Source organism: Rhizobium sp. MHM7A, from assembly GCF_005862215.1.
GTDB lineage: Bacteria > Pseudomonadota > Alphaproteobacteria > Rhizobiales > Rhizobiaceae > Rhizobium > Rhizobium bangladeshense.
Genome location: NZ_VCHT01000010.1, coordinates 1 through 57,117, shown reverse-complemented (window position 1 = coordinate 57,117; position 57,117 = coordinate 1). Strand labels below are relative to the sequence as shown.

General features: G+C 62.3%; 50 protein-coding genes and 1 tRNA gene. 27 read left to right on the top strand and 24 right to left on the bottom strand.

Annotated features, from left to right (window positions below):
* Positions 1–272: 272 nt before the first annotated feature.
* The 4 genes from FFR93_RS27005 to FFR93_RS26990 all read left to right on the top strand — a co-directional run bounded on the left by FFR93_RS27005 (position 273) and on the right by FFR93_RS26990 (position 3,152).
* On the top strand, positions 273–1,232 hold the full coding sequence (locus FFR93_RS27005; RefSeq protein WP_064709740.1) for a nitronate monooxygenase family protein: 960 nt from the start codon (positions 273–275) through the stop codon (positions 1,230–1,232).
* Between the two features lie 118 nt (positions 1,233–1,350).
* Positions 1,351–1,426: transfer RNA gene (locus tag FFR93_RS27000), tRNA-Thr, on the top strand.
* 429 nt (positions 1,427–1,855) lie between these two features.
* Positions 1,856–2,338, top strand: coding sequence for an HNH endonuclease (locus FFR93_RS26995; protein ID WP_138395417.1), 483 nt, complete (start codon positions 1,856–1,858; stop codon positions 2,336–2,338).
* 619 nt (positions 2,339–2,957) lie between these two features.
* Complete coding sequence (locus tag FFR93_RS26990) at positions 2,958–3,152, top strand: hypothetical protein (RefSeq protein WP_138395416.1); 195 nt, start codon at positions 2,958–2,960, stop codon at positions 3,150–3,152.
* Between the two features lie 109 nt (positions 3,153–3,261).
* Here the strand turns inward: FFR93_RS26990 and FFR93_RS26985 are convergent, their stop codons facing one another.
* Positions 3,262–4,398: an acyltransferase gene (locus FFR93_RS26985; protein ID WP_138395415.1), complete on the bottom strand. Its 1,137-nt coding sequence runs from the start codon at positions 4,396–4,398 to the stop codon at positions 3,262–3,264.
* 216 nt (positions 4,399–4,614) lie between these two features.
* On the opposite strand from FFR93_RS26985, the gene FFR93_RS26980 reads away from it, so the two are divergent.
* Together FFR93_RS26980 and FFR93_RS26975 are read left to right on the top strand one after the other, a co-directional pair.
* Positions 4,615–4,983: a hypothetical protein gene (locus tag FFR93_RS26980; protein ID WP_171049274.1), complete on the top strand. Its 369-nt coding sequence runs from the start codon at positions 4,615–4,617 to the stop codon at positions 4,981–4,983.
* Positions 4,984–5,222: 239 nt separating this feature from the next.
* A complete protein-coding gene (locus tag FFR93_RS26975) occupies positions 5,223–6,713 on the top strand; it encodes an MDR family MFS transporter (RefSeq protein WP_138395413.1) in 1,491 nt (496 codons plus the stop codon).
* Positions 6,714–6,749: 36 nt separating this feature from the next.
* Here FFR93_RS26975 and FFR93_RS26970 read toward each other — a convergent pair whose 3' ends face one another.
* Positions 6,750–8,699, bottom strand: coding sequence for an ABC transporter ATP-binding protein/permease (locus FFR93_RS26970; protein ID WP_138395562.1), 1,950 nt, complete (start codon positions 8,697–8,699; stop codon positions 6,750–6,752).
* Positions 8,700–8,878: 179 nt separating this feature from the next.
* Positions 8,879–9,775: a GntR family transcriptional regulator gene (locus FFR93_RS26965; RefSeq protein WP_064707853.1), complete on the bottom strand. Its 897-nt coding sequence runs from the start codon at positions 9,773–9,775 to the stop codon at positions 8,879–8,881.
* Positions 9,776–10,013: 238 nt separating this feature from the next.
* Here FFR93_RS26965 and FFR93_RS26960 point away from each other — a divergent pair, with 238 nt between their 5' ends.
* From FFR93_RS26960 to FFR93_RS26930, 7 genes are all read left to right on the top strand, one after another.
* Positions 10,014–11,516, top strand: a complete 1,503-nt coding sequence (locus FFR93_RS26960) for an altronate dehydratase family protein (protein ID WP_138395412.1) — start codon at positions 10,014–10,016, stop codon at positions 11,514–11,516.
* A 49-nt stretch (positions 11,517–11,565) separates the two neighbouring features.
* Positions 11,566–12,585, top strand: a complete 1,020-nt coding sequence (locus FFR93_RS26955; RefSeq protein WP_064707851.1) for an aldo/keto reductase — start codon at positions 11,566–11,568, stop codon at positions 12,583–12,585.
* Positions 12,586–12,594: 9 nt separating this feature from the next.
* Entirely contained in the window at positions 12,595–13,044 is a 450-nt protein-coding gene (locus FFR93_RS26950; protein ID WP_138395411.1) for an RbsD/FucU domain-containing protein, read from the top strand.
* 206 nt (positions 13,045–13,250) lie between these two features.
* Entirely contained in the window at positions 13,251–14,240 is a 990-nt protein-coding gene (locus FFR93_RS26945; protein WP_064711730.1) for an ABC transporter substrate-binding protein, read from the top strand.
* 103 nt (positions 14,241–14,343) lie between these two features.
* Complete coding sequence (locus FFR93_RS26940) at positions 14,344–15,897, top strand: sugar ABC transporter ATP-binding protein (RefSeq protein WP_138395410.1); 1,554 nt, start codon at positions 14,344–14,346, stop codon at positions 15,895–15,897.
* A 27-nt stretch (positions 15,898–15,924) separates the two neighbouring features.
* Entirely contained in the window at positions 15,925–16,899 is a 975-nt protein-coding gene (locus FFR93_RS26935) for an ABC transporter permease (protein WP_138395409.1), read from the top strand.
* 67 nt (positions 16,900–16,966) lie between these two features.
* On the top strand, positions 16,967–17,986 hold the full coding sequence (locus FFR93_RS26930; RefSeq protein ID WP_138395408.1) for a zinc-binding alcohol dehydrogenase family protein: 1,020 nt from the start codon (positions 16,967–16,969) through the stop codon (positions 17,984–17,986).
* Positions 17,987–18,281: 295 nt separating this feature from the next.
* On the opposite strand, the gene FFR93_RS26925 is transcribed toward FFR93_RS26930, so the two are convergent.
* Together FFR93_RS26925 and FFR93_RS26920 are read right to left on the bottom strand one after the other, a co-directional pair.
* Positions 18,282–19,007, bottom strand: coding sequence for a copper homeostasis protein CutC (locus tag FFR93_RS26925; RefSeq protein WP_138395407.1), 726 nt, complete (start codon positions 19,005–19,007; stop codon positions 18,282–18,284).
* On the bottom strand, positions 19,004–20,251 hold the full coding sequence (locus FFR93_RS26920; RefSeq protein WP_138395406.1) for a LysR family transcriptional regulator: 1,248 nt from the start codon (positions 20,249–20,251) through the stop codon (positions 19,004–19,006). Before FFR93_RS26920 ends, FFR93_RS26925 begins: the two co-directional genes overlap by 4 nt.
* A 413-nt stretch (positions 20,252–20,664) precedes the next feature.
* Here FFR93_RS26920 and FFR93_RS26910 point away from each other — a divergent pair, with 413 nt between their 5' ends.
* From FFR93_RS26910 to FFR93_RS26885, 6 genes are all read left to right on the top strand, one after another.
* Positions 20,665–21,573, top strand: coding sequence for an ABC transporter substrate-binding protein (locus FFR93_RS26910; protein ID WP_064707843.1), 909 nt, complete (start codon positions 20,665–20,667; stop codon positions 21,571–21,573).
* Positions 21,574–21,643: 70 nt separating this feature from the next.
* A complete protein-coding gene (locus FFR93_RS26905; protein ID WP_138395404.1) occupies positions 21,644–22,810 on the top strand; it encodes an ABC transporter permease in 1,167 nt (388 codons plus the stop codon).
* Positions 22,807–23,751 (top strand): ABC transporter ATP-binding protein, encoded by a 945-nt coding sequence (locus FFR93_RS26900; RefSeq protein WP_138395403.1) that lies wholly within the window; start codon positions 22,807–22,809, stop codon positions 23,749–23,751. Before FFR93_RS26905 ends, FFR93_RS26900 begins: the two co-directional genes overlap by 4 nt.
* Positions 23,748–24,497 carry an ABC transporter permease gene (locus tag FFR93_RS26895; RefSeq protein ID WP_064707840.1) on the top strand — a complete coding sequence of 250 codons (750 nt, stop codon included), beginning with the start codon at positions 23,748–23,750 and terminating at the stop codon, positions 24,495–24,497. The genes FFR93_RS26900 and FFR93_RS26895 overlap by 4 nt, the downstream gene beginning before the upstream one ends.
* Before the next feature lie 47 nt (positions 24,498–24,544).
* On the top strand, positions 24,545–24,940 hold the full coding sequence (locus tag FFR93_RS26890) for a VOC family protein (protein ID WP_064707839.1): 396 nt from the start codon (positions 24,545–24,547) through the stop codon (positions 24,938–24,940).
* 9 nt (positions 24,941–24,949) lie between these two features.
* Entirely contained in the window at positions 24,950–27,403 is a 2,454-nt protein-coding gene (locus tag FFR93_RS26885) for a glycoside hydrolase family 2 protein (protein ID WP_138395402.1), read from the top strand.
* A 186-nt stretch (positions 27,404–27,589) separates the two neighbouring features.
* Here FFR93_RS26885 and FFR93_RS26880 read toward each other — a convergent pair whose 3' ends face one another.
* Entirely contained in the window at positions 27,590–27,982 is a 393-nt protein-coding gene (locus FFR93_RS26880) for a PRC-barrel domain-containing protein (RefSeq protein ID WP_064693645.1), read from the bottom strand.
* Between the two features lie 260 nt (positions 27,983–28,242).
* Between FFR93_RS26880 and FFR93_RS26875 the strand changes: the two genes are divergently transcribed.
* From FFR93_RS26875 to otsA, 3 genes are all read left to right on the top strand, one after another.
* The gene (locus tag FFR93_RS26875; RefSeq protein WP_064707837.1) at positions 28,243–29,943 is read left to right on the top strand and encodes a long-chain fatty acid--CoA ligase; all 1,701 of its coding nucleotides are present in this window, start codon (positions 28,243–28,245) and stop codon (positions 29,941–29,943) included.
* Between the two features lie 139 nt (positions 29,944–30,082).
* Positions 30,083–31,708 carry a glucose-6-phosphate isomerase gene (gene pgi, locus FFR93_RS26870; RefSeq protein ID WP_138395401.1) on the top strand — a complete coding sequence of 542 codons (1,626 nt, stop codon included), beginning with the start codon at positions 30,083–30,085 and terminating at the stop codon, positions 31,706–31,708.
* A 615-nt stretch (positions 31,709–32,323) separates the two neighbouring features.
* The gene (otsA, locus tag FFR93_RS26865; RefSeq protein ID WP_138395400.1) at positions 32,324–33,724 is read left to right on the top strand and encodes an alpha,alpha-trehalose-phosphate synthase (UDP-forming); all 1,401 of its coding nucleotides are present in this window, start codon (positions 32,324–32,326) and stop codon (positions 33,722–33,724) included.
* 34 nt (positions 33,725–33,758) lie between these two features.
* On the opposite strand, the gene FFR93_RS26860 is transcribed toward otsA, so the two are convergent.
* The 3 genes from FFR93_RS26860 to FFR93_RS26850 form a co-directional block, all read right to left on the bottom strand.
* Positions 33,759–34,691, bottom strand: a complete 933-nt coding sequence (locus FFR93_RS26860; protein WP_138395399.1) for a carbohydrate kinase — start codon at positions 34,689–34,691, stop codon at positions 33,759–33,761.
* 62 nt (positions 34,692–34,753) lie between these two features.
* Entirely contained in the window at positions 34,754–35,443 is a 690-nt protein-coding gene (locus tag FFR93_RS26855; protein ID WP_064707833.1) for an orotate phosphoribosyltransferase, read from the bottom strand.
* Between the two features lie 76 nt (positions 35,444–35,519).
* Complete coding sequence (locus FFR93_RS26850; protein WP_138395398.1) at positions 35,520–36,173, bottom strand: TetR/AcrR family transcriptional regulator; 654 nt, start codon at positions 36,171–36,173, stop codon at positions 35,520–35,522.
* Positions 36,174–36,272: 99 nt separating this feature from the next.
* Here FFR93_RS26850 and FFR93_RS26845 point away from each other — a divergent pair, with 99 nt between their 5' ends.
* Together FFR93_RS26845 and FFR93_RS26840 are read left to right on the top strand one after the other, a co-directional pair.
* Entirely contained in the window at positions 36,273–37,097 is an 825-nt protein-coding gene (locus FFR93_RS26845) for an NmrA family transcriptional regulator (RefSeq protein WP_138395397.1), read from the top strand.
* Positions 37,098–37,099: 2 nt separating this feature from the next.
* The gene (locus FFR93_RS26840; protein WP_138395396.1) at positions 37,100–37,582 is read left to right on the top strand and encodes an anthrone oxygenase family protein; all 483 of its coding nucleotides are present in this window, start codon (positions 37,100–37,102) and stop codon (positions 37,580–37,582) included.
* Positions 37,583–38,014: 432 nt separating this feature from the next.
* On the opposite strand, the gene FFR93_RS26835 is transcribed toward FFR93_RS26840, so the two are convergent.
* The 7 genes from FFR93_RS26835 to FFR93_RS26805 form a co-directional block, all read right to left on the bottom strand.
* Complete coding sequence (locus FFR93_RS26835; RefSeq protein WP_064707829.1) at positions 38,015–38,551, bottom strand: glyoxalase superfamily protein; 537 nt, start codon at positions 38,549–38,551, stop codon at positions 38,015–38,017.
* A 188-nt stretch (positions 38,552–38,739) separates the two neighbouring features.
* The gene (locus tag FFR93_RS26830) at positions 38,740–39,918 is read right to left on the bottom strand and encodes a GGDEF domain-containing protein (protein WP_064707828.1); all 1,179 of its coding nucleotides are present in this window, start codon (positions 39,916–39,918) and stop codon (positions 38,740–38,742) included.
* A gap of 187 nt (positions 39,919–40,105) precedes the next feature.
* On the bottom strand, positions 40,106–41,146 hold the full coding sequence (pyrC, locus tag FFR93_RS26825) for a dihydroorotase (protein ID WP_138395395.1): 1,041 nt from the start codon (positions 41,144–41,146) through the stop codon (positions 40,106–40,108).
* Positions 41,147–41,217: 71 nt separating this feature from the next.
* Positions 41,218–41,850 (bottom strand): nucleoside triphosphate hydrolase, encoded by a 633-nt coding sequence (locus tag FFR93_RS26820; protein WP_064707826.1) that lies wholly within the window; start codon positions 41,848–41,850, stop codon positions 41,218–41,220.
* Positions 41,847–42,629: an ATP-binding cassette domain-containing protein gene (locus FFR93_RS26815; protein WP_064707825.1), complete on the bottom strand. Its 783-nt coding sequence runs from the start codon at positions 42,627–42,629 to the stop codon at positions 41,847–41,849. Before FFR93_RS26815 ends, FFR93_RS26820 begins: the two co-directional genes overlap by 4 nt.
* A 2-nt stretch (positions 42,630–42,631) precedes the next feature.
* A complete protein-coding gene (locus tag FFR93_RS26810) occupies positions 42,632–43,696 on the bottom strand; it encodes an ABC transporter permease (protein ID WP_064707824.1) in 1,065 nt (354 codons plus the stop codon).
* Between the two features lie 152 nt (positions 43,697–43,848).
* A complete protein-coding gene (locus FFR93_RS26805) occupies positions 43,849–44,868 on the bottom strand; it encodes a sugar ABC transporter substrate-binding protein (protein WP_064707889.1) in 1,020 nt (339 codons plus the stop codon).
* Between the two features lie 313 nt (positions 44,869–45,181).
* Here FFR93_RS26805 and FFR93_RS26800 point away from each other — a divergent pair, with 313 nt between their 5' ends.
* Together FFR93_RS26800 and FFR93_RS26795 are read left to right on the top strand one after the other, a co-directional pair.
* Entirely contained in the window at positions 45,182–46,429 is a 1,248-nt protein-coding gene (locus FFR93_RS26800; protein ID WP_138395394.1) for an ROK family transcriptional regulator, read from the top strand.
* The gene (locus FFR93_RS26795) at positions 46,413–46,883 is read left to right on the top strand and encodes an RbsD/FucU domain-containing protein (RefSeq protein ID WP_064707822.1); all 471 of its coding nucleotides are present in this window, start codon (positions 46,413–46,415) and stop codon (positions 46,881–46,883) included. The genes FFR93_RS26800 and FFR93_RS26795 overlap by 17 nt, the downstream gene beginning before the upstream one ends.
* 104 nt (positions 46,884–46,987) lie before the next feature.
* Here FFR93_RS26795 and FFR93_RS26790 read toward each other — a convergent pair whose 3' ends face one another.
* Positions 46,988–47,470 (bottom strand): RidA family protein, encoded by a 483-nt coding sequence (locus tag FFR93_RS26790; RefSeq protein ID WP_138395393.1) that lies wholly within the window; start codon positions 47,468–47,470, stop codon positions 46,988–46,990.
* 99 nt (positions 47,471–47,569) lie between these two features.
* Positions 47,570–48,004: a cupin domain-containing protein gene (locus FFR93_RS26785; protein WP_138395392.1), complete on the bottom strand. Its 435-nt coding sequence runs from the start codon at positions 48,002–48,004 to the stop codon at positions 47,570–47,572.
* A gap of 118 nt (positions 48,005–48,122) precedes the next feature.
* On the opposite strand from FFR93_RS26785, the gene FFR93_RS26780 reads away from it, so the two are divergent.
* Positions 48,123–49,673: a winged helix-turn-helix domain-containing protein gene (locus FFR93_RS26780; protein WP_138395391.1), complete on the top strand. Its 1,551-nt coding sequence runs from the start codon at positions 48,123–48,125 to the stop codon at positions 49,671–49,673.
* Positions 49,674–50,055: 382 nt separating this feature from the next.
* Here the strand turns inward: FFR93_RS26780 and FFR93_RS26775 are convergent, their stop codons facing one another.
* From FFR93_RS26775 to FFR93_RS26750, 6 genes are all read right to left on the bottom strand, one after another.
* Positions 50,056–51,093, bottom strand: a complete 1,038-nt coding sequence (locus FFR93_RS26775; protein WP_138395390.1) for a 4-hydroxyproline epimerase — start codon at positions 51,091–51,093, stop codon at positions 50,056–50,058.
* 52 nt (positions 51,094–51,145) lie between these two features.
* The gene (locus FFR93_RS26770; protein ID WP_138395389.1) at positions 51,146–52,396 is read right to left on the bottom strand and encodes an FAD-dependent oxidoreductase; all 1,251 of its coding nucleotides are present in this window, start codon (positions 52,394–52,396) and stop codon (positions 51,146–51,148) included.
* Between the two features lie 196 nt (positions 52,397–52,592).
* The gene (locus FFR93_RS26765; RefSeq protein ID WP_064707816.1) at positions 52,593–53,870 is read right to left on the bottom strand and encodes an alpha/beta hydrolase; all 1,278 of its coding nucleotides are present in this window, start codon (positions 53,868–53,870) and stop codon (positions 52,593–52,595) included.
* A 631-nt stretch (positions 53,871–54,501) separates the two neighbouring features.
* Entirely contained in the window at positions 54,502–55,383 is an 882-nt protein-coding gene (locus FFR93_RS26760; protein WP_064707815.1) for an aldo/keto reductase, read from the bottom strand.
* Between the two features lie 328 nt (positions 55,384–55,711).
* Complete coding sequence (locus FFR93_RS26755; RefSeq protein ID WP_064707814.1) at positions 55,712–56,374, bottom strand: methyltransferase domain-containing protein; 663 nt, start codon at positions 56,372–56,374, stop codon at positions 55,712–55,714.
* Positions 56,375–56,601: 227 nt separating this feature from the next.
* Entirely contained in the window at positions 56,602–56,901 is a 300-nt protein-coding gene (locus tag FFR93_RS26750) for a hypothetical protein (RefSeq protein ID WP_138395388.1), read from the bottom strand.
* Positions 56,902–57,117 lie beyond the last annotated feature (216 nt).

Below are 57,117 nucleotides of genomic sequence, written 5' to 3'. Positions count from 1 at the left end.
TCGAACCCGGCATCGGACCGCAATCCCCCGCCGTTCTCCATCAAAATTCGGTAGCGGCAAGTGCGGCAAACCGCAAGCCTTGCAGTCCCGCCCACCGCACATCGGCGGCAAGAATCGCCAGCTTTCTAGGCTCGCGGGCCTTACCTTGTTCTTCATGCGCGCCTGATATATCGGCCTGAAATAGACGAAGGCGTGGCGCATGCTCTTTTATCGGCTTTTCTTCTCTGTTATGAGATTGACGTTTTCGTAAACGTCAATGCGAATGGTGAGCCATGGCCCTGCCCCCGATCCTCAAGGACAAACTCAGACTGCCGGTGATCGGCTCGCCGCTCTTCATCATCTCGCATCCCGCGCTGACCTTGGCGCAATGCAAGGCTGGCGTCGTCGGCGCCTTTCCGGCGCTGAACGCCCGGCCCGAAAGCCAGCTCGACGAATGGCTGGCCGAGATCACCGAGGAGCTTGCCCGTCACGACGCCGCCCATCCGGAAAAGCCGGCCGCACCCTTCGCCGTCAACCAGATCGTCCACATGTCGAACAAGCGGCTGGAGCATGACCTGTCGCTCTGCGTCAAATACAAGGTGCCGATCGTCATCTCCTCGCTCGGCGCTGTGCCGGAGGTCAATGCCGCTGTGCATTCCTATGGCGGCATCGTGCTCCACGACATTATCAACAACCGCCACGCCCATTCGGCGATCCGCAAGGGTGCGGACGGGCTGATTGCGGTGGCATCGGGTGCCGGCGGCCATGCCGGCACGCTGTCGCCTTTCGCGCTCGTCCAGGAAATCCGCGAATGGTTCGACGGGCCGCTGCTGCTTGCCGGCGCGATCGCGACCGGGGGCGCCATTCTGGCCGCAGAAGCGATGGGCGCCGACATGGCCTATATCGGCTCGCCCTTCATCGCGACAGAAGAGGCGCGCGCTGCGCCCGCCTACAAGCAGGCGATCGTCGACGGGGCAGCCAACGACATCGTCTACTCCAACTATTTCACCGGCGTGCACGGCAACTATCTCAAGCCTTCCATCGTTGCCGCCGGCATGGACCCCGACAACCTGCCCGTCGCCGACCCTTCCAAGATGGATTTCGAGCAGGCCACCGGCGGCGCCAAGGCCTGGAAGGACATATGGGGCAGCGGCCAGGGCATCGGCGCCGTCAAGGCGGTGGAGCCGGTGGCAAATCTCGTCGACCGGCTGGAGGCCGAATATAGGGCCGCCCGCGCCAGGCTGGCGCTCTGAGGGTCTTCCACACCCTCCCCTCTTTTTTGCCGAAGGCATGACAGGGTGCTTGAAATCTTCAGACAATGCCTGTATCAGCGCCATGCAAATCGCAGGCCGCACGCTTCGGCCGCCAGATGCCGCTTTAGCTCAGTCGGTAGAGCACATCATTCGTAATGATGGGGTCACGTGTTCGAGTCACGTAAGCGGCACCATTTTTCTCCTTACGTCATTAAAATAGTGTCCAGTTTTCCTCTTGGTCTATGCACAATCCACCTTTCAGCCCACCTTGCGAGGCGCGGTAGGAACAAACACATGATTTCGTGAGGCTACCAAAACTGGACTGCGTGCGCGTCGTGCGCGCGCCAGCTAGATTGGTTTCGATCACCAGTGGGAAAGCGCTTCTGTCATTGCCTCGCGATCATGCGCGATATGCCGCACCCAAGCAACGGCACTATCGCTCGAGCAAGCGACAGTCCCTCCCGTTGCCTGCTCCGGCAGATCCGTACGAATTTCTTAGCAGGAGACCTTCACGACGCACACTGCCGAACCTCATGCGGCGATTCTACTTACCGATCACCGCACTATAGAAGCTTAAGACTTCACGGGTCGACTATTTCACTTTTCTATGCTTAGATCGCACCATGAAGGGATCAATCAAGGCGGCCGCTTTACTACAAAGAGAACTCGGGGATTGGTGGCAGGATGATCGTCGCCACTGGTGCGCCTATTGCGGCATTCCCATGCGGCAGAAGTTCGGGTTAGGTCGCCCGATTCCCGACACTAAGGCGACGCGTGATCATCTTGTGCCGAAGGCGCACGGAAGCGGCGGCCTCACGATTCCGGCCTGCCATGGGTGCAACCGCTCCAAAGGTGCTTTGTCGCTCGCAGAGTTTCTGTGCAGCCAGCACTTCGCCGAAGTGAGGCGGCGAAAACACCGCAACAAATGGCCTATCCATGATCTGTTGTTGGCGTCTGCTCTGGCGTCTCTCCAGCAGGCCGAAAAGCTGCTGAAACCGCCTGTGGCCAACGACACAGCAAACTATAGTCGGTTGCCGGTTGACGGGGTGAAGCGGTCCCGCTCGAAAAAACCTCATCAAGCAACCGAACAGACAATGGTCGAGTAGCCTACGCATTCCGGGGCAGCACGAAGAACGCTGGTCAAGATAGCGAAGAAGTCGCAACATTGGTGCGCCGCCTGTTCGAAGCATATCCAGCGCCACCAGGCTTCTCTTTGGCCGCACTTGAACGCAGCTTTGCATTCGCCCTTTCCGCCGATGCCTCTGTAGGTTTGGCTCTGGGCTTTTTTCGCACAACGATAAGATCTCTGTACGCTACGGTACCGGAACTGCTGGGACCGGAGCGAAGTTGTTTCGTCTGGATCGCGCAGCGGGAGTCTCCTGTCTCCGCGCGCACCCCTTTGTAGTCTGCGCGATCCAATCTTTTTTCTCAGCTTCAGGCAACTCTGTAGATGATCTTTCCCCCTAGCCCCCAGGACACGCTCTTATTGTTGGACTTCTGGATTCCAACTTTACCGGGAACTTTCGGCCTACGCTGTTGTTTTCCTGGCGTGGCCGCACGCGGCAGTCTTCTGCCCTGCTACACCCCCATTTGGCAGTCGTCGTGCGGTCCCACCTTCACGCTTTCGGGCGAAGGCACGGCAAGCGTGACAAATGCAACGGGCGCTGTGAAACCAACGGCGCGTTTCCTCGTTCACTGGCGGAATGGCTGTCGGGAGAATACTGGATGAAGCTGGTGTCGTTCCACTATGCGGGGCCGAACGAGACCCTCATCTTCATCAATCCTGAGCATGTTGTTGCCGTTCGACCGTTCCCGAATACCACACACATCTATGTTTCCGCGCTCCAGAACCATGGAGGCCCCAGTTATTATCCCGTCAGAGAGACGATCGATGACGTCGTCAAGCGACTGAGCGGTTAGGTTAGGCTAGCGCTATTGCCGATGTTGTTGGGGTGACGCTTCGGTCACAGGATAATCGGCGGGCTTCCTTCAACCCGCCGTCGCGTTTGCAAGCAAGGTGTCGCGGGATCTAGGTCGCGACCTGTCTCTGTTGTGTCAGGCGTTTGCCGACGGTCTGGCCGGGCAGCTCGATAAACTTGTAGCCTATGAAGGACAGGACATAGACGATCGGGATGGTGACGATCAGCGTCACCAGCCAGCGAGCGGGATTGCTGAGATCGGTATTGCCGATCAGCCAGGCGATGACCGGCTGCATGATGAGCAGGTGAATCAAATAGGCGCCGAACGAAAGTTCCCCGAGATTTCGGAAGAATGTGTTGCCGAGAACCGAATTGACCGAGCGGGAATAATGGCCGGCGGAACCCGGAAACCGATCCGCATGCACCAGGGCAAAGAACAGCACCACGATCCCGACGCGGACGCTTTCGTGCAGCACGGTCACGTCGCCGCCGAGAGGGATGAGGACCAGCAGAGCCGAAATAGCAAATGCCAGGTAGGCTCTGCCGGGCGGCATCCACAATGCACCCGCAAGCAGCATGCCTGCGGCGAAGATGTGCATCTTCATCGGAAGGAACGACGGCATCGGGAAGCGGAAGCCGAGGCGATGGACCACCAAGGCGGCAGCGACGGCCAAGCCGACGGTGACGAGCATGCCCTTGAGCCAACCCAGACGCCCGAGAACGATCATGATGAAAGGCAAGGCCACATAGAATTGCATTTCGAGGCCGATGCTCCAGTCCGGCAGCGCCGTGCGGAAGGCGTGGGCTGGGGACAAGCCGAACAGAAAGGAAAGATGCATCAGGTAGTTGCCCAGGCTGTCGTCCAGATAGCGAGATGCGGCTTGCGGCGGATTGCCATTGAAAGCATCAATGACCATCCTTGCCTGATAGATCTCGGATCCGGCGATGAGAGCAATCACCAGCATGACGTAATAGAGCGGTGCGATGCGGAAGAACCGGCGCGTCCAGAAGATCCCCCATGTTTGCGGGCTCTCCCACGGCTCCCTGGCTTTTCGCCTCTGATAATGGAACACCATCAGGAAGCCGGAGAGCATGATAAAGAGGTCGACCCCCAGCTCCGGGTCTCCGATAATCGGCACCTTGAACCCTGTCAGGATGTGCGCATGGCCGATCAGCACCCATAGCGCTGCCAAACCCCGCAAACCATCCAGGCATTCAATGCGTTTGCCGCCCTTCATCGCGTCCATGAGATACCTCTATCCATTCGTATCCGCGGGCAGGGTTAGCATCTTCGACGGCAACCGGATAGTGTTAAGCAGAATTTAATGGGCCGCCGCACAACTTGCACGGGTTAACAGTCGATAACGGCGGCTGGAGTCATGCTGCCAGCTTTTGTCCTTTCGATTGCGAGAACGGAAAGGAACATGCCGCTCCCCAACAGGTTTCCCCTCGAGACAACGAGGATGGAGAAGACCATGTCCTGCAAACTCATCGCGATATCCCTCCTTTCCATCGGCCTTGCCGGTTCGGCCCTGGCCCAGACGGCCGGTGGGGCGAATTCCAGCGGGCGGCTTTCGGTGGCGCCCGTCATCGGCGGGTCGGGCAGTTCCGGCGCTGGCTCGGCTGGTACCGGCTCCGCCGGTACAGGGTCAGTGGGCTCGGGGTCCATCGGCACCGATCCGGGCACGACCGGCAGCACCACCGGCTCTGGCGGTGTCGATCTCAACAGCGGCCGCAGCACCATCAATCCCGGCGGCGTCAATCCAGATCTCCAGCAGACACCTGGCTGCCCCGACGGTAGCGGTTCGATGAGCGAGGCATGCCAGCAGTAGGGAGGGGGCGAGCGCCCAGCTCCTGACAAATCAAGGCCCGGCCATGACGACGCCGGGCCCTCATCGTTGCAGCCGCCGCCCCTGACGTCGCGCAAAAACGGCGGCCCCCCACGAGAATTGCTTTACCGGCCGGCACCGAGGTCGTACAAGAACAGCATCCCTCCGCACATGGCGATCGCCACACCCAGCCAGCCTGCCGATATTTTCCGGCGTCCGCGGAGCACCCGAAGAGGATCGTCATGTCGAATGCAGCGCATCGCTCGAACCGCGTGCTCGTCGTCGCCACAATCATGCTCGCGACATTCATGGTTGCCATCGAGGCGACGATCGTGGCGACCGCGATGCCTCGCATCGTTGGACAGCTCGGCGGCTTTTCCTATTACAGCTGGGTGTTTTCGGCCTTCCTGCTGGCGCAGTCGACGACCACGGTCATCTACGGCAAGCTTTCCGATATTTTCGGGCGCAAGCCGGTGCTGATCGGCGGCATCCTGATCTTTCTCGTCGGCTCGCTCCTCTGCGGCCTTGCCTGGTCGATGATCTCGCTGGTGCTTTTCCGCCTGCTGCAGGGGCTCGGCGCCGGCGCGATTCAGCCGGTGACGATGACGATCATCGGCGATCTCTTCAAGCTCGAGGAACGCGGCCGTGTGCAAGGCGCGATGGCGACCGTCTGGGCGACCTCGGCCGTCGTAGGCCCGCTTGCCGGCGGCATTATCGTCGACAGCTTTTCCTGGGCCTGGATCTTCTGGATCAACCTGCCGATCGGCATCGTCTCGATCGTCGCTTTCATGGTCTTCCTGAATGAGGACATCGCGCACAAGCAGGCAAGGATCGATTACCTCGGATCGGTGCTATTCTCGATCTCGATCGTCGCACTGCTCATCATGCTGACGGAAACAAATGCGAGCGCCTGGATCCTGCTGTCGCTTTTCGCCCTCTTCATCGTCTCAGGCATTTTCTTCCTAGCCCAGGAGAAAAGGGCGCCGGAGCCAATCATTTCGATCGCACTCTGGAGCCGCCGGCTGATCGCGACCAGCAATGCGGCCACCCTGCTTGCCGGCATGGCGCTGATCGGACTTTCCACCATCCTGCCGATCTATGTGCAGGGCGTGCTCGGCCGCTCCCCTATTGTCGCCGGCTTTACGCTCACCATGCTGATCGTCGGCTGGCCTTTGGCGGTGATTCTCTCCAGCCGCTTCTACAGGGCCTTTGGCATCCGCCGCACCTTGCGCGTCGGGAGCCTGATGTTTCCGTTCGGCGCCTGCTTCCTTCTGTTCCTGACGCCCGAAAGCTCGCCTGTTCTGGCCGGCGCCGGCTCCTTCTTCATGGGTTTCGGCATGGGCCTCATCAGCCTGACGAGCATCGTACTGGTGCAGGACAGTGTCGAATGGTCGATGCGCGGCAGCGCCACGGCCTCAATCATCTTTGCCCGCAGCCTCGGCAACACTCTCGGCGCCACCGTGCTCGGCGCCATCCTGAACGCCGGCATCAGCCACCATGCCAGTGGCGAAACGGCTGCCGCCCTGCACAATGCGCTGAACCAGCCGACCGGGCTCGCGGCGCTCGCCGCCGATCCTGCGATCCGAACCATCTTCGACGCCGCCCTGCACTGGAGCTTCTGGGGCGTGGTCGTCGTCGCGGTGCTGACCTTCTTCACCACCTGGCTGATACCCGTCGGTCACCGCCAGACGCGCGAAGAGCCGGCGGCGGCAAGCGAGGCGGCCTCGCACTAGCGGACTTCCAGTTCATCACGGGTGCCTGGATGTGAGCTAGCGGCGGTTGTCCAAAACGCGCAGGATCAGGTTCCGTCTTCCCTTGCGCTGGACAAGATCGATATCGCTGACGAGCTTGGCGCCGCCCTTGCGCCGCTCGAGGGTGATCTTGCGGCTATGGAAGGCTTCCAGCTCGGCGCGATGCGCCACGCTGATGATGGTGACCGTCGGCATTTCATTGATCACCGTCTCCATCATCTTGTCCTGGCTCTTCTCATCGAGCGCCGAGGTTGCTTCGTCGAGCACGATAATATCGGGATGGTGCAATAGCAGCCGCGCAAAGGCGAGCCGCTGCTTTTCGCCGCCCGAGAGAATCTGGTCCCATGGCGCGTCCTCCTCGATCTTTTCCCTCAGATAATCCAGTCCCACCTTGGCAAGGGCGGCCCTGATTTCCTCGGGCGTCCAGCTGTCGGCGGCGCGGGGGTAGGCCACGGCGCGGCGAAGCGTCCCGGACGGAATATAGGGCCGCTGCGGCAACATGAACAGGCGGCGGTCGCCGTGGAAATCGACGCTGCCGTGACCCCAGGGCCAAAGACCGGCGATGGCACGCACCAGCGTGCTCTTGCCCGAGCCGGATTCGCCTGCCACGAGCACCCGCTCGCCCGGCGCGATCTCGACCTGGGTTTCCTTGACCACCGCGGTGCCGTCATCGAGAGATACCGAGAGATCATTCAAGTTCAGGATCGCATTGCCCTCAGTTTCACCGTGCTTGATGCGTCCGAGAGTGTCGCTCTGTTCGGCGCGCTCGAGACCGTCGAGCGACATCATCAGCGAGGCGACGCGCCGCGCGCAGGCGTTCCAGTCGGCAAGACGCGGGTAGTTGTCGACCAGCCATCCGAAGGCCGTCTGAACGATGGCGAAGGCGGAGGCAGCCTGCATGACCTCGCCAAGCGTCATGCCGCCTGCCAGAAACTTCGGCGCGCATAGCAGGAGCGGCACGACAGGCGCAATCAGCATCGATCCGTGCGAGACGAAGGTCGTGCGCATGTGCTGGCGCGCAAGCAGCGCCCATTGCCTGAGCACATTGGAAAATGTCTTGTCGAGGTCGCTACGCTCCTCTTCCTCTCCGCCAAGCAAGGCGATGCTCTCGCCGTTTTCCCGCACACGGGTCAGCGTGTAACGGAGCTCGGCCTCCACCTGGTTCTTGACCTCGGAAACCCTGACGAAGTGGCGGCCGATGACAGCGATCACGGTTGAGGTGATCACGGCATAGAGAACCGCAGTGACGACGAGAAAGCCGGGAATGGTGATAGTCGACCCTGCGACCGGAAGGGTGAGCGCTCCGCCGATCGTCCAAAGCACCACGATGAAGGTCGAGGCCGACAGAAATGCCGAAATGACGCCGGCGATGAAATCGACCGGCGCTTCTGTGGCAATCCGCAAATCCTCCGAGATGCGCGCCTCGGGATTTTTGTGATCGCCGCCGATCAGGTTCAGCTGATAATAGCGGCCGTTGGCGAGCCAGCGAGCGATCACCGCCGCCGTTAGCCAGGACCGCCAGCGGCGCTGAATCATCATACGGACATAGACTTGTGCGGTGACAAGGGCGACGCTTCCGAGCACCAGCGGCACGAATACGGCGCTCAGGTAATAGACGGTGGCGGCGTCATGTCGCTCGATGGCATCGAAGATCCCGCGGTTCCAGCGATTGATCCCATATTGAAAGCCGACATTCATGCAGATCATCACCAACAGGCCGATGGAGCACGGCCATGCAAGCCTGTCGCCACCGCTGCCCCAGTAGCGTCGGGCGCTGATCCAGAAACGCCTCAGCAAATATCGCTTGCGCGCCTGCTCGGCCTCCTCAGGCGTGAGCTCCGGACTGGGTTCGATGACATCCGGCGGCGGCGCGATCTCGACAGTCGAAGCCCTCTCCTGGCGCGACTTCTCGGCACCGTCCTGCTCGGTGCCTTCGACCGATTTCGGGTTGAGTTTAACGTCGGTCATAAGCACGATAACGGCTTGCAAATCAGAAGGTTTCATGGCGCGGCGCCGGTCATTGAATGCGCGAGAAGAGAGGCGTCGCCGCAAGGCCGGCGGAATGCGGTCACTCTTATGCCCCGAAGGAGTCATCCAATGTCGCAATGCTCCACAAGGTCGCCCTCGAGCGGGTTGCCTGCCTTGCCTCAGCCGTTGTCGCTCACATTCGGCAGAGATTGCAGGAGGGTCTGGCGGGCTGAGCGCAGGTGGACGCGGCAGGCCTTCTCGATTGCTGCCTGGTCGCCGGATTCCAGCGCCGCGATATAATCCAGATGTTCGTGGATGGCGCGCTCGTTGCGCTCGCGGGCAGCGGTCTTGTTCCACTGGTAATGATAGTGGAAGATGATGGCGATCGCATCGTAGAAATCGGCAATGAAGCGGTTCTTCGAAGCGCGGTGGATCAAAAGGTGGAAGCGCTCGTCGAGGACGGAGAAATCCTTGAAACGCTGGTTGATGTCGGCAAGCATGGCGAGATGTTCCTCACGCATGGCGGCAAGATCGGCCCAGGCCTGATTGTCTCGGGGAAGCCTGCCGAATTCGGCGGCAGAATGCAGCTCAAACATCTCTCGGACATCGGCAAGTTCGAGCGCGAATTCGCGGGTGAAGCCCTTCAGCGTCCAGTGGCTGTTCGGCCGCTTTTCGATGAGGCCGAATCGGGAGAAGCGGATCAGGAATTCGCGCACGCTCGTCGTGCCGGTGCCGATCTCGCGGGCAAGCTCCAGCTCATTGATCTGCATGCCCGGGGCAGCGTCATCAGCGAGGATGCGCCGCATGAAGCTGCGCTCGATGATGTCATGCAGCGAATCCGTCTCTTCGGAGGGAAAGAGGTCGCGGTCGGTCGGATCGCGCAGCACGATCTTCTGACGCTTGTTCCAGCGGATGATGCCTTCATCGCTGAGGCGGGTGAGGATGGCGCGCGCGGTGGAACGGCTGACGCCGAGTTGGGCGGCGATCTCCGGTTCCGACGGCAATGCGGTATCCGTGCGCAGGGCCGCAGCATACCTGTTGTATGCTTCCTTGAAGACCGTGTTCTGCCTTGCCATCAGATCCCCCGCTTTCCGCCCGCGTGCCGGGATTTCCGTTTCGCTTCAAAAAGCGAAAAAGGCGCCCGACCAGAGCTTGTTCAAAAACCCATTAGCGTATTTCCGATCGTCTGCGGCGCATTGCCTCCCTCGTCCACAGGATCAATATTCCCGTTGACTCCAAAATGTTTATTGTAGATAAAAAACAAAATCAATCGCATTCGCCGATGCAGCGAGCGTTTCCTTCAGGGAGAAGAGATTGGACAAGCAGCCTTGGATCATCCTGTCGGCCGGCGACAATGTCGCGGTCGCAACGTCCGCCATCGCTGAAGGCTCGACGGTTGCCGGCGTCGAGGCCCGCCAGAAGATCGAGCCGGGGCACAAGGTGGCGATCGCCGATATTCCGCTTGGGTCCGCCGTGGTGAAGTATGGGCAGGCGATCGGCCGCACCACCGCCGAGGTCAAGGCCGGCGATCATGTGCACAGCCATAATCTGCATTTTGAAAACGACCGGCTCGCCGTCACCGCCAATTCGGCGCCGGAAGAAGCAACCGCCGAGGACAAGGCGCGTACCTTCATGGGCTATCGCCGCGCCGACGGGCGGGCGGCGACGCGCAACTATATCGGCATCATCGCCAGCGTGAACTGTTCCACCACCGTCTGCCGTGCGATCGCCGACGAGGCGAACCGGTCGATCCTGCCGCATTATGACGGCATCGACGGTTTTGTGCCGATCGTCCATGACCAGGGCTGCGGCATGAGCTCGACCGGCGACGGCATGAACGTGCTGCACCGGACGCTTGCCGGCTATACGAGACATGTCAATTTCGGCGGCGTGCTGATGATCGGCCTCGGCTGCGAGGTCAACCAGCTGACGCTCTACGGCCAGAGCGGTGCGGGCGCCTCCAAGCGGCATTTCAACATCCAGGACGCCGGCGGTTCGCGCCGCGCGGTCGAGCGCGCAATGGGCGTGCTGCGCGAGGTTGCCGCCGATGTCGGCAAGGAAAAGCGCGTGCCGATCTCGATCGGCGAGATCATCATCGGCCTGCAATGCGGCGGCTCGGACGGCTTTTCCGGCATCACCGCCAATCCGGCGCTCGGTGTCGCTGCCGATCTTCTGGCGGCGGCCGGCGGCACGGCGATCCTGTCGGAGACTTCGGAAATCTATGGTGCCGAACACTTGCTGCGCAGCCGCGCCGTCAGCGACGAGGTGGCGAGAAAGCTCGACGAGAAGATCGCCTGGTGGGAAGATTATGTCGCCCTGCACGGCGCCTCGCTCGACAACAATCCCTCGCCCGGGAACAAGCGCGGCGGGCTCACCACCATCCTCGAAAAATCGCTCGGTGCCGTCGCCAAGGGCGGCCGCTCGCCGCTGACGGCGGTCTATGGTTATGCCGAACGGGTGACCGCTCCCGGCCTCGTCTTCATGGACACGCCCGGCTATGATCCGGTTTCGGCAACCGGCCAGGTGGCGGGCGGGGCCAACATGATCGCCTTTACCACCGGCCGCGGCAGCTGCTTCGGCTGCAGGCCGGCGCCGTCGCTGAAGCTATCGAGCAATTCGGCGCTCTATGCCTCGATGGAAGAGGACATGGACATCGATTGCGGCACGATTGCCACCGGCGACGCGACGATCAGTGGCAAGGGCCGCGAGATCTTCGATCTGATCGTCGACACGGCCTCCGGCAAGAAGACCAAGAGCGAAATCTTCGGTTACGGCGATAACGAGTTCGTGCCTTGGCATCTCGGTGCGACGCTCTAGATTGCGGTAACCTAACAGTTTGATTTTACGCAGTTCCTGAGGATGCATGATGGAAACGAGACGGATCGGCAAGACCGGGCTTGAGGTGACGGAGATCAGCTACGGCGCGGCGCCGCTCGGCGGCCTCTACCGCGCATGCCCGCGCGATCAGGCGATGGAAACGCTGCAGGCCGCCTGGGACAGCGGCATCCGCTATTTCGACGTCGCCCCCTGGTACGGCCTCGGCCTTGCCGAACGGCGCGTCGGCGATTTCCTGCGCGACCAGGCGGACGGCGCTTACGTGCTTTCCACCAAGGTCGGCCGGCTGCTTCGGCCGGTGCCGACGGGAATGGTACCGGATTACAGCTATGTCGATCCGCTCTCCTTCGACGCCGATTACGACTATTCCTATGATGGCATCATGCGCTCGGTCGAGTTCAGCTATGCGCGCCTTGGCCTCAACCGCATCGACATTCTCTATGTGCACGATATCGGCGTCTATACGCATGGCGCAGCCAAGAATGCGGTCTACCAGAAGCAATTGCTCGATTCCGGCGTGAAGGCGCTGGAGGAGCTGAAGTCTTCCGGCGCGATCTCCGCCTTCGGCCTCGGCGTCAACGAAGTGCCGGTCTGCCTCGAAGTCATGCGCCATGCCGACCTCGACTGCATTCTGCTTGCCGGCCGCTATACGCTGCTCGACCGCTCTGCGGTGGAGGAACTCCTGCCGCTCTGCCGGCAGAAGGGCACGTCGCTCGTCGTCGGCGGCGTCTTCAACTCCGGCATCCTCGCCACCGGCCCGGTGCCGGGCTCGCATTTCGATTATATGCCGGCCAGCGAGGATGTGCTTGCCAAGGTCGGCGCGATGGAGGCGATCGCCAAGCGCCACGGCGTGCCGCTCGCGGCCGCCGCCATGCAGTTTCCGCTGCGCGATCCGATCGTCGCCTCGGTGCTGATCGGCACGGCGAAGCCTTCGAGCCTGACGCGCAACATGGAAATCGTCGCGCCGCCGCTTGCCGATGGCATCTTTGCCGAATTCGAGCCCTATACGCTCACCGCACCGCCGCTCGGCACCGAAGCGGTCCGGGTCTGAGGAGACACCATGCTCAAGGGTATTCATCCGCTGCTCGGTCCTGACCTGCTCCATGCGCTGAAAACGATGGGGCATGGCGACGACATCGTCATTGCCGACGCCAATTTCCCTGCAGGCTCGATGGGACCGGCTGTCATCCGCGCCGACGGCGTCAGCGCTACCGATATGGCCGCAGCGATCCTGTCGCATATGCCGCTCGACACCTTCGTGCCGGAAACGGCATGGCGGATGGAGGTGGTGGGTGACCCCGGCGCCGTGCCCGAAGTGTGCGCGGAGTTCCAGCATATCGTCTCGAAGCGCGCTGGGGATTTCCGTATCGTCCCGGTCGAGCGTTTTGCCTTCTACGCCATGGCCCGCAAGGCTGCCTATATCGTCGCGACGACGGAATTCCGGCTATATGGCAATCTGATTTTGAAAAAGGGCGTCGTGCACCCGCACGAGGTCGACCTGAGCCGCTAGCTATTTTAGGCTATCGTTGTAATGAAATAAAATCAGGTGCTTGGAGGGAGTTTTCCGGAGTAAAAAAGCGCGTGCGACGCCCTTGCAATTTGAATGCGCCTCGGCTAGCTTCTGCCTGCAAATGTTTTTTATCGATAAAAACCTTCCGCCAGCGTTCAGCGGTCCGGTTTATTAGGAGGAGAACGCATCCTGAGAGGAGAACCTTTATGAGCATCGTGAAATCCATTCTGTCGCGCCGCGCCTTTACCGCGCTCGCGGGTGCCGCCGTCATCGCCACGGCGATGCCGGTCACGTCCTTTGCCGCCGATGTGACGATCCCGATCATCGTCAAGGACACCACGTCCTTCTACTGGCAGATCGTTCTGGCGGGCGCCCGCAAGGCCGGCAAGGATCTCGGCGTCAACGTGCCGGAGCTCGGCGCCCAGGCGGAATCCGATATCAACGGCCAGATCAGCATTCTTGAGAATGCCGTCGCCGGCAAGCCGGCCGCAATCGTCATCTCGCCGACCGAGTTCAAGGCACTCGGCAAGCCGATCGACGAAGCCGCCAAGTCGGTTCCGATCATCGGTATCGACTCGGGCGCCGACTCCAAGGCTTTCAAGTCGTTCCTGACGACCGACAACGTCCAGGGCGGCCGAATCGCCGCCGACGGTCTTGCCGCCGCTATCAAGGAGATGACGGGCAAGGAAGAAGGCGACATCGTCATCCTGACCAACCTGCCGGGCGTCGGTTCGCTGGAGCAGCGCCGCGAAGGCTTCCTGGATCAGATCAAGACCAAATATCCGGGTCTGAAGGTCATTGCCGACAAGTACGGCGACGGCCAGGCGACGACCGGTCTCAACATGATGACCGACCTGATCACGGCAAACCCGAACCTCGTCGGCGTCTTCGCCTCCAACCTGATCCTGGCGCAGGGCGTCGGCCAGGCGATCGCCGAAAACAAGCTCGGCGACAAGATCAAGGTGATCGGCTTCGACAGCGACGACAAGACGGTCGGCTTCCTCAAGGACGGCGCGATCGCCGGCCTCGTCGTCCAGGACCCCTATCGCATGGGCTATGACGGCATCAAGACCGCACTTGCCGTCTCCAAGGGCGAGAAGGTTCCGGAAAATGTCGATACCGGCGCCAACCTCGTCACCAAGGCGAACATGGCCGATCCGAAGATCGACGCGCTCTTGAACCCGAAGATCAAGTAAATGACAGGCGGCCGCGCCGGCTTCAAAAACCGGCGCGGCCTTTTCCATCCATGGTATGGTTCACCAGGGGATGGAACAGACGCGACAAGAGGAGGAGAGGTCCATGATCGGACTGGAAGAGGTCAGTCATCGCCATGATGACAGCGCCACGCTGAAAGAAGCCAATCGTGTTCCCGCCGGATCGCCCATCCTCGAATTGAAAGGTCTGCAGAAGAATTACGGTCATGTGCAGGCGCTGAAGCCGGCGACGATGACCTTCCTCGCGGGCGAAATCCACGCGATCGTCGGCGAGAACGGCGCTGGCAAATCCACCCTCATCAAATTGCTTACCGGCGTCATCACCCGCACGGCCGGCGAGGTGCTGTGGTGCGGCCATCCGGTGGGGCTGTCGACGCCGAACGAGGCGATCGCCCGCGGCATCAATGCCGTCCATCAGGAAGTGGTGCTCTGCCCGCATCTGACGGTCGCCGCCAATCTTTTCCTGGGCGACGAGGTCAATCGCTATGGCCTCATGCGCAAGAAGCAGATGGTGAAGATGGCGCAGGCCGTGCTCGACGATCTCGGCTTCGGCCTGCCGGCCGGCGCGCTTTTAAGTTCGCTGACGATAGGCCAGCAGCAGCTGGTGGCAACAGCGCGCGCGGCAATGCGCGGCACGCAGTTCCTGATCTTCGACGAACCCACAGCCTATCTCACCCGCCAGGAATCGGCGCAGCTCTTCAAGCTGATCCGCCGGCTGCAGGGCGAAGGCGTCACCATCGTCTATATCAGCCACCGCATGGAGGAAGTGTTCGAACTCGCCGACCGTGTCTCGGTGCTGCGCGACGGAACGCATGTCGGCACGCGGCTGATCGGCGAGACCAACGATGCCGAGCTGATCGCTTTGATGATCAACCGCTCGATCGAGCAGATCTACCACAAGGAAGAGATTGCGATCGGCGAGACGATCGTCGCGGTCAACGGTCTTTCGGGTCCGGGCTTCGAGGACGTGTCGCTCAGCGTCAAAGCCGGACAGATCGTTGGACTCTACGGGCTGATCGGCGCCGGCCGCAGCGAATTCGCGCTCGGGCTCTACGGACGCCAGCCGATCAGCTCCGGTGAGATCGAGTGGATGGGCAAACGTGTCGATATCCGCAACGAACGCACCGCGATGGAGCTCGGCATTGCGCTGGCGCCGGAAAGCCGGCGCGACCAGGGGCTTTGCCTCAACCTGCCGATCGGCCTCAACATCAACCTGCCGGTCTTCGGGCGCCTCAGCCAAGGGCCGGTGATAAGTCATGCGCGCGAATCGGCCAATGCCGACAGGCAAATCCGCGATCTCAGCATCAAGACGCCGAGCCGGCGCGTGCCGGCCTCGAGCATGTCCGGCGGCAATCAGCAGAAGATCGTCATCGGCAAGTGGCTGAGCCACGGCGCAAGGCTGTTCATCTTCGACGAGCCGACCGTCGGCGTCGACGTCGGCACCAAGGCGGAAATCTACCGGCTGTTTGCCAAGCTTCTCAAAGAAGGGGCCGGCATCATCCTGATTTCCTCCTACCTGCCCGAGGTTTACGAACTGGCCGATCGGCTGCACGTCTTCCGCGGCGGCAGGCTCGTCGCCAGCCATGATTTCCACGCGGCGACGCATGAACAAGTGCTCAGCGAAGCGATCGGCGTCTGAGCCAGAAGAATAAGAGGGAGAAAATTCATGACTGCCACCCCCACTGAAATCGTCGCGCCGCCGCCGCGCCGGAAAATGAACATCCTGTTCGGCCTGACGCTGATCGGGCTCTTGATCTTCCTCTGGATCGTGCTCGGCTTCGTCACCGCGAGCTTCTGGACGCCGCTCAACATCTCCAACCTGCTGCGCCAAGGCGCGATGACGGCGATCCTGGCGCTCGGCCAGACCTTCGTCATCATCACCGCGGGCATCGATCTGTCGGTCGGAGCGATCGTCGGCTTCTGCACCGTCATCATCGCCTGGCTTTTACAAGCGGGCGTACCGCTCTGGGGAGCGATCGTGCTGACCCTCGCCATCGGTGTCGCGATCGGCGCTTTCCACGGATTCGGCATCGTGCATATGGGCCTGCCCCCTTTCATCATCACGCTGGCAACGCTGACATCGCTGCGCGGCATCGGCCTCCTGATCACCAACGGCTCGACGATCAGCATCACCGACGAGAGCTTCAGCAATTTTGCCCGCGCCGATTTCCTTGGCATTCCGAGCCTGTTCTGGATGGTCATCCTGGTGGCGGTCCCCTCCTTCGTCTTCTTGCATCTGAGCCGCTGGGGCCGCTATCTCTTTGCGGTCGGTTCGAATGCCGAGGCCGCTCGTCTTTCCGGCGTGAATGTCAAGGGCATGATCTATCTTGCCTATATCCTTTCGGCCTCCTTCGCCGCCTTCGTCGGCGTGTTGCTCGCCTCGCGCATCGCGATCGGCAATGCAACGCAGGCCGACGGCTGGGAACTGCAGGCGATCGCATCGTCCGTCATCGGCGGCACCAGCCTGTTCGGCGCGGTCGGTTCCGTGCACGGCCCGCTGATCGGCGCCTTCATTCTCGCAACGATCAACAACGGCGCGAACCTTCTGAACGTTAACTCCTTCTGGCAGCGCATCATCACCGGTCTCTTGATCATCGTAATCGTCTTCTTCGACCAGCTGCGCCGCCGCCGGAGCAATTGAACGACATAAAGACAGAGCCGGTCCAAAAGGCCGGCTTCTTCACATTCAAGGAATGCGAGACCCCGCCATGAAAGCAGTTGTTTGCCGGGAGCCCGGCGTACTCGACATTATCGACCGCCCACCACCTGCCGCGCCGGCGCCCGGCTGGGTGCGGCTGGCCGTCAGCCATGTCGGCATCTGCGGCACGGATTATCATATTTACGAGGGCAAGCACCCTTTCCTCGAATATCCCCGGGTGATGGGGCATGAAATCTCGGCGACGGTGCTTGAGACGGGCAACGGCGTTGCGCTTGCGGTCGGCATGCCGGTCATCGTCAACCCCTATCTCTCCTGCGGTCAATGTGTCGCCTGCCGCCAGGGTAAACCGAATTGCTGCACCAATATCAGAGTACTCGGCGTCCATACCGACGGCGCCTTTTGCGAGGAGATTTCGGTTCCGGCTGACAATCTCTATCCCGCCAGGGGTCTTAGCCTCGAGGCGGCGGCGACGACGGAATTTCTGGCGATCGGCGCCCATGCGGTGCGCCGCTCGCTAGCTGGCGCCGGCGCTCGGGCGCTCGTCATCGGTGCCGGGCCGATCGGCCTGGGGGCGGCGATCTTTTCGCGCATCGCGGGCCACGAAGTGACCTTGCTCGATACCAGCGCCGAGCGGTTGCAGATGGCGGCCGAACGCTTCGGCTTCACCTCGAGCATCGTCGCCGATGAGGCAACGGCGGATGCCGTCAAGGAAAAGACCGACGGCGACGGCTTCGACGTCGTCTTCGACGCGACGGGGTACGGCCCGTCGATGGAAAAAGCCTTCTCCTTCGTCGCCCATGGCGGCGCGCTGGTGCTGGTCAGCGTCGTCAAGGACGATATCCGCTTCTCCGATCCCGAGTTCCACAAGCGCGAGATGATGCTGATCGGCAGCCGCAACGCAACCCGCGCCGATTTCGAGCATGTGGCAGATTCGATCGCGAAGGGGCTGGTGCCGGTGGAGAAGCTCATCACCCATCGCACGACGCTTGCCGATGCGCCACGTGATCTGGCGCGCTGGGCGCATGAGAAGAGCGGCCTGATCAAGGCGGTGATCCGGGTTGGTGGGTAGGTACGGCGCGGACCATGCGCGCGGAGTGCTGCCCGTGGATGCTCGGGTCAGGCCCGAGTATGTGCAATGGGCAAGAGGCGGGACGTCCGGATGAATTCCGGCAAGGTGCGGGGCTGTCTTGCGTGCGAAGCGCCTAGGCAAAGGCGATATCTGCAAAAAACCGCTGCGCCTGCGGTACTGCCGCACAGGCTCCCCCACTCTCCGTCGTCCTCGGGCTTGACCCGAGGATCCATGGCCGCAAACGCTTCATTCGCGTTCCAGACTGCAACCGTTTTCCGTCACGAGTGCAGAACGCCTAACCCACCGCCTCGATCGCCCTGCGCATCTCCCTGACCACCTCGATATCCGTCTTGTTCGTATTCTTCCCCTCGAACCCGAAAGCCACCGCGCGCCGGTCACGGCTTCCCACCGGCGAACTGCAGGATCCGTGCACCTCGCGGGCGCCAGTCGCGCGGAGAATTTCGCCGACATTGGCGGGGCGGACGCCGCTGCCGGGCATGATCGATATACGGCCGGCCGCCTTCGCCGAAAGGCGTTTCAACGTATCGAGGCCGTCGGCGGCCTTCAGCGCGCAGCCGGAGGTGAGGATGCGTTCGCAGCCGAGTTCGATGGCCTGTTCGAGCGCCTGATCGGCATCCGGCACCAGGTCGAAAGCGCGGTGCAGCGTCGATCCCAGGCCGGCCGCATGCGCCTTCAGACGGTGGATGAGCGCCATGTCGAGCGTACCGTCCTGGCGGTTGGCTCCGATGACGACGCCGGCAAGACCTGCGGCGCGCACCGCCTCGATATCGAGCATCATCGCCTCCGCGTCGACGCTGTCGAAAATGAAGGGGCCGGCATGCGGGCGGATCATCGCGTAAACGGGAATGGGTGCCCGGGCGGCGATCCGCATCAGGCTCGGCAGCGGCGTCAGGCCGCCAAGCTCCAGCGCCGAGCAGAGCTCGATGCGGCCGGCGCCGCCTTCGATCGCGGCGGCAAGGCTCTCGGCGCTGTCGACGCAGACTTCCAGCAGGATCGTCATGCGGCACTCTCCCTGTCTCCGTCGGCCGGCTGCCTGAAAGTCTGCGCGGCCGGCTCCGACGTCATTCTGGCCGCTGCGTCGATGATCATCATAGAGGCATCGGCGGCGGCTTTGCGGTGGTTGAAGGCGACGTGATAGGACATCGGCAGATGCTCGTCGAGATCGACGATGCGCACCTTGTCGGCGATCGGCATGGCGCTGACGCGGCCGAGGAAGGAGACGTAGCCGTGGTTGGCGACGAGGTCGACGATCACGGGGAGTGAATCCGCCGCGGTGATATCCCGGCTGCGGAAGCGCCGGTTGGATGCGCGCTCATCGCTGAAGGCCATTGCGGCATGGCCGAGGCCGGTGCGCGGGCTCGGCATGCAGATCGCATGGCCGGCGACGAGATCGGCGACCGTGGTTTCCGTACTTTGAGGCGGCGCGATCACCACCATGTCGGTCTGGAGAAGTTCGCGATGCCGGAAGCTTTCAAGGCCGAAGACCGAATCCAGGATGGCGACATCGATGCGGCCGCTCTTCAGCGCCTCGCGCAGATCGTCGGCGGTCATCGAGACCAGCGAAATCGCATTGTTGCTGCGGCGCGCATTCCACTCTGAAACAAGCAGGCCGAGGCAGCGCGCCACCCAGCTTTCCGATCCTGTCGGGATGATCGAGCCGATGCGCAGCGACCGGGCGGCGCGCCGGTAGCGCTCGTCAGCGGCCGATTTCAGATCGTTCCATGCCTGACTGATCGTCATGAAGATCTGGTAGGCGCGCCTGCCCTCCTCGGTCAGAACCGAGCCTTGGGCCTGCCGCTCGAACAGGCGCCGGCCGAGAAATTTCTCAAGATTGGCAAGCTGGAGCGAAAGCTGCGGCTGACCGAGACGAAGGCGCCGGGCAGCGCGGTTGATGCTGCCCTGATCGGCCACTTCCAGAAAACGCTCGATCGCGACGATCTTGATAGGAACGCGTGCGGCCCAGGTTTCGAAGATCTCGCCGGTAGCGCCCTCGTGGCCCGCCAGTTGTCCGAGTTCACCGACCGCAGTCCTGATCGGAGTCAGCCCTTCCAGCACCCTGCCGCTGGCGATCAGCGTCGCCAGTTCACCGGAGGAGCGCTCGGTCAGCTTCATCGCCAATTCGATCTCGAGTTGGCGGGTCGCCGTCGAGACGGTGGAGGGCGACAGCCTGAAATGGCGCGCGATCTCGCGGACCGAACCGGAAGCCAGGACGTGGCTGGCGATGAAAAGGGCACCGAGATGCAAAGGAGCTCGCTCCGAAAGCGCTGAAAAACCGGACGATATGATGTGTTCGCCAAAAAAGATATCCCCGCCTGGGGATCGGCGTTCTATCGTTTGCAGCATAAAAAACGGGGCGGCGGAGTTTCCGCAGGCGAGCACCGGAACATCGTGGAAACACGCAAGGGGACAAAAACAAATCGCGCTAGCTTCAGAAAAGGGAATGCGTTTCCGCGCGCGGAGCCGTGTTCACCGCCATAATCGTCGGCGCGACCGCAAATACTGGAGGGGGCTTGCATCGATTTTTCGAGTGGGCACACTATTTCCATGACGCACGCAATTCCGGCATGATGGCGGCCCGATCGCCTGCGCCGGCAGATTTCCTGCGCGCAAGCCTTCCGGCTTGGGCCTCATCACGGTGTTTAAAAAGGGGATATTCAATGCTGAAGAAACTCGCACTTGCCGTTTCGCTTTCGGCCTTCGCAGCGGGCGCGGTTCAGGCCGCCGACGTCGTCGTCTCGTCGAAGATCGACACCGAAGGCACGCTGCTCGGCAACGTCATCGCACTGGCGCTCGAAGCGAACGGCATCAAGACGCAGGACCGCATCGCGCTTGGCGCCACACCCGTGGTGCGCAAGGCGATCACCGCAGGCGAAATCGATATCTACCCCGAATATACCGGCAATGCCGGCTTCTTCTTCAACAAGGCCGATGACGCCGCCTGGAAGAACAACGATCAGGGTTATGAGCTGGCGAAGAAACTCGATTACGACGCCAACAAGATCGTGTGGCTGACGCCGTCGCCCGCCAACAACACCTGGGCGCTTGCCGTGCGCAACGACGTCGCCGAGCCGAACAAGCTCACGACCATGTCGGACTTCGGCAAGTGGGTGGCAGGCGGCGGTACCGCCAAGCTTGCCGCTTCCTCCGAATTCGTCAATTCGGCCGGTGCGCTTCCCGCCTTCCAGACAACCTACGGCTTCCAGCTGAAGCCTGACCAGATGGTCGTTCTTTCCGGCGGCGACACGGCGGCGACGATCAAGGCGGCCGCCGACCAGACGAATGGCGTCAACACCGCCATGGTCTACGGCACTGACGGCGCCATCGAAGCGGCCGAACTGACCGTTCTCGAGGACGACAAGGGCGTGCAGCAGGTCTATGCGCCGACCCCGATCATCCGCGAAGAGGTGCTGAAGGCCAATCCGAAGATCGAGGAAATCCTCTCGCCGATCTTCAAAAGCCTGAGCGCCGACGAATTGCGCAAGCTCAACGCCAAGATCCAGGTCGACGGCGAGCCGGCAAAGTCCGTCGCCGAGGCCTACCTCAAGGAAAAAGGCTTCCTGAAGTAATCATTGCCGCTCCGCCCCGTCGCGGGCGGAGCCTCCCTGACGACTGGGGCGGCCATACAGGGTTGGATTGATGGAAGAAAGCTCAACGGTCCGCAGGCTCGATCGGCTCGGCGTGGTTCTGGTGGCGGGCGGCATTGCGGCGACGGCTCTGATGCCCTTCATCTATGTCAAGGCGAACCGCATCGCTGCCGGCAAGCCGATGCTGCTGACACAGCTTCTCCCCCAGCCCTCCGTCATTGTCCTGACCGTTCTTCTTCTTCTCACCGCCATCGCCACGCTGTTCCTCGCCAATGCCCTGGCGCGGCTTGCGATCGCGACCCTCAGCCTTGCCGCACTGATCGCTGCGATCGGCCTGGTCTCGACGGCGGCGACGCCGCCGGGCAGCACGGTGGCCCGGATGACGCCTGGCGGCGGTTTCTGGGTGCTGTTCGCGGTGATCGGGCTGATCATATCGGATGCGCTCGTCAAGATCCGGCTGACGCCCTGGTTGCGGGTGGCAGCGCTTGCCGCCTATACGGCGCTGCTCTTTGCTTTTCTTTCCTCCGGCCTGCTCGACAGCCTCTCGATCATGAAGGAATTCTCGACGCGGGCCGCACAGTTTGAGACCGAGGCATTTTCACACCTGCTGCTGGCGCTCGGCTCGCTTGCCATCGCCATCATTCTCGGACTGCCGCTCGGCATCCTCTGCTTCTGGGTGCCGAAGCTGCGCGCCGTCGTGCTGCAGGGTTTGAGCCTCATCCAGACGATACCGAGCCTGGCGCTCTTCGGCCTGTTGATGCTGCCGCTCGGATATCTCGCCACGCATGTGTCGCTGGCGGCCGCTATCGGCATTCGCGGCATCGGCACGGCGCCGGCACTGATCGCGCTCGTGCTCTATTCCCTCCTGCCGATCGTGGCCAATACCGTCGTCGGCCTGCAGGGTGTCGATCCCTCCGTGCGCGATGCCGCGGCCGGCATGGGGCTGACGCGCCGGCAGATCCTCACCGGCATCGACATGCCGCTCGCCTTTCCGGTCATCCTCACCGGCATCCGCATCGTGCTGGTGCAGGCGATCGGCATGGTGACGATCGCCGCGCTGATCGGCGGCGGCGGCTTCGGCATCTTCATCTTCCAGGGGCTCGGCCAGACGGCGATGGACCTCGTCCTGCTCGGCGCCGTGCCGACCGTCTTCCTCGCCTTCTCATCGGCCGTCATCCTCGATGCGGTCATCGACAGCATTCGGGGACCCGCCGCATGAGCATGATCGAAATCAGCAACGTCACCAAGCGTTATGGTGCAGCCACCGTCGTCGACAATGTTTCGATGCGCGTCGAGAAGGGCGAGATCACCGTCATCGTCGGCACATCGGGCTCCGGCAAATCGACGCTGATGCGAATGATCAACCGGCTGGTGCCGATCACCGAAGGCGAGATCTTCGTCGACGGGAAGAATGTGATGGACGTCGAGGTGACCGAGCTTCGCCGCCGGATCGGCTACGCCATCCAGGGACACGGCCTCTTCCCGCATCGGACCGTGGCGCAGAATATCGCCACCGTGCCGCAGCTGCTCGAATGGGATTCGGCACGCATCGCCGCCCGCGTCGAGGAGCTGCTCGGGCTTTTCAATCTCGATCCGGCTGATTTCGCCGATAAATATCCACATCAGCTTTCCGGCGGCCAGCAGCAGCGCGTCGGGGTCGCCCGGGCGCTTGCAGCCGAGCCGGAACTGCTCTTGATGGACGAGCCTTTCGGCGCGCTCGATCCCGTCATCCGCGGCAAGGCGCAGGACGACCTCCTTGCGATCCAGAAGCAGTTCGGCACGACCATCATCCTCGTCACTCACGACATGGACGAGGCCTTCCATCTCGGCAACCAGATCGCAGTGATGAGCCAGGGCAAATTGCTGCAATGTTCGACGCCGGAAAAGATCCTTACCGAACCCGCCGATCCCTTCGTGCAGCAACTGACCGGCACCTCCGACCGGGCGCTGAAGCTGATGTCGCTGCTGCCGCTGAAGGAGAGCATGGAGCCGGCCAAGAGCGGTCTCGCCTATGCCCTGCCGCAGTCGCTCAGCCTGCGCGACGCGCTGGCCGAAATGATCTGGCAGGGAGTCGACGAAGCGGCCGTCCAGGATAACGACAAGGCCGCCGTCGGATCGATTTCGATGACGCGGCTGCTCGAGCTGGGCCGCAAGGCATGAAACTCGTCGTCGCCAATTTCTTCCGTCTGGCGGCACTCGCCCTGCTCTTGATCCTGCTGTTCAGGACGGAGTGGCTTTCCTTCCTGCTTGCGCCGCTGACGAGCAACAACGCGCCTGCCGTCTATACCCAGAACAGCCTTGCCTCGCTTGCGCTCGGGCATCTGCAGCTCGTCATCGGCTCGATCGCCTGCAGTGCCGTGCTCGCCGTTCTCGGCGGCATCTTCGTAACGCGGCAAAGCGGCGCCGACTTTCTGCCGCTGTCGCGCGCCATCGCCAATGCCGGCCAGACCTTTCCGCCGGTCGCGGTGTTGGCGCTCGCCGTGCCAGCCACCGGCTTCGGTGCCATGCCGACGCTGATCGCGCTCTTTCTCTACGGCCTGCTGCCGATCTTCGAAAACACCGTCGCCGGCTTGAAGCAGGTGTCGCCGCAGGTTCTCGACGCTGCCGACGGCATGGGCATGAATGCGACGCAGCGGCTGGTGCGCGTCGAGCTGCCGCTTGCCCTGCCGCTGATCCTCGAGGGCCTGAAGGTTGCGACCGTCATCAATATCGGCACGGCGACGATCGGCTCGACGGTCGCGGCAAAGGGCCTCGGCGAAGTGATCATCGCCGGATTGATATCGGACAATACCGCCTTCATCCTGCAGGGCGGGCTGATCGTCGGGCTGATGGCGGTGCTGATCTACGACGCCATGGGCGTCATGGAAGCGGCGATCACGCGAAGAATCGGCTTGCGCGCGGCGTAAGAGGACCGCTACCAAGGCGGCGTTGATCGTTTGAATGGGAGGCTGCCTTGGCGAAGATGATCCACTCCATGATCCGCGTTCTCGACGAGGCGCGCTCGGTCGACTTCTACAGCAAGGCCTTCGGCCTCTCGGTCGCCGACCGTGTCGATTTCGACACTTTCACGCTGATCTATCTCAGCAATGCCGAGACCGGCTTCGAGCTGGAGCTGACCGTCAACAAGGGCCGCATCGAACCCTATGATCTCGGCAAAGGCTATGGCCATCTCGCCGTCTCGGTCGAAGAAGTCGCCATCGAGCGCGAGCGCATGGTTAGACTCGGGCTCAAACCAAGCGAGCTGGTGGAGCTCAACCGCGACGGCAAGTTGTTCGGCCTGTTCTTCTTCATCAGCGATCCCGACGGTTACAAGATCGAAGTGCTGCAGCGACACGGCCGGTTTCTCTAAGGCAATTTGATGATCGAAAAGACCGAGCTCAATTCCGGCTGGACGCTTAGCTGTAACGATACAGGAAGATCAGGCCTGCCCGCCGCCATTCCCGCAACGGTGCCGGGATGCGTGCATCTCGACCTTCTCGCCAACCGGCTGATCCCCGATCCCTATATCGACGTCAACGAGATCACAAACGACTGGATCGGCAGGACCGACTGGACCTATCGCTGCAGATTCGAGGCCGCGCCGGATGAGGGCAAAGTGCAGGAGCTCGTCTTCGACGGGATCGATACTGTCGCGGTGATCACGTTGAACGGCGAGGAGATCGGCCGTAGCTTCAATATGCACCGCACCTATCGCTTCGACGTTTCGGCCCTGCTGAAGTCAGGCGCAAACGACCTTGCCGTCACCTTCCGCTCCGCCTACGCCTATGGCGCGGAGATGGAGAAGCATTACGGCTATCGGCCGAACAACTATCCGGGGCCGGGCAATCTGATGCGCAAGATGGCCTGCAATTTCGGCTGGGACTGGGGGCCGACGCTGGTGACAGCGGGCCTTTGGAAGCCTGTCCGGCTGGAGAGCTGGGACCGGGCGCGGTTCGCCGAGACACGTGTGTCTGCAAGCCTTGCCGGCGGCGACGGACTGGTGAAGGTGCATGCGAAGCTGGCGCGCCACGGCGATGCCGGGACGTGCCGGCTGGCCGCAGAGATCGGCGGAATGACCACCAAAATAGCGATCGGCGCTGGGCAAGACCAGATTTCATGCGAACTTCGTCTCCCCTCGCCACAGCTCTGGTGGCCACACCATCTCGGCGCGCAGCCGCTCTATCGGATGACGCTGAGGCTGATCGACGAGGCCAGCGGCGATCTGCTCGACAGTTTTGAGCGCGAGCTCGGCTTCCGTTCGCTCCGACTCGACACCTCAGCCGACGAGCACGGCTCGGCCTTCACCTTCGTCATCAACGACGTGCCGCTCTTCATCGCAGGGGCGAACTGGATCCCCGACGATTGTTTCCCGTCCCGCGTCACGGGCGAACGTTATGCCGCCAGGATAGAAGAGGCAAAGGCCGCCAATATCCACATGTTGCGCGTCTGGGGCGGCGGCATTTTCGAGAGCGAGGAATTCTACGCGGCCTGCGACCGCTTGGGCATGCTGGTCTGGCAGGATTTCCTCTTTGCCTGCGCCGCCTATCCGGAGGAGGAACCGCTTCGAAGCGAGGTCGAGGCGGAGGTGCGCGACAATGTCGTGCGTCTGATGCCGCATGTCTCATTGATCCTCTGGAACGGCAATAACGAGAATATCTGGGGTTTCGACGAATGGGGGTGGCGACCGGTCATTAAGCAAGGCGAGAGCTGGGGGCTCGGCTATTATCTCGACCTGCTGCCAAAACTCTGCAGTGAGCTCGATCCCGACCGGCCCTATTATCCCGGCAGCCCCTATTCCGGCTCGATGGAGATCGAGCCCAATGCCGACGGACATGGCTGCAAACATATCTGGGACGTGTGGAACGATGTCGGCTACGAGGTCTACCGCAACTATGTCCCGCGCTTCTGCTCCGAATTCGGCTGGCAGGCGCCGCCCGCCTGGGCAACGATCGAAGAAAGCGTCCATGACCAGCCGCTAACCCCGCGATCGAATGGCGTCTTCCACCATCAGAAGGCGACGCAGGGCAATGAGAAGCTGATCCGCGGTCTTGCCGGGCACCTGCCGGAACCGAGGACGATGGACGATTGGCACTTCGCCACCCAGCTCAACCAGGCGCGCGCCATCCGCTTCGGCATCGAGCACATGCGCTCGCATCGGAATATCTGCAAGGGTGCGGTGGTCTGGCAGTTCAACGACTGCTGGCCGGTGACCTCCTGGGCGGCACTCGATTCGGCCGGGCGCCGCAAGCCGCTCTGGTATGCGCTAAAGGCAGCCTATGATCCGCGCCTGCTGACGATCCAGCCCCGCGGCGGCGGACTGGCCGCGGTTGCCGTCAACGAGAGGACGCTGTTCTGGCGGGCGAAGATCAGCGGCAGGCGTTTGGAACTCGGCGGCGCCGTGCTTGCCGAATTCGAATTTTGGCGCCTGCTCTGCGACCGCTTCGAAGCCAAGGAATTTCCGCTGCCGGAAGACATCGTCAGGCCGGACTTACCGAAGGACGAGGTCGTTGTCGTCGACATGCTCGACCGGCGGGCGTTTCACTATTTCGTCGAGGATATTGACCTTAACCTGCCGCCGCCGCGAGTGAGCGTCGATGTGACTGCGATAGAGGATGGCTACGCGGTCAAGGTGACAGCCGAGAAATTTCTCAAGGATCTCTGCCTGATGGCCGACCGGCTAGATCCGGATGCGGTCGTCGATTCGATGCTGGTGACGCTGCTGCCGGGAGAAAGCCACGTGTTTTTCGTGAGGACGGCGAAGACGATCGTCGTCCAAGACATCGTCATCGGGACGGTGCTGCGTTCGGCCAATGATCTTGTCGCGGGTCGCTGAAAAGCCCCTCATCCGCCTGCCGGCATCTTCGCCTTAAACGGGGCGAAGGGGACACGCCGCAACCTTTCGGCTCGCCAGTCACCTCTGGCAGGGCACACCCCCTCTCCCCGCTTACGGCGAGATGGCCAGACACCAAAAAGGCCCCGCCTCCAACGGGGCCCTTCCAGCTCGGTCCATCGGACGAGATTACATCCAGTAGGGCGGCACGCCGTAATAATCATACACCCGGCGGCCATTGTCGTTGTACCAGGTGTCGTCATCATCCGAATAGCTGGGTGCGCCTTCGATCTGCTCCTTGGTCAGGTCGATGCGATAGCCGTCCAGCTGGGTATCGTAGTTCAGCTTTTCCCAAGGCAGCGGATAGTGGTCGTGACCAATGCCAAGGAAGCCGCCGAAGCTCAGCACGGCATAGGCGACGCGGCCGTCGCGCTTGCCGATGATCAGGCGTTCGATCGAGCCGATATGGCGGCCATCGGCACCATATACCCTGGTACCTTCGACGCGGTCGCTGGCGATCAGAGAATGCGTTTCCGTGGTGTTCGGGTCACGGCGGCTGGCATCAGTATCCTGATTCAGCATTGAAACCTCCTTTTTGGTGTTCCTCGTGGTTGGTATGAAGGGTCAACGCCACGGCGGACTCAAAGTTCCCTTCCTTTTCGATGACCGCGCGGCGAAATGTTGACGTTTACGTCAAGGTTAGTGTAGCTTCATTCAGCTTGAACCGTTCAGGCAATGGCATAAGCTGCCGGACTGGAAGATGGAGGATGCTTCCGGTCAATCGGAGCCAGTCGAGCATCGGCTGGCACCGGCGCGGCGGCTGCAAGGGAGAGAGAGACACGATGAGCAGCATTTCCGTCCATCCGAACGGAGCAAAACCGGATAAGCCCTGGCTTGCCACTTATCCCGATGTGGTTCCGGCCGAACTCCCGCCGCTGGAACATGCATCGCTTGCCGAACTCCTCGAAAAATCCTGCGCCCGCTACGCCGACCGGACGGTTTTTTCGAGCATGGGCAAGGCAATGAGTTATCGCGAGCTGGAGAGCCAGACGCGCAAAGTCGCCGCCTGGCTGCAGAGCATCGGCCTCGAGAAAGGCGACCGCGTGGCGGTGATGATGCCGAACGTCCTGCAGAATCCGGTCGCAACCTATGCCATCCTGCGGGCCGGTCTGGTGGTCGTCAACGTCAACCCGCTCTATACGGCGCGCGAACTCGAACACCAGTTGCGCGATTCCGGCGCCAAGGCGATTTTCGTGCTGGAGAATTTCGCCCGCACGGTCGAGCAGGTCCTCAACAAAACCGACCTGCGCCATGTCGTCGTCACATCGCTTGGCGAAATGCTGGGACCAAAGGGACTGATCGTCAATTTCGTCGTGCGCAAGGTGAAGAAGCTCGTTCCCTCCTGGTCGATCCCGCAGCATAAGAGCTTCGGTCAGGTGCTCAGCGAAGGCGCAAAGAAAAGTCTTCAGCCGGTCACGCTTACGAGGGACGATATCGCCTTCCTGCAATATACCGGCGGCACGACAGGCGTTGCCAAGGGCGCCGTGCTGACACATCAGAACCTGCTTGCCAACAAGCTGCAGCTGTCGCTTTGGCTGAGATCGGCTTTCCAGCTGAAGAAACAGCCTGAGGTGCTGAACTTTCTCTGCGCGCTGCCGCTTTACCATATCTTCGCGCTGACGGTGAATTCGCTGATGGGCATGTCGCTTGGCGCCCACAATATCCTCGTTGCCAATCCGCGCGACATTCCCGGCCTCGTCAAGGAATTCGGAAAGTCGAACATTCATATTTTTCCTGGTCTCAACACGCTGTTCAACGCGCTGATGAACAATGCCGAATTCGCCAAGCTCGACTTCTCCTCGCTCATCATGTCGCTTGGCGGCGGCATGGCCGTCCAGCGCCCGGTCGCCGAGCGTTGGCTTGCTATGACCGGCACGGCGATCACTGAAGGCTACGGCCTCTCCGAGACATCGCCTGTTGCCACCGCCAACCGCTTCGATTCGCCCGAGTTCACCGGTTCGATCGGCCTGCCGATCCCTTCTACGGAACTCGATATCCGCGACGAGGAGGGCCGGTCGCTGCCGCTCGGCGAAATCGGCGAAATCTGCATCCGCGGGCCGCAGGTGATGGCGGGCTATTGGCAGAAACCGGAGGAAACGGCGCGGGTAATGACGGCTGACGGCTATTTCCGCTCGGGCGACATGGGCTTCATGGACGAGCGCGGCTACACCAAGATCGTCGATCGCAAGAAGGACATGATCCTCGTCTCCGGATTCAACGTTTATCCGAACGAAATCGAGGAAGTCGCCGCCATGCATGCCGGCATTCTCGAAGCTGCGGCGATCGGCGTACCGGATGGACATTCCGGCGAGGCGGTGAAGCTCTTCGTGGTCAGAAAGGACCCGAACCTGACGGAAGCGGAGGTGAAAGCGCATTGCACCGCCAATCTCACCAACTACAAGCGCCCGCGCTTCATCGAATTCCGCACCGATCTGCCGAAGTCACCTGTCGGCAAGATCCTGCGCAAGGACCTGCGCGGCTGAATTTGACAGTCTGATGAAATTGACGGCCACCCGCCTTTCCCCGGGTGGCTTTTTCGTGTTTGGAGCGGTGGCTGAACTTGATTTGCGCCTGATAAAGCGAATAGTTTCCGCAACCCTTTCCCCTTCAAAGGAGCCTCCCATGAACGCCATCGTCGAACAGCTGAAAAGCACTGCTGAAGCCACCAAGGCAACCGATCTCCGTGCCGCCTTCACGGCCGATCCGCAGCGCTTTTCGCGCTTTTCCGTCTCTCTCGACGATCTGCTGATGGATTATTCCAAGACGGCGGTGAACGAGGAGATCCTCAAGCTCTTGGTCAAGCTTGCCGAAGAAGGCGGCGTCGAAAAGAAGCGCGAGGAAATGTTCTCCGGCAAGGCGATCAATTTCACCGAGGACCGCGCCGTTCTGCACACGGCGCTGCGCAACCGCTCCAATACGCCTGTCCTGGTCGACGGCAAGGACGTCATGCCTGACGTCAACGCCGTGCTTGCCGCCATGGGCAAGTTCGCCGACGAGATCCGCTCCGGCACGTTGAAAGGCGCGACCGGCAAGGCGATCACCGACGTCATCAATATCGGCATCGGCGGCTCCGATCTCGGCCCGGTTATGGCGACGCTGGCGCTTGCCCCTTTCCATGACGGCCCGCGCGCCCATTTCGTCTCCAATATCGACGGCGCCCATATCGCCGATATCCTGAAACTCGTGCAGCCGGAGACGACGCTCTTCATCGTCGCCTCGAAGACCTTCACGACAGTCGAGACGATGACCAACGCGCAGACGGCGCGTAATTTCATCGCCAAGGCGCTCGGCGAAGCGGCCGTGCAGCATCACTTCGCCGCCGTCTCGACGGCGCTCGATAAAGTTGCCGCCTTCGGCATCGACAGCACCCGCGTCTTCGGCTTCTGGGACTGGGTCGGCGGCCGTTATTCGATCTGGTCGGCGATCGGCCTGCCGCTGATGATCGCCATCGGCCCGGAGAATTTCGGCAAGTTCCTCGATGGCGCGCATGCGGTCGACAACCACTTCCGTAAGGCACCTATTACCGAAAACCTGCCGATGCTGCTCGGTCTGATCGGCTTCTACCACCGCAATGTGCTTGGCTATCCAACCCGCGCCATACTGCCCTACGACCAGCGCCTGTCGCGCTTCCCGGCCTATCTGCAGCAGCTCGACATGGAATCGAACGGCAAGGGCGTCACCATCGACGGCAGGCCGGTCGAGGGCAATTCCGGCCCGGTGGTCTGGGGCGAACCCGGCACCAACGGCCAGCACGCCTTCTACCAGCTCATCCATCAGGGCACGAGCATCATCCCGGCCGAGTTCATGATCGCCGCCAACGCCTTCGAGCCGGAGCTGCGCCACCAGCATCAGCTGCTGATCTCCAACGTGCTCGCCCAGTCGGAAGCGCTGATGAAGGGGCGCACCTTCGATGAAGCAAAGAAGCAGCTGACCGATAAGGGCATGGACGACAAGAAGGCCGATTTCATCGCGCCGCATCGCGTCTTCACCGGAAACCGTCCGTCGATCACCTTCGTCTACGACAAGCTGACGCCCTATGCGCTCGGCCGCCTGATCGCGCTTTACGAACATCGCGTCTTCGTCGAAGGCGTGCTCTTCCGCATCAACTCCTTCGACCAATGGGGTGTCGAGCTCGGCAAGGAATTGGCGACGGGCCTGCTGCCCGTCGTCGAAGGCAAGCAGAGCGCCGCGAGCCATGATTCCTCCACGCAGGGCCTGGTTGCGGCGCTGGCAAAGCTGGCGAAATAAGCGATCGAGATTGCCCTCACCTTAACCCTCGCCGGGGTCGAGCCACGGGTCTCGACCCTTCCTTCGGACACCCATGACCGGAGCGAGGGGACGTGCCCTGCGAGAGGAGTGAGGAACGGAGAGGTTGTGGCATATTCCCTTCTCCCCGTCAGAACGGGGAGAAGGTGCCGGCAGCTGGATCAGGGGCGCACGCCGGCTCCAACTCAAAGCCCAAGTTCATCCCGCCCGGAGCGGACCGGCGCAACGGTGTCATCGCGGCCGCAAATGATGAACTGATATTCGGCCGGCTCAGCGCATCGCTGTTAATGGGTCTTGGCGCGAAATCGGATTGAATGTTCTACTAATGGAAAATTGTAGAAAGAATTCTTTCAATTCGCTGCAAACGCCCTAGATTCAAGCAAAATCTGTGCGCAGGGTACTTCCGACGATATGGCCCATCAAACCGGGGACGACGCCCCGTTCCATTGTTTCCGCTGGCGTATTATACCGGGCCATGTTCGAATCTGCCCTTTCGATGGCGGCGCCTGCACTGCATCGCCCCTGCCCCGTCCAGGAGGCTTCCCAGGGCGCCCGGCACAGAGCGCTTTCACATTCCACCGTCACTAAAGGAAGCTCATGAGCCGTCTTATCGTCGTTTCCAATCGTGTCCCCATGCCGGCCAAGGATGGCAGCGCCGCTGCCGGCGGCCTCGCCGTAGCCTTGCAGGCAGCCCTGCAGGCCCGCGGCGGCATCTGGATGGGATGGTCGGGAGAGTCAAGCGGAGACAGGGAGCCTGGCGCGCTGTCACTACTGCAGAAGGGCAACATCACCTATGCCCTGACCGATCTCACCGACACTGATGTCGAGGAATATTATCGCGGCTTTGCAAACCGCGTCCTTTGGCCGATCTGTCATTACCGCCTCGACCTCGCCGAGTATGGCCGGAAGGAAATGGCCGGCTATTTCCGTGTCAATCGCTTCTTCGCGCATCGGCTGGCGCCGATGATCGAGCCTGATGACATCATCTGGGTTCATGATTACCACCTGATTCCGCTGGCGGCCGAACTGCGGCAAATGGGGCTGAAGAACCGGATCGGCTTCTTCCTGCACATTCCCTGGCCGCCGGCCGACATTCTCGTCACCATGCCGGTCCATGAAGAAATCATGCGCGGCCTCTCCCATTACGACCTCGTCGGCTTCCAGACCGATTACGACCTCCAGAACTTCGCCGGTTATTTGAGAAGGGAGGGCATCGGCGACGACCTCGGAAACGGGCTATTCGATTCCCATGGGCGGACCTTCAAGGCCGGCGCCTATCCAATCGGGATCGAGACCGCTGCTTTCGCCGAATTCGCCGAGAGCGCGGCAAACAATGTCATGGTGCAAAAAACCCGGCGCAGCATCGAAGGGCGCGATATGATCATCGGCGTCGATCGCCTTGATTATTCCAAGGGCATCATTCAGCGGCTGGAAGCCTTCGAACGCTTCCTCACCAGCAATCCTGCCTACCAGAACAAGGTGACCTATCTGCAGGTCACACCGAAATCGCGATCGGAAGTCCCCGAATACGAGCATATGCAGAAGATGGTCGCCGAACAGGCAGGCCGCGTCAACGGCGCCATCGGAACGGTCGACTGGGTGCCGATCCGCTATGTCAACCGATCGATCAGCCGAAATGTGCTCGCCGGCCTCTACCGCTTGGCGACGATCGGACTGGTCACGCCGTTGCGCGACGGCATGAATCTCGTTGCCAAGGAATATGTCGCCGCCCAGGATCCGGACCGGCCGGGCGTCCTGGTGCTATCACGCTTCGCCGGCGCAGCACGGGAGTTGAAGGGTGCGCTGCTGGTCAATCCCTACGATGTCGAAGGCACGGCCAATGCGCTTGCCCGCGGCCTTGCCATGTCGCTCGAGGAGCGCCGAGACCGCTGGAGCATGATGATGGAACATCTGCTCTCTCACGACGTCTCGCTGTGGTGCGAAAACTTCTTGGGGGACCTGGTGACCGCTCCCGAGCTTCCCCGGACGGTCGCCTGACCGGTCGGCGTCCGCCTGTTATCGCATGGAGGTTCTAAGCGGTAAGCCCGATCTCATGGGCCCACGGCGGATTGGCGCCGGCGCGGGAGACGGTGACGGCGGCCGCCTTGGCGCCGAGCGTCAGGGCGTTGCGCACCGCCTGTTCGTCGAGCGAGGCGACCTGCCCTTTGGTCAGCAGATTGTCCATCTTTAGCGAGGCCAGCACGCCGGCGTCGAAGGTATCGCCGGCGCCGACCGTGTCGACCACGGCAACGCGCTCGCTCGGCACCGTCACCTTGCGGTCCCTGGTATAGCCGGAGGCGCCTTCCGCGCCCTTGGTGATGACGACGAGCTTGGCGCCATGGGCGAGCCAATGGGCGGCAAGCGCGTCATGGTCGCCTGAGAGACCAAACCATTCGAGGTCCTCGTCGGAGAATTTCACGATGTCGGATTTTGCCGCCATGCGCCGGATGCGCGCCATATGCGCCTGCTTGTCCTTGATGAAACCCGGGCGGATGTTGGGGTCGAGCGAAATGACGCGCCGGGCGGCTTCCCGGTCGAGCAGTGCTTCGTAGGTTTCGCCGCAGGGGCTCGGGATCAGACTAATCGCGCCGAAATGCAAGGCTTCGCAATCATCGCCAAGCGTCGGCAGGTCGGCCTCGGTGATCATGCGGCCGGCCGTACCCTCATCGTAGAAGGCATAGGTCGCCTGACCGTTGACGAGTTTGACGAAGGCGATCGTCGAGGGCCGCGGGGTGATAGCGCATGGGCTGTAATCGACGTTGGCGGCCTTCAGCGTCGCCAGCAGGATTTCGCCCATCATGTCGTCGGCGATCCCGGTGAAGAAGGCGGTGGGAATGCCGAGCCGGCCAAGCGCGATGGCGGTATTGAAGATCGCGCCGCCGGCATAGGGCGCGAAGCCCTTTTCACCAAGTGTCGTGTCCCTCGGCAGCATGTCGATCAGGGCTTCGCCGCAGCACAAAATCATCGGAATCCTCCCAACAGCATTTCTATCTTCATCAACCGCTTAAGTGAGCTTTTGTCAACTGGTCAGAGCGAAAGCTCACTAACTCCACCGTTCCGTCCCGACCAGGCGAGCGGCGCATCGAGGAAGGCCTCGACCTCTTTAAGGGTCTTGTCGTCGAAAAGCTTCTGCTCCCTGGCGACAGCCAGAACATTGCGCCAGGTGGCAATGTGATGCAGCCGGACCTTGCCGTCGGCGAAACGCTGATTGCCGAAAATACTGTAGAAGAACAGCGCCATGCCGTGATCGACGATGCCGCCGGCGGCCCGGATGGCGTCGATGAACTTGAACATGCTGCCGCCGGCCGTCGTCAGATCCTCGATGACGAGCACGCGCGAGCCTTCCGGCATATTGCCTTCGATCTGGGCATTGCGGCCATGACCCTTCGGCTGCTTGCGGACATAGATCATCGGCAGGCCGAGGCGGTCGGCGAGCAGGGCGGCGAACGGGATACCGGCGGTCTCGCCGCCGGCGATGCAATCGAACTGCTCGAAGCCGGCATCGCGCAAGAGCGTGCTGGTGGCGAAATCCATGACCGTCGAACGGATGCGCGGGTAGGACAGCAGCTTGCGGCAATCGATATAGACCGGGCTCGCCATGCCGGAGGAGAGCTTATAGGGCTGAGCCGCATTGAAATGGACGGCCTTGATCTCCCAGAGCATCTTGGCCACCAGTTCGGCCATCAGGGCGCGGTCGGGAAATGCGGTCTGGATCATCGGGCTCTCCTTCGGCTTTGTGTCCCTGCGGCAATAGCAGCAAGAGCCGGCGGTTTCCAGACACGGGCGAAGCTATTCACTTCAGCAGGCGGCCGATATCGGCAATCTGCATCTTCTTGAACAGAGCGATCGCCTGGGCGCCCTCCTGCTCGTCCAGCGAAACGGCATAACGAACGGCGGCGGCGAGAAGCTGCATCGTCAGCCGCGCGATCGCCAAGAGCTCCCGGCGTTCACGCTGCGGCCACAGGCGGACGAGCACGGCGAGGAAGGCCTGGGCATGAAATTCCATGTCCTCGGCATCGACCTGCTGCAGCAGCTTGTCGGTGTGGGTCGCATGCCAGATGTCGCGCATCACCGGCTCGCGGCGGAAGAAGGCGTAGTATTGGTCGACGATGTTGGCGAGCACGCCCTGTACGGCTGAAGCATCCTCTACCTTCGCCAGCTCCCCTTTCACACACCGCCTGCCTTCTTCGTTGAAGCGCTCGGCCAAGGTCCGGATGATCGAGCTCTTGTCGGGGAAATACTGGTACAGGGCGCCGAAGGAGAGACCGGCCTTTTCGACGATCTCGCTCATCTTCAGGCCGTCGCTGCCATGGCTTTCGATCAATTCGGCGGCGACAGCGAGGATCTTTTCGAAGCGGTCGCGGCCACGCTGCTGACGCGGGATACGGCGAGGCTGGCCAGTCGACTCCTGCTGGCGCCTGCGCGTTGCGACCGGATGCTCGGACATTCTCTCTCCTTTTCGAAGTTGACAAACAAAATAAGAGAGATTATCTCATTTTGCAAATGAGAGAGTTTCTCTTGTTTTCGAGCTTGGGAGGAGTTCTAAATGCAAACTTTCGAAATCGTCCTCGTCGGCGTGTCCGGAAAGACGGGCGGGCGCATCTTCAAGCGGCTGGAAGGACGGGGCATCACCATCCGCGCGGCATCGCGCTCCAGCGCACGGCCCTTCGACTGGGAGGACAGGTCGACTTGGCGCGGCGCGCTTGAGGGCGCTTCAAGCGCCTATGTCGCGTTCCAGCCGGACCTGGCCGTCGCCTGGGCGGCGGAAGCGATCGCAGCGCTCGCCAAGGTCGCTGTGGAATGCGGCCTTGAGCATATTGTGCTCCTGTCCGGCCGCGGCGAAGAGGGCGCGCAGCGGAGCGAAGCGGCGCTGATAGCTTCCGGCATAGACACCACCATCCTGCGCGCCTCCTGGTTCTGCCAGAATTTCAGCGAAGGCGCCTTCCTGGAGCAGATCCTCGCTGGCCGCCTGCAATTGCCGGCGGGCACGATCAGCGAACCTTTCATCGATGCCGACGACATTGCCGATGCCGCCGTCGCCGCGCTGACCGATCCTGGCCATCGCAACAAGACCTACGAACTGACCGGCCCGCGGGCGCTGAGCTTCCCGGAGGCAGTCGGCGAGATCGCCGCGGCCGCCGGGCGGCCGATCGAATATGAGCAAGTGTCGATGGCAGATTTCACCAGCGGGCTTGCGGATGCCGGCCTGCCACAGGGCCTGATCGATCTTCTGGAGGAGCTTTTCGGCCAGGTGCTCGATGGGCGCAACTCCAGCACCACGGGGGGCGTCGCTGAGATACTTGGCCGTCCCGCCACCGATTTCAGCGAATATGCCCGCCGGACCGCCGCAACCGGTACATGGAAGGCCTGACCATGCAGATCATCCTGATCCTCTCCCTCGTGGCCGCGGCGATCGGCAGCGGCTTGGTCGCCGGCATCTTCTTCGCCTTCTCGACCTTCATCATGACCGCCCTCTCGCGGATCCCCGCCGAACAGGGTATTGCGGCGATGAACTCGGTCAATGTGACGATCCTCCGTTCGCCCTTCATGGGCCTCTTCGTGCCGACGGCGATCCTCTGCCTCGTCATCGCCGTTCTCGCCCTGATCGACTGGCGCGGTGGGGCATCCGCGCTGATGCTGACCGGCGCCGCCCTCTATCTCCTCGCTTCCTTCGCCTCGACCATCATCTTCAATGTGCCGATGAATGATGCGCTGGCGAAGGCCGCGGGCAACGGCGCTGAAGCGGTTCAGCTCTGGAACACCTATGTCAGGGACTGGACGTGGTGGAACCATGTGCGCACCATCGCCTCGCTGCTCGCCTCCGTCGCCTTCGTGCGGGCGCTGATGATCGTCTGAAGAAAGGCGGAGGCATTCAAGGAACAGCGTGGCGGCGTATCTTTCGAGGCGATCCTACGGATCGCACCTCTATGAGGCAGAGTGGAGCGGGTGCAGCTTCACTCCCGCTCCCGCTTCGGTCACCGGCTCCGGAAAGCGCGCCAGGCGGAGATCACGGCGAGCAGCAAGAACAAGCCTGCCAAACCAGCCCGCAGAGAACCGCTCGTCGTTGTTTAAAGAAGCTCGCGGCCTCTCAGGCGCAGCCAAAATGGTTTTCCTGCCCTGATCGTGCCTCACTTGAAGCCGTCAGCCGAAATGTGGCATCGTGCGCGATACCTCGACGGGCCCCGTCGGCTGGGGGCCGGCGAGCTCGGCCCGGCACTGACGCTCTTTAGCGGCGGGTCTGCACACGATGGCGGCGTCCAAGCTTCGAAAGCCAAGCTGCGCTGACGACTACGTCTGCTCGCAAAAGACGATGCGATTGCTGAAGGGATCGATGACGGTCATCTCCAATCCCCAGGGTGCTTCGTCGACGCCGGGCTTCATGTAACGGTAGTCTTTGCCGGAGAGTTCGGCGTGATAGGCGCGGACATTGGCGACGCGGACGAAGGCCTTGGCGCCGGGGCTTGCGTCGCCGGAATGTTCGCTCAAGTGCAGCGTCATACCCTCGCGCGAGACCTGGCAATAGAGCGGGAAGTTTTCGCCGAAACGATGTTCCCAGTCGAGAGTGAAGCCGAGGAAGCCGCAATAGAACTCCATCGCTTTTTCGACCGAGAAGATGCGGAAGATCGGCATCGGCGGCTCGATGCCGATGGCGGAGCGGCCGGCACCCGCCGCGTCGATCCTGGCCGAGAGGATATTCCATTGCTCGAGCCCGAATTGCCGGGCGACGATTTCGAGCGTCTCGCTGTGGGTGAGAGCAATATTGCGGTCGGCCAGGGCCTGCCGCAATGTCTTTGCCATGAGCTTGGCATCGCGAAAATCGCGCATAGTGGATCCTTCCGTCGGCGGCAAACAGGACGATCAGTGCCCGCGTCTGCTGACCCGTTCGCCATCAATCGCCAAACGGCAAGGGATGTGAAGGTATCTCTGAATGCATTCACCATAAACGCCGGAGCGTCGCGGGGCGGCTGGCCGCATCCGGCCAGAAGCGAGGTTATGAGAGGATCCACACGGAATCAAGACGCCGTGCGCGATGCCTCGAGGGGCACCGCCTGCAGGTGGCCGGCAAGCTCGACGCGGTTGCGGCCGGCGCGCTTGGCGGCGTAAAGCGCCTTATCGGCTGCACTCAGCATAGTGTCGAAATCCAGTGGCTGCGAGCGGCCGGGCGCAACGCCGACGCTTACTGTGCATCTCAACACCTCACCGTCGATCGGAATCTCTCGCGCCTCGAAGGCCCTGCGGATCCGCTCAGCCGTCTGTTCGGCCCGGCCTGGCATGACTTCCTTCAGCACCAGCGCAAATTCTTCGCCCCCGAGCCTCGCGGCGGTATCGCCGGGGCGGCAATTGGCGGCGAGTTCCTCGGCGAAGACGGTGATAACGCGGTCGCCGCTCGCATGGCCATAGCGGTCGTTGACGGATTTGAAATGGTCGATATCGAAGACGATGATGGCGGTGGTCGATCCCATCGGCCGCGTGCCATATTGGTCGAAGACGGCACGACGGTTGAGCAGGCCGGTCAACGGATCGGTGATTGCCTCGAGACGATGGCGGGCGGCAAGCCGCCATTGGTGCAGGGCCAGCGACAGTGCGCCGATCCCGGTCATGCCGGCGATGCAGACGGCAAGGCTCAGATCTTCCGCCCAGTTGCTGGGCGCCTTGCCAAGCACCAGCTTGCCATCGGCAATCAGCACGGCGGCGCAGAGAACGAAGGAAATTGCAGTCAGCGTGTAGAGCGCCGCAATGCCGAGAAGCGGCGCCGGCGCTTCGGCGCGGGCAAGCCAATATTGCCGGGCGGTGGCAAAGAGCAGCAGGGCGATGGCGAGATTGTCGGCGATGAAGGCGAGGCCGTCATAACCCGCGATCATCGGCACAATGGAAGAGACCATTGCCGCCAGCGCTCGGAGCGCGACCGACGAAACAGCCAGGCGGCCGGTGAGGAACTGTTTGCCCGCACCCCAGATGGTGGCGAAACCGGCATGGAACAGCACGAAACTGCCAATGGCAAAGATTATCTCCGGCCGGTTGACATAGGCGCTGTAGACAAAAATGCCGCTGACGACGAGGACGAGGCCGATGGTGGCGGTGAGCAGCACGGTTTCGGCCCGGCGCACCAGCCAACCGCCCATCAAGGTCACTGCAAGGCAGGCCGCGGAGACGCCGAGCGCCAGCAATAGGGAGTTGTAGTCAAGCATCATGCTTCTTCAGTCTCCGCAGCGGTCGTCGCGCCAGATGATCGGCAGCTCAGGGGTTCCCGCGAGGAGGAATGTCTTATGCATCCGTTAACAAATGATGCATTGCACAATGAAAATGTTACGCGACTAACGGCTCGCCGCAACTTAAAATGAATATTCTATTTAAAATAGAAAAATATGCAGGAGCATCCTACGCCACCACCTGCCAATGCAGGGGGAACATCGGATCAAAGACCGTCACCGGGCCGGCGCCGGTTTCTATCTTGGCGGGAAAGATGACCGGCTCGGCCTGCCTAATCAGCGTGATCCGTTCCTCGTTCGGCGACAGCCTGTACCAGGCCGGCCCGTTCAGCGAGGCGAAGGCTTCGAGCCTATCGAGAGCGCCCTCCTGCTCGAAGACATGGGCAAGGCAGCTCATCGTGTTGATCGAGGTGTAAATGCCGGCGCAGCCGCAGGCGCATTCCTTCAGCGGATCGACATGCGGGGCGGAATCGGTGCCGAGGAAGAAGCGGGCGTCGCCACTGGTGGCGGCCGCATGCAGCGCCAGCCGGTGGTTCTCGCGCTTGGCGACCGGCAGGCAGTAATAATGCGGGCGGATGCCGCCGACCAGGATGGCGTTGCGGTTGATGATCAGGTGGTGGGTGGTGATCGAGCCGGCGAGATTTGATTTGGCCGCCTTGATGTAGTCGATGCCGTCTGCGGTTGTCACATGCTCCATCGTCACCTTCAGCTCCGGCAGGCGCCGGCGCAAGGGATGGAGCACGGTATCGATGAAGACCGCCTCGCGGTCGAAGATATCGACGTCAGGCGTCGTCACCTCGCCATGGACGCAGAGCGGCAGGCCGATCTCAGCCATGCGCTCCAGCACCGGCATCGCCTTTTCCATGTCACGCACACCGCCATGCGAATTGGTGGTGGCGCCGGCGGGATAAAGCTTGACGGCGGTGATGAGCCCGCTCTTCGCACCCTCCTCGACATCGTCGGGGCTGGTGTGTTCGGTCAGATAAAGCGTCATCAGCGGCTGGAAGCGGTGACCGTCCGGCAGCGCCTTGAGGATGCGTTCGCGATAGGCCTTCGCATCCGCCGTGGTGACGACCGGCGGCACGAGGTTGGGCATGATGATGGCACGGGCGAAGGTGCGGCTCGTATCGGCGATCACGCCTTCCAGCATGGCGCCGTCGCGCAGATGCAGGTGCCAGTCGTCGGGACGGCGGATGGTGATCGATTGCATGGCAGGCCTCCGAAGCGATGCGTCTGCGGCCTGATAGCACTATACCCCTGAAGAAAACAATTGTCGCGGCATCACGCCAGCGCGATCTCCAGCGTCACGTCGGCCGGGCGCCGGTTTTCGAGGATCAGCCGGCCGTTCGGCAGGTCGTTGCCGTAGACTTTGGCGCTGGCGGCCTCCTCGCTCAGATTGTAGCCGCGCCAGCGCGCCCAGAGCCGCTCCTCGAGGACCTCGATCGGCGGCGCCAGCATGATCGAAAAATCGAAGATGCCGTCAAGTTCGGCCCATTTGCCCTGCGTAAAGAGCAGATAATTGCCCTCGACGATGATGAAACGGTCCTTGGGATCGATCGGCCGGGCGGAAGCGATGGCGAGCTCGCGCGAACGGTCGAATACCGGCGCCAGAACCTCCTGGTCGGCCGCCCTGACCGCACGGATGATATCGAGGAAGCCCCTGACATCGAAAGTTTCAGGGATGCCCTTGCGCGCCAGCAGACCGCGTTCGATCAGGATGGCGTTGTCCATGTGGAAGCCGTCCATCGGCAGGACTGCGGCGCTTTCGCCTTTGGCTTTCAGCGCCGCCGCTAGATTGTCGGCCATGGTGGACTTGCCCGCCCCCGGCGGCCCGGCGACGGCGATCAGGAACCGTCTGGCATCGCCGGCGCGGGAGAGCACCTCGCCGGCGATGTCGTCGATGCGTACGCTCATGCCGCAACGGGCTCCGTCGGAACCGCCTTGGCGCCGGTCATGAAGGCGACGGCATCCGACATGGTGTATTCCTTCGGGTTGATCACCGTCAGGCGCCGGCCGAGACGGTGGATATGGATCCGGTCGGCGACCTCGAAGACATGCGGCATGTTGTGGGAGATCAGCACGATCGGCAGGCCGCGGGCGCGCACGTCGAGGATCAGTTCCAGCACGCGGCGGCTTTCCTTGACACCGAGAGCGGCCGTCGGTTCGTCCATGATGATGACCTTCGAACCGAAAGCTGCGGCGCGGGCGACGGCGACACCCTGGCGCTGACCGCCCGACAGCGTCTCCACCGCCTGGTTGATGTTCTGAATGGTCATCAGCCCGAGTTCCGAGAGCTTGTTGCGCGCCAGCTTTTCCATAGCGGGCCGGTCGAGCATGCGGAACAGCGAGCCGAGCGGCCCTTTTTTGCGGATCTCGCGGCCGAGGAACATGTTGTCGGCGATCGACAGCGCCGGCGACAGAGCGAGGTTCTGGTAGACGGTCTCGATGCCGGCTTCGCGCGCTTCCATCGGCGAGCGGAAATGCACCTGCCGGCCCTCGAGCGTGATCACGCCCTCGTCGGGGGTGACGGCGCCTGAAATCGCCTTGATCAGCGACGACTTGCCGGCGCCGTTATCGCCGATGACGGCAAGGATTTCACCCGGATAGAGGTCGAAATCGGCATTGTCGAGAGCGGTTACACGTCCATAACGCTTGACGAGGCCGCGGGCGGTGAGAATGGGTTCGACAGCCATGGTCACACCGAAACCTTTCTGATCCACTGATCGATGGCGACGGCGGCGATGATCAGCACGCCGGTCAAGAGGACTTTCCATTGCGGATCGGCGCCGAGCATGTTGAGACCCATCGACACGACGCCGACGATCATGGCGCCGAACAGCGTGCCGAGAATGGAACCGCGGCCGCCGAAGAGCGAGATGCCGCCGATCACGGTCGCGGTGATCGCCTGAAGGTTATAATCGGTGACCGCAGAGGACGGCGAGATCGAGCCATTGCGGCCGATCGACACCCAGGCGGCGAAGGCGGCGATGACGCCCGACAGCGTATAGACGGTCAGCAGCACCCGCTTCGTCTGGATACCGGAAAGCTTCGCCGCCTCCGGATCGTCGCCTACCGCATAGACATGCCTTCCCCAGGCAGTGTGATTGAGTACATACCAGAGCAGCAGGACGAGCAGCACCATGGCGATGACGCCGAGGGTGAGCACGGCGGTGCCGAGCCTGAAGCTAGCCGCGAAAAGATGCAGCAGCGGTGCCTGTGCGTCGACATCGGCGTCGCGGATCGTCTCATTGGCGGAATAGATGAAATTCGTCGCCATGACGATGTTCCAGGTGCCGAGAGTGACGATGAAGGGCGGCAGCTTCATGAAGGCGACGAGGAAGCCGTTCAGCAGGCCGCAGAGGCCGCCGACCAGAAGGCCCGAAATCACCGCGATCGGCGTCGGTATGCCGTAGGTGATGGCGACATTGCCCATGATGACGGCCGAGATCACCATGATGACGCCGATCGAAAGATCGATGCCGGCCGTCAGGATGACCAGTGTCTGGGCCGCGCCGAGAATGCCGACGATGGCGATCTGCTGCAGGATCAGTGTCAATGTGTAGGACGAGAAGAACCGTCCGCCGATCGTTGCCCCGAAGATGGCGATCGCCAGCACCAGCACGATCAGCGGCACGGCGGCCGGCGTCGAGTGCAGAAAATGCTGCGCGCGCTTGATCAGCGGGACGTCCTGGTGCTCGAAGGAGGCGACGTTCTTGTCGCTGCCGTCGAGGACGCGTTCGAATTCCTGTGCTCCGGTCATGGTTCCTCCTCCGCATCCGCGCGCCGAACCCGCGCGGAGGCCGTCACTCCTGTTCATCCGTTCGTTGCTTAGCCGGTGGAGCGACGGCACATCGTCCGTCCAAAACGGCCGAGGATCAAGCCCCGGCCGTCTTCTGTTTCAAGAGATCGGGCTCAGCCCCAGCACTTGTCCGTGCCTTCCTTGGTGTCGATCGATTTGACGCCGGAGACCGGCTTGTCGGTCACGAGCGAGACGCCGGTGTCGAAGAAGGACTTGCCTTCGGTCGGCTTCGGCTTTTCACCCGAGTCGGCGAACTTCTTGATCGCCTCGATACCGAGCGACGCCATCAGCAGCGGATATTGCTGCGAGGTGGCGCCGATGACACCTTCCTTGACCGACTTGACGCCGGGGCAGCCGCCGTCAACCGAGACGATCAGCACGTTCTTTTCCATGCCGACGGCCTTCAGCGCCTGGTAGGCGCCGACAGCGGCCGGCTCGTTGATCGTGTGGATGACGTTGATGCTCGGATCCTTCTGCAGAAGGTTTTCCATGGCCTTGCGGCCGCCTTCCTCGTTGCCGTTGGTCACGTCATGCCCGACGATGCGGCTGTCGTCTTCGTCGCCGATCTTGTCCGGGTTCTTCGGGTCGATGCCGAAGCCCATCATGAAGCCCTGGTCGCGCAGAACGTCGACCGTCGGCTGCGACGGCGTCAGGTCGAGGAAGCCGACTTTGGCGTCCTTGGCCTTGTCGCCGAGGGTTTCCTTGGCCCACTGGCCGATCAGCTTGCCGGCGAGCAGGTTGTCGGTGGCGAAGGTGGCATCGGCGGCATCGGCCGGCTCGAGCGGCGTGTCGAGCGCGATGACCAGCAGACCGGCGTCGCGGGCCTTCTTGACCGCAGGCACGATGCCCTTGGTGTCCGAAGCCGTCAGCAGGATGCCCTTTGCGCCGTCGGCGATGCAGCTTTCGATCGCTGCGACCTGGCTTTCGCTGTCACCGTCGATCTTGCCGGCATAGGACTTCAGCGAAACGCCGAGTTCCTTGGCCTTGGCCGTCGCACCTTCCTTCATCTTGACGAAGAAGGGGTTGGTGTCGGTCTTGGTGATCAGGCAGGCGGAAACTTCAGCCGCCATCGCCGGAGCGGAAAAAGCGACACCGAGCGCGAGCGCGCCAAATGCGAGAACTGATTTCTTCATGAACTCCTCCCAGAGTTTGCCGGCGCCGCCCCTGCGGGCCGGAATTTTCAGAATATGACACTTCGCTTCAGTCGCGATAGCTCCAAAGCTGCCGGTGCCCTTGACGACGGCAATTAAGAGCGAAAGAAATCCGCTTGTCAATAAATAAATCCAATTGAATTATTAATTCGATGTGGCATGCTCGATAGAGTTACAGTGTACAGCGCCGCGCGTCTCAGACGCGACGAACGCGGTACCGCTTTGAGCTGCTGCATGTTTTCACATCGCCTCCGATGAGGAGAATGCAGGAGGCGAACGCTCGGGAGGAGCGGCCATGTCGTCTTTGGATGGACCGGAACACACACCGGTTCCGCCGCCAATTCTAAATCCGGCCGGTGGTGCGAATCAGGTCCGGGTGCGCGCCTATAACGAACGGCTCGTGCTGTCGCTGGTGCGCCTTTACGGCGCACTGTCGAAGGCCGATATCGCGCGCCGCAGCGGGCTTTCGGCGCAGACCGTCTCGGTCATCATGCGGGTTCTGGAAAAGGAAGGGCTGCTGTCGCGCGGGGCGCCGGTGCGCGGCCGTGTCGGTCAGCCGTCGATCCCGATGCATCTCAATCCCGACGCCGTCTATTCCTTCGGCCTGAAGATGGGCCGGCGCAGCGCCGATCTGGTGCTGATGGATTTCGTTGGCCGAATCCGCATGCAGTTGCACCAGACCTATGCCTACCCGCTGCCGCAAGACATCCTCGCCTTCGTCACCGCAGGCATTCAGGAGATCGAAAGCCGGCTCGACGACAAGCAGCGCAGCCGCATCGCCGGCCTCGGTATCGCCGCCCCGTTCGAGCTGTGGAACTGGGCAGAAGAGGTGGGGGCGCCGCCCGGCGCCATGGAGGTCTGGCGGGATGTCGACCTGCAGGCAGATATCGCCGCGCGCGTCTCCCACCCCGTCTTCCTGCAGAACGATGCGACCAGCGCCTGCGGGGCCGAACTCGTCTTCGGCGTCGGCCCCTCCTATCCCGACTTCGTCTATTTCTTCATAGGCTCCTTCATCGGCGGCGGCATCGTCCTGAATTCGGCGATCTTTTCGGGCCGCACCGGCACGGCGGGCGCGATCGGGCCGTTGCCCGTGCGCGACAGGAACGGCAAAACCAAGCAGCTGCTCGAAATCGCCTCGATCTTCGTGCTGGAAAACATGCTGCGCGAGCGCGGCATCGATCCTGAGCCGCTCTGGTATTCCGCCGACGACTGGGTGGATTTCGGGGAACCGATGGAGGCCTGGATCCAGGATACCGCCAAGGCGCTGGCCCAGGCGATCGTCGCCGCCGCCTCGATCGTCGATTTCAGCGCCGCCGTCATCGACGGCGGCTTTCCCCATTGGGTGCGCAGCCGCGTCGTGCAAGCAACGATCGACGAAGCCGCCAAGCTCGACCTGCAGGGCGTCCTCATGCCCGAAATCATCGAGGGCGCAGTCGGCGCGCAGGCACGCGCGATCGGCGGCGCCAGCCTGCCGATCTTTGCGCGCTATCTCACCGACCAGAACGTACTCTTCAAGGAGGTAGACCATGCTGAAGGGACTTGATCCGCTCTTGAGCCCTGAATTGCTTTTTACGCTTCGGGCAATGGGCCACGGCGACGAGATCGCAATCGTCGACGGCAACTATCCCGGAGTCGAACATGCCCGCCGGCTGATCCGGCTCGACGGCCACCACCTCATCCCGGTTCTCAACGCCGTGCTCAGCGTGCTGCCGATCGACGATTTCGTGCCGGAAGCGATCTTCCGCTCGACCGTCAAGGCCGAGCGCGACAAGCTCGATCCGGTGCATGAGGAAATGATCGACTGCTGCGCCCGCCACGAACCCCATCGCCAGGTGGTGCCGCTGGTCGGCCAGGATTTCTACGGCAGGGTGCGGGCGGCCCATGCGCTGATCCAGACCAGCGAGCCCAGGCTCTATGCCAACATCATCCTGCGCAAGGGCGTGATCTATCCGAAGGAAGCGGGTGCGCAGGCCGAGGTGGACCCCTTTGTGTATTAGGGCGGCGAACGCAGAAAGGGCGCTCAAGACGCTTTCAACGAATGCATAGAGCCATTGTCTTCATGCCCGCCGCGCGGAACCGCGGCGGTGACAGGCACGAGCGCTCACCCGTCGATTTCGACTTCCGCTTCGCAATTCACCGGCGCATTCAATGGAATCGCCATGCCGATGGAAGAGCGGGCGTGGGCGCCGACATCAGGTCCGTACAGCGCCAGGATCAGATCGGAATAACCGTTGGTGACCAGCGGCGTCTCATTGAACCCCGGCGCAACGTTGACCATGGCAAAGACGCGCAGCCAAGCCGTGACCCGATCGAGATCGCCGACAGCCCGCTTGAGGCTCGCGAGATGAGCGAGCGCCACGAGCCGCGCCGACTCGTAGCCCTGCTCCGGCGAAATCTCGGACCCGACCTTGCCGAGCGGCTGCGCCAAGGTCCCGTCGCGGCTGCAGGCGACGTGGCCGGAAATGTAAGCTCGATTGCCGCGCAGGCGAACCCAGGCGAAGGGCAAGCGCAGCCCCTCGCGAACCTTCAAAGGCTCGGGCAGGTCCAGACCCATTTCGGCCAAACGCTGTTCGATGATCGCCATAATGCACCTCCCGTTGTGATCAGTGTGATCAGAGCACGACGCGCCAAAGTGGCGGGGCTTCGCGACCCGGAACCTCTGCACGGTCCCGGGCGATATGCCTCAGGGTACGATCGCGTCGAGCTCCGGCATCAGAACGACGCTCTCATTGGCCGCGGGGTCGTTGCGAGCGCCGAGGAACTCGGCATCTTCGCTGCTGCGATTGACGGCGACATGAGGAACGCCAGCCGGAATGAACAGGTAATCGCCGGGGCGGACCGTTTCGCAGCGTTCGAGCGCTGCTCCCGACCAGATCTCGATCTCTTTGCCCGCGGTCATCAGCAGGGCCGTCTCGTGACCCTGGTGGCAGTGGGCGCTGGTTCGTCTGCCGGCCGGCAGCGAAATCGTTCCGAGCCACAGCATGCTTGATCCGACGCTTTCAGCCGAGACGCCGGAGCGATAGACCGATCCCTGCCTGGCGACATGGCTGCCGCCGGTGCGAACGACGCTCGCAACGAATGTTTCGGATTTCTTCGGTTGCGTTGCTTTGTTCGTCATCGCTCTCACCACTTCGATCGCTGCAATGGCACCAACCCTGCGCGCTCAGCCGGCGCAAGTCCTGAAGCGCAGCCGAAAAAATCCGAAAAGGTACGAAATTGGCGTATTATTTGCGGCCATGAACACGCCGCCCCTTGCATTCGGTCACTTCAAGTTCATTGCCGAGAACGGATGTCTGCTCCGCGACAAGAGGCCTGTCGCCATCGGCGCCCGCGGCGCCTCGCTGCTCGCCACACTGCTCTCGGCACAGGGAGGTGTGGTCTCGAAGTCCGCCCTGATGGACGCCGTTTGGCCGGGATTGGCCGTCGAGGAAAGCAATCTTTCCGTTCAGCTTGCCGCCCTTCGCAAGCTGCTCGGGCCCGCATCGGACGGCAGCGAATGGATCGTCACCGTCCCACGGGTCGGATATAGATTTTCCGGTGTGGTGGAGAGCCGCACCGACGGAGCCGATAGCGTATGGCACGCCGAGACCAGGCCGATCCCCGGGATTGCAGTCCTGCCCTTCGAAAATCTCGCCGGCGATGCTGAAAGACAGTATCTCGCCGACGGAGTCGCCGACGATCTGATCATGGCGCTTGCCCGGTTCAGATGGTTCCGCGTCGCCTCACGTGGGGCGAGTTTCTGCAGGAGGAATGACTCGAAGGATCCGCAGGCGATCGCGCGCGAACTTGGCGTCGATTTCCTTGTGGATGGGGCTATCCGCCAGAGCGGCGATCGAATCCGAATATCGGTGCACCTCGCCGACACTGCGGAAGGCGCCACCGTCTGGTCCGAACATTACGATCTCCAGATGGCCGATCTATTTGCGGTGCAAGACGCCATCGCCGAGCGGATCGCAGCGGCGATCGAGCCTGAGCTGCTGCTGCGCCATGGGCTTCCGGTTGCTCCCCACACCGGCAACATCACGGCCTGGGATCTCGTACGGCAAGGCACGTTCAACTTCCACAAGGTCACACAGCCCACCCACCTTCTCGCACGCCGTTTCTTCCGCGACGCGGCGCAGCTCGATCCCATGCTTCCAGAAGCGCAGATCTGGCGGGCACGGGTGAATGCCGGGCTGATCGCCTACGGCTGGACCGACAACCCTGCGGAGGACGGCAAGGAAGGATTGGATGCGGCGCTGCGGGCAATCTATCTCGACGCGCGAAATCCGTACGCGCATTATGCGCTGGCGATCGTATCGGCTTACTCAGGCCGGCCCGAGCAGGCGATCCTGGCGGCAGAACGGTCGATCGAGCTCGGTTCGAGCTTCGCCCTGGGGCATCTCGTCCTCGGCATGGCGCACCTGTTTTCAGGCGATGCGGCCGGCGCGCGCAGGCCCCTGGCGCACGGCCTCGAACTCAACCCCCACGATCCGCAGAACGGCGTCTGGTTCAGCCTGCTGATGCTCGCACTGTTTTTTTCCGGCGACGTCGGAGGCGCGCTCGAGACCGGGCGTACTGCGCTAAAGGCGCGGCCTGACTGGCCGGCGCTGCTGCGCATTCAGGCGTGCTGCCACGCGGCCGTTGGAGATCGCCAGCAGGCTCGCCGCTTTGCCGCCGCGGCAAGCGATTTTCCCGAAGCTGCCGGCGATGCGCTTGGCCCGTTCAGAGATGGCAACAAGGAATGGGCGCGGCGCCTGCAGGAACTGCTACGCGAGGTGGATCTTCAAACCCGGCAAACTGACTGACCTTCGCTGACGGCGTAGCCTTATGGCCGACGTCGCCGCGCCGGCGCAGCGCTGATCGATCCCCCCGTTTTTCGTCCACGGCCCTCCAGCGTCACTCGTGTCGATCCCATGCGGCCCCATCCGATTTGCGGCGAAGATATGCTTACGCGCAGCGAAACGTCCATGGCTTGGCCCCGGAACGCGCGGTAACCTTCGAAGACTACACTGATATTTGGACTTTGGATCCCGCGCGGCCTCGTCTGGCAGATCGAATTTTCGATGCTTTCACTCCGCCCGAGCGAGTTGTGGCGGAGACCCGCCACCTATGTCGCTGGTGCGTGCGGGGTAGACATCGGCACAAACCGCCGGGAAATCACCACGCATTCAGCACTGCTCGAACCGCTCAAATCTCCCCCGCCGACGGCCCCCAGACATCCGTCAGGGCGAAGCCGCCGGGATGCGGGTCGAAGGGATCGAGGGCGACCTGGGTGAGGCCGAAGGTGAAGCCGCGGCCGGTGATGGTGGGGATGACCGCCGGGCGGCCGGCGACCTCGGTCACCGCCTGCAGGCCGACCTCGAATTCCGAGCTGATGATCGATTTCGAGGTGAAGACGTCGCCGACCTTGGCCTTGCCGCGGGCATAAAGGGTGGCGAGATTGGCGGAATTGCCGGTGCCGCAGGGCGAGCGGTCGGCCCGGCCAGGCCACATGGTGGTGCAGGTGCGCACCGTGCCGTCGGCCTCGGTATCGCGGAACATCACATAGGCAACGCCCGAGATCGCCGGGATTTCAGGGTGAACGACCTTGATATCGCGATTGATCAGCTCTTTCAGGATCATGCCGGCCTGCACGAGGCCAGCGGCATTGGCCTTCTCGATCGTCAGATTGATCTGGCCGACATCGACCAGCGCATAGAAGATGCCGCCATAGCAGAGATCGGCTTTGATCTTTCCCCAATGCGGCGTGTCGATCTCGACGTCGAGCTCATGGACGAAGGAGGGCACCATGGTGAGCCTGACCTTTTCGCATCGGCCGTCGCGGCAGGTCGCCACCGCCTTGACGAGGCCGGCGGCTGTTTCCAGCGTCACGATCGTCTCGGGCTCCTTCATCTCGACGATGCCGGATTCGAGCAAGGCCGTCGTCACGCAGATGGAGTTTGAACCGGAGCTGGCATGCGCCTGGTCTGGCTGCAGAATGATGAATGCAGCGTCGGCGTCCGGGTGCCTTGCCGGCAGCAGCAGGTTGACCGAGCCGATCGGAGCTCCGCGCGGTTCCAGGCACAGGAAGCGGCGGAGCTCTTCGCCTTTCGGATCGGTGTTCAGCCAGTGCAATTGCGCAGCGATGGTTTCGCCGGGGATCTTCGGAACGCCGCCGATCGCGACGCGGCCGATCTCGCCCTCCGCATGAACGTCCAGCAGTTGGATGGTGCGCTTCCATCTCATGTCGAAACTCCAGTTCGGACGCGACGGCGGACGCCGTCGACGCGATTCCCAATCAGTATCGGTCTATGCGGAACGGGGTCATATCGACCGACGGTTTTGCTCCGCTCACCATATCGCCGATCAACCGCGCTGTCGTCGCGGCATATGTCAGGCCGAGATGGCCATGACCGGTGGCATAGAAAACACCCGGCAGTTTTGAGGACGGCGAAATGATCGGGATCGTATCGGGCAAGGCGGGGCGATGGCCCATCCATTCCGTCGCCTCCTCGACCTTCAGACCCGGCAGCACCCGCTGGGCGTGGCGCACCAGCACCCTCGGCCGGCGGAAATCGGGCGCGGCGTCGAGCCCGGCCAGTTCGACATTGCCGCCGACACGGATGCCGCCGGCCGTCGGCGTCACCATGAAGGCGCGATGCGGCCAGATCACCGAATAGCGCATGGAGATGCCCGGCTTCATGATCTGCGTGTGATAGCCGCGCTCGGTTTCGAGCGGAATTGGTTCGCCGAGCTTTGCCGCGAGGAAACGGGTGTGGACGCCGGCGGCGAGCACCACCGACCCGGCCTCGATCCGACGTCCGTCATCAAGCAGGACGACGAGGGTGCCGTCGCCCTTGCGCTCGATGTTCCTCACAGCGCAGGAGACGAAGGCTGCGCCAGCGGCGATGGCGGCGTCAGCCAGTTTGACCACCAGCCCATAGGGATCGCGGATCGACTTGTTGTCCGGCAGCAGCACGGCTTTGGCGATGGCAGACGAAAGGGCCGGTTCATAATATTGGATGGCGCCGTTGCTCAAGACCTCGAATTCAAGGCCGTAGCGCTGCATCATGGCGAGGTGGCCGCGGTCGGCGGCAAATTCCGCCTCGGTCTCGTAAATGGCGAGACAGCCCTCCTCCGTCATCAGCTCGGACGCGCCGATCGCCTGCAGCATCTCCCTCGAATCGCCGAGCGCCCGCAGCGACAGGCTCATGCCGGCATCCTCGATTTCTCGGAGCCGCGACGGGCGGCCGGCCGCAAGGAAGCGCAGGAACCAGGGCAGCATCCGCGCGGCATAGGAAGGCCGCAACCAGACCGGGCCTTCGGGGTCGAGCAACCAGCCGGGGATCTTCTTCCAAGTCGACGGGCCGGAACCGGCGGCGAAATCGAGCGCGATGCTCGCCATATTGCCGAAAGAGGTGCCGCGTCCGGGTTCACCCTTGTCGATCAGCGTGACCTCCAGGCCGCGCCGCTGCAATTCGAAGGCGATCGAGGCGCCGATCACGCCCGCGCCGACGACGACCACCCTCTTCTTCGTCTCTTCCGCCATGCCATCAACCCATCGCCTAACGGCAGACAGGATCGCCGTTCGTCAATCTGATATATCAGATTGACGGTGCTGCCTAGAGAATTTCGGTTTCTCCGAATTACGGAAAATCTTTTCGCGCAATTCCCTCGGAAAGCCGCTTTGCGCTTTTCCCGGCAAAGCCGCTCACGCACTTCTGCTGGAATCATTCTGTCGAATCTTACTGGCTTTCCGGCAAGCCGGCGCCGACGCTGTCCCCTACCGATCCGACGGTATTGTCCATCGACTGCCCGAGGCGCTTCAGCTGGGCATCGTAGTTGCGCCGGGTGCGCGGATCGAAGATCGCGATCGGCGTGCTGACGGCGACGCTGACGGCACTTCCGGCGGTCTGGGCCGCCCCCATCGCCACCGCGCCGACCGCCTCGCCGAGACCGACATTGGAATCGGTGATCGTCTGGCCGGCAATCAGCCGGTCGCCGATCAGCTTCACCACTTCCGGGCTTTCGGCGAATTTGCCGTGGTTCAGCCGGTCGCCGCCCTTGAGCTTGGTGAGATCGAGCACGGTGATGCCGGCGGCTTCAAGCTTGCTGCGGTAAGGTTCGGCGGAAGGATCGATCTGGCCGAGACGATCGATATTGCCCGAGATGCGCCGCGACAACGCCAAGGCGCGATCATCCCGGGAGACGAAGATGGTGAAATGCGGCCGGTCCTTGCCAAGGCTCATGAACTGCCGGCCGAAGACGTCGACATCGAGATCCGGCGAGGCAAGGATGACATTGTTGATCTTCGACGCGACCTGACCGTTGCGGATCGCCATCTGCCGGAGTGCTTCGACGGTCAGCCAGGTGCCCATCGAATGAGCCATGACCGTGACGTCGCCGACGGCGGGATTGGCGGCGGTGCGAGTGAGCAGCTCTTCCAGCGCATCGCGGGAATAGTTGGTGCTTTCCTTATCGTAGTTGTAATCGAAGATGCTGGCGCGCGAAGGCCAGGTGAAGACGACCGGCGCGACGTCGGCATGCGAATCATGGACGATCTGCGCGAAGCGGTAGACGGCATCCTCATAGCGATTGTTGAAACCGTGCACGAAGACGAGCACGCGGCGGCTCTTCGGCATATGGCTCTTCAGCCAGCTCTCGCCCGCCCGCTCGCCCTCGAGCGGATCGACGGAGACGGTTACGAAATCCCGGAGAGGATCGGCCGGCAGCCGTTTCGGCCATTGCACCTGGCCGATCTTGCGATTTGCATCCGGAGGGATCGAGACATCGACCGCGTTGACGGCAAGCCCCGTGCCGCGTTCGCCGGAGAAAAGCACGGCGGGATTGTCGTCGGCAGCGCGCGTCGTCGCCACCAGGAGATCGACCTTCGACGTGCCCGGCGGCACTGTGCCGGCCGCCTGCATGACGCCGACCGGCCTGCCGCCGCAGCCTGCGAGCATCATGGTTGCCACCAGAAGTCCTGCCAAAGCCGCACGCGAGTCGCGCCATTTGCCGATCATGACTAAACTCCAATCGGTTCACGCGCCGGACGGGCGGCACAAGTTCAAATAGTCCGACCAAGCCTGTCGAGTCAAACCGCGCACGGTGAGCAATGCCGGCGCAGTGGCATAAGCAGTATCGGCAACCAACCAATTGGATGGGAAAAAGAAAAGAGCCTGGCGCGGGAGGAGGTGCGCCAGGCTCTTGATCCTAACCGACAACTGGGAGGAGGAGTGTTGTCGGTCCGATGTAAGAGCGCTTGGGAGGAGGAGTGCGCTGCTTACGAAGATAGTGATACCCCATTCATTCGATCAGGAATAGCGAAATTACCGCAATGCAGCAATGCAGTGGATGCAATGCTTGCCACTTCAAGCGGCGGTGTGCGCCACATTTTGCGGCATCTTTGACCGGTTGGTCAAAATTATGCTGAAAGTTATGGCGGCTGCTGCCCCTCATCCGGCTGCCGCCACCTCTGCCTGGGTCGAGCCGCGGGTCTCGCCCCGTCCTTCGGACCCCCGTAAACGGGGCGAAGCGACACGCCGCACCCTCTCAGTTCCCCCTCGCTCTCGCAGGGCACGTCCCCTCTCCTCGTCAAAACGGGGAGAGGGTTAGGATGAGGGCAATCCACGGCGCTCGTTTCCAGCTTCCGCCTCAAGCCGCCTTGAAGAGCTTCCGGCCTTCGGCATCGAGGCCCGAAAATTCCTCATCCGACAGCGTGATGTCCACCGCTGCGACGTTTTCCTCGAGATGCTTGACCTTCGAGGTGCCGGGGATCGGCAGCATCACCGGGCTGCGCTTCAGCACCCAGGCGAGCGCGATCTGGCTGGGGGCGGCATTGTGCTTCCTGGCGATCGTATCGAGCAGCGAGCCCGGCTTGGCAAGGTCGCCGGCGGCGAGCGGATACCACGGAATGAAGCCGATATTGTGCTTGGCGCAATAATCGAGCACGTCTTCACTGGTGCGATCGACGAGATTGTAGCGGTTCTGGACGGTCGCGACCTTGAAGTGCTTCGAGGCCGCCTCGATCTCCGCGACGGAGACTTCGCTCAGGCCCGCATGGCGGATGAGGCCGGCATCGAGCAGCGATCTGATCGCGTCGAACTGCTCCCTGGCCGGCACCTTCGGATCGATGCGGTGAAGCTGCCAAAGATCAATCTGCTCGACGCCGAGATTGCGCAGGCTCTTATGCGCCTGCTGGATCAGATATTCCGGACGGCCGACGGGCAGCCAGATGTCGGGACCGTGGCGGGTCAGGCCGCCCTTGGTGGCGATGACGGAACCCTCGCCATAGGGATGCAGCGCCTCCTTGATCAGCCATTCGGAGACATCGGGCCCGTAGGAATCGGCCGTATCAATGAAATTGACGCCAAGTTCCGGCAGACGTTTCAGCGTCCGGATGGATTCGGCGTGATCATCAGGCTCGCCCCAGATCCCCTTGCCGGTAACGCGCATGGCGCCGAAACCGAGACGGTTGACCTCGATCTCGCCGCCGATCCTGAAGGTGCCTGACTTGGCTGCGTTGTAACTGGACATGATCTTTTCCTCTCTTGGTCAATAAAATTGTTCAATGTCGGTGAAATGGCCGAAGCCGCTCGCTTCGCCAGCGCGGGGATGCCGGGCTGGCGAGGATGGCTTCTGTTCTGAATGTCTGCCGTGTCTGGTGATGCCCGGCATAGTGATGACCCGGCCGCCGCGGCGATATCGGAAATGGGGCCGCTGCGACGCTTGCACATATAGGACGACCCTGCAGTGATAACAGGGAGGGGCCGAAAACTCTCCCTCGACCGGCGCAGCAGCGGTGCGCCGGGATATCGGCCGGGCTGCGTCGAAGCCTGTCGCTTCCGCTCAGGCGTTGCCGCGTTCAGCCGGCCGATTCGCCCGAAAAGGCGGCGACATCGATGTCGGCGTCACGGTATCTCAGGCGCTCGCGTGAGAGTTCCAGCGGCTTGCGCCGCGAGATCCGGTAAACGGACGCCGGCGGCAGGTTGCGAACCGTGCCCCCTATGCGCACGGCCTTGAGGCCGAGGCGGTCGAGGATCGGCCGCGGCACAGGGCAGCGCGGGCCATAGGTAAATTGATAGACTGCACCGCCCGGGCGCATGTAGGTGAAGACGCCGGCAAGGATTGAGGCGATCTTGCGCGGCGACATGGACAGAAGCGGCAGGCCGCTGATGACGGCCCCGACCGGCTCGCCCTCGAAGATATCGGCCTGCGCAAGGTGGGCTGCGTCCATCTGCAATATGCGCGCCGCCGGGAACCGCGCCTGCAGCGCGTCGATGAATTCCGGGCCATACTCGATCAGCGTCAGATCGGCCTCGCTGATGCCGCGGGCGAGCAGCGCCCGGGTGAACACGCCCGTGCCCGGGCCGAGCTCGATGATCGGCCCATCGAGTGCCGCAATTTCGCTGGTCATGATTCTGGCAAGTGAATCACCCGACGGCGCGATGGCGGCCACCCGAAGCGGATTGCTGATCCAGGAGCGGAAAAAATGCAGGAAATCGGAGCATGCAGCCTTTGCGGTCATGACTGTCCCACCTGTCTGAAATTCAATTGAGTATTGATGCGACCATCGCGGCCAGCATGGCAATTCCAAGGCAGACACGTCAATCGCCCTTGTGACCCGGGCATTTACCCACTTTTTCCCACCGGCGGCGTGATTTTGCATCTGTGGCACCTTTTCCCTCCCAGGCGCCGTTGTCTGCAGCGAAAGGGAGCGGCCTACAGGCCGCCCCCAAACAAGGCGCCGAGGCGTCAATAGTTGCAGCCGGAACTGCTGGTCGGGTTGAAGCCGAGCTTGCAACCCATGTTCAGCGGCTTCTTCGGGTTCATCATATAGGGCGAAGCCATGCCCTTCGGGCCGCGTTCACCGATCGAACCGGTCGTGCTCCTGTCGTGCTGGACCCGGGTCTCACCCCGGGCAACCGGCTGCTCGACCGAGCCCTGCTCCGTTGCGCTCGACTGGAGCGGGGCCGCTTGCGCCGCGAAGGTGGAAAGACCGAGCATCGCGCCGATGGCCGCGGCCGCCAGGCCGCTCTTGAACGTCGTGGTCATTGTCGTCTCCTTGGGAGGATCAGGTGAATTTACGCCGAGGAGTTAGGAAGCGGATCTGTCACAATCTACCGCGTCGCAAGAGAGGTCACGAACATGTGAGAGGCGCCCAAAGCAGGAAAAAAGGCGGCATGCGCCGCCTTCAGACTGCTGACAAACCCCTGGCACCGTCCAGGGGTTTATGATTCACTGGGACATGTTGAAGAAACCTGCCCCCAC

What these genes read in the sequence shown, in the direction of transcription:
- FFR93_RS27005 (WP_064709740.1), top strand. Translation starts at nt 273, where the DNA reads ATGGCCCTGCCCCCGATCCTCAAGGACAAACTCAGACTGCCGGTGATC.
- FFR93_RS26995 (WP_138395417.1), top strand. Translation starts at nt 1,856, where the DNA reads ATGAAGGGATCAATCAAGGCGGCCGCTTTACTACAAAGAGAACTCGGG.
- FFR93_RS26990 (WP_138395416.1), top strand. Translation starts at nt 2,958, where the DNA reads ATGAAGCTGGTGTCGTTCCACTATGCGGGGCCGAACGAGACCCTCATC.
- FFR93_RS26985 (WP_138395415.1), bottom strand. Translation starts at nt 4,398, where the DNA reads ATGGACGCGATGAAGGGCGGCAAACGCATTGAATGCCTGGATGGTTTG.
- FFR93_RS26980 (WP_171049274.1), top strand. Translation starts at nt 4,615, where the DNA reads ATGGAGAAGACCATGTCCTGCAAACTCATCGCGATATCCCTCCTTTCC.
- FFR93_RS26975 (WP_138395413.1), top strand. Translation starts at nt 5,223, where the DNA reads ATGTCGAATGCAGCGCATCGCTCGAACCGCGTGCTCGTCGTCGCCACA.
- FFR93_RS26970 (WP_138395562.1), bottom strand. Translation starts at nt 8,699, where the DNA reads ATGACCGACGTTAAACTCAACCCGAAATCGGTCGAAGGCACCGAGCAG.
- FFR93_RS26965 (WP_064707853.1), bottom strand. Translation starts at nt 9,775, where the DNA reads ATGGCAAGGCAGAACACGGTCTTCAAGGAAGCATACAACAGGTATGCT.
- FFR93_RS26955 (WP_064707851.1), top strand. Translation starts at nt 11,566, where the DNA reads ATGGAAACGAGACGGATCGGCAAGACCGGGCTTGAGGTGACGGAGATC.
- FFR93_RS26950 (WP_138395411.1), top strand. Translation starts at nt 12,595, where the DNA reads ATGCTCAAGGGTATTCATCCGCTGCTCGGTCCTGACCTGCTCCATGCG.
- FFR93_RS26945 (WP_064711730.1), top strand. Translation starts at nt 13,251, where the DNA reads ATGAGCATCGTGAAATCCATTCTGTCGCGCCGCGCCTTTACCGCGCTC.
- FFR93_RS26940 (WP_138395410.1), top strand. Translation starts at nt 14,344, where the DNA reads ATGATCGGACTGGAAGAGGTCAGTCATCGCCATGATGACAGCGCCACG.
- FFR93_RS26935 (WP_138395409.1), top strand. Translation starts at nt 15,925, where the DNA reads ATGACTGCCACCCCCACTGAAATCGTCGCGCCGCCGCCGCGCCGGAAA.
- FFR93_RS26930 (WP_138395408.1), top strand. Translation starts at nt 16,967, where the DNA reads ATGAAAGCAGTTGTTTGCCGGGAGCCCGGCGTACTCGACATTATCGAC.
- FFR93_RS26925 (WP_138395407.1), bottom strand. Translation starts at nt 19,007, where the DNA reads ATGACGATCCTGCTGGAAGTCTGCGTCGACAGCGCCGAGAGCCTTGCC.
- FFR93_RS26910 (WP_064707843.1), top strand. Translation starts at nt 20,665, where the DNA reads ATGCTGAAGAAACTCGCACTTGCCGTTTCGCTTTCGGCCTTCGCAGCG.
- FFR93_RS26905 (WP_138395404.1), top strand. Translation starts at nt 21,644, where the DNA reads ATGGAAGAAAGCTCAACGGTCCGCAGGCTCGATCGGCTCGGCGTGGTT.
- FFR93_RS26900 (WP_138395403.1), top strand. Translation starts at nt 22,807, where the DNA reads ATGAGCATGATCGAAATCAGCAACGTCACCAAGCGTTATGGTGCAGCC.
- FFR93_RS26895 (WP_064707840.1), top strand. Translation starts at nt 23,748, where the DNA reads ATGAAACTCGTCGTCGCCAATTTCTTCCGTCTGGCGGCACTCGCCCTG.
- FFR93_RS26885 (WP_138395402.1), top strand. Translation starts at nt 24,950, where the DNA reads ATGATCGAAAAGACCGAGCTCAATTCCGGCTGGACGCTTAGCTGTAAC.
- FFR93_RS26880 (WP_064693645.1), bottom strand. Translation starts at nt 27,982, where the DNA reads ATGCTGAATCAGGATACTGATGCCAGCCGCCGTGACCCGAACACCACG.
- FFR93_RS26875 (WP_064707837.1), top strand. Translation starts at nt 28,243, where the DNA reads ATGAGCAGCATTTCCGTCCATCCGAACGGAGCAAAACCGGATAAGCCC.
- pgi (WP_138395401.1), top strand. Translation starts at nt 30,083, where the DNA reads ATGAACGCCATCGTCGAACAGCTGAAAAGCACTGCTGAAGCCACCAAG.
- otsA (WP_138395400.1), top strand. Translation starts at nt 32,324, where the DNA reads ATGAGCCGTCTTATCGTCGTTTCCAATCGTGTCCCCATGCCGGCCAAG.
- FFR93_RS26860 (WP_138395399.1), bottom strand. Translation starts at nt 34,691, where the DNA reads ATGATTTTGTGCTGCGGCGAAGCCCTGATCGACATGCTGCCGAGGGAC.
- FFR93_RS26855 (WP_064707833.1), bottom strand. Translation starts at nt 35,443, where the DNA reads ATGATCCAGACCGCATTTCCCGACCGCGCCCTGATGGCCGAACTGGTG.
- FFR93_RS26850 (WP_138395398.1), bottom strand. Translation starts at nt 36,173, where the DNA reads ATGTCCGAGCATCCGGTCGCAACGCGCAGGCGCCAGCAGGAGTCGACT.
- FFR93_RS26845 (WP_138395397.1), top strand. Translation starts at nt 36,273, where the DNA reads ATGCAAACTTTCGAAATCGTCCTCGTCGGCGTGTCCGGAAAGACGGGC.
- FFR93_RS26840 (WP_138395396.1), top strand. Translation starts at nt 37,100, where the DNA reads ATGCAGATCATCCTGATCCTCTCCCTCGTGGCCGCGGCGATCGGCAGC.
- FFR93_RS26835 (WP_064707829.1), bottom strand. Translation starts at nt 38,551, where the DNA reads ATGCGCGATTTTCGCGATGCCAAGCTCATGGCAAAGACATTGCGGCAG.
- FFR93_RS26830 (WP_064707828.1), bottom strand. Translation starts at nt 39,918, where the DNA reads ATGATGCTTGACTACAACTCCCTATTGCTGGCGCTCGGCGTCTCCGCG.
- pyrC (WP_138395395.1), bottom strand. Translation starts at nt 41,146, where the DNA reads ATGCAATCGATCACCATCCGCCGTCCCGACGACTGGCACCTGCATCTG.
- FFR93_RS26820 (WP_064707826.1), bottom strand. Translation starts at nt 41,850, where the DNA reads ATGAGCGTACGCATCGACGACATCGCCGGCGAGGTGCTCTCCCGCGCC.
- FFR93_RS26815 (WP_064707825.1), bottom strand. Translation starts at nt 42,629, where the DNA reads ATGGCTGTCGAACCCATTCTCACCGCCCGCGGCCTCGTCAAGCGTTAT.
- FFR93_RS26810 (WP_064707824.1), bottom strand. Translation starts at nt 43,696, where the DNA reads ATGACCGGAGCACAGGAATTCGAACGCGTCCTCGACGGCAGCGACAAG.
- FFR93_RS26805 (WP_064707889.1), bottom strand. Translation starts at nt 44,868, where the DNA reads ATGAAGAAATCAGTTCTCGCATTTGGCGCGCTCGCGCTCGGTGTCGCT.
- FFR93_RS26800 (WP_138395394.1), top strand. Translation starts at nt 45,182, where the DNA reads ATGTCGTCTTTGGATGGACCGGAACACACACCGGTTCCGCCGCCAATT.
- FFR93_RS26795 (WP_064707822.1), top strand. Translation starts at nt 46,413, where the DNA reads ATGCTGAAGGGACTTGATCCGCTCTTGAGCCCTGAATTGCTTTTTACG.
- FFR93_RS26790 (WP_138395393.1), bottom strand. Translation starts at nt 47,470, where the DNA reads ATGGCGATCATCGAACAGCGTTTGGCCGAAATGGGTCTGGACCTGCCC.
- FFR93_RS26785 (WP_138395392.1), bottom strand. Translation starts at nt 48,004, where the DNA reads ATGACGAACAAAGCAACGCAACCGAAGAAATCCGAAACATTCGTTGCG.
- FFR93_RS26780 (WP_138395391.1), top strand. Translation starts at nt 48,123, where the DNA reads ATGAACACGCCGCCCCTTGCATTCGGTCACTTCAAGTTCATTGCCGAG.
- FFR93_RS26775 (WP_138395390.1), bottom strand. Translation starts at nt 51,093, where the DNA reads ATGAGATGGAAGCGCACCATCCAACTGCTGGACGTTCATGCGGAGGGC.
- FFR93_RS26770 (WP_138395389.1), bottom strand. Translation starts at nt 52,396, where the DNA reads ATGGCGGAAGAGACGAAGAAGAGGGTGGTCGTCGTCGGCGCGGGCGTG.
- FFR93_RS26765 (WP_064707816.1), bottom strand. Translation starts at nt 53,870, where the DNA reads ATGATCGGCAAATGGCGCGACTCGCGTGCGGCTTTGGCAGGACTTCTG.
- FFR93_RS26760 (WP_064707815.1), bottom strand. Translation starts at nt 55,383, where the DNA reads ATGTCCAGTTACAACGCAGCCAAGTCAGGCACCTTCAGGATCGGCGGC.
- FFR93_RS26755 (WP_064707814.1), bottom strand. Translation starts at nt 56,374, where the DNA reads ATGACCGCAAAGGCTGCATGCTCCGATTTCCTGCATTTTTTCCGCTCC.
- FFR93_RS26750 (WP_138395388.1), bottom strand. Translation starts at nt 56,901, where the DNA reads ATGACCACGACGTTCAAGAGCGGCCTGGCGGCCGCGGCCATCGGCGCG.